This window comes from Geomicrobium sediminis, from assembly GCF_016908595.1.
Taxonomy (GTDB): domain Bacteria; phylum Bacillota; class Bacilli; order Bacillales; family Marinococcaceae; genus Geomicrobium_A; species Geomicrobium_A sediminis.
Genome location: NZ_JAFBEC010000008.1, coordinates 226,733 through 268,802, shown reverse-complemented (window position 1 = coordinate 268,802; position 42,070 = coordinate 226,733). Strand labels below are relative to the sequence as shown.

Genomic DNA, 42,070 nt, shown 5'->3' with positions numbered 1-42,070 from the left:
ATACTTTTCACCAAAAAAATCGTCATTGGAACCAATTCAAAGACCATAAGAGAAAGCCTTGGTTCACAGAACCAAGGCTTTCTCGACAATCTGACGACCTACAACGTAGGTCGCCAAGATCAAAATACACGCATCAAGAAGGTAATGCAAAGTAAGCAGGGTTGAATCGATTCATTGATTCGATCAATGAAGACCCTGTCGGCGTAAATATAGCATATTACATCCATTTATTCCATAACACTTAATAAAATTGTAATAATTTAATTCGAAGTTACTGTTTGCTTACAATCATCTGAAGCGTCACCGTACGTGTTTTCGAACTGGTGAATTCGTGCTACAAATTTCGTTGGAGCCGTTGAAATTCCTTTGTTGTAAAGCTGTAGTTCGTGTTCATACGCTTGTACTTCATAGGAAATATACGTAACTAATTGTTCAAGCTCAATTCGTTCTTCTTGAATGTTAAAAAATGTTTGTGCCTCGTGTTCTTGAATTTCTTTTACTTGAGCATTGATGTGATGAAACCAATGGAGCCGCTTATGACGAGTTAACGATGGGTCATTAATCAACGCTAATGAGAGAAGCAAGTCATGTTGTCGTTTGCTGTCTTGAACTTTGTGTACGACTTTATGTACGATGCGCTCATAGCGATGAAGGAGTCTAGAGAGCTGTGACCAACGTTTTTCAATTCGTTTTACAAACTTTAACAATACTGAATAACCAACGAGCCATCCTAGCAATGTTATTCCAATCAAACTACCTAAAATAATGGGGAATACCAATGAGTTCAGTCCTCCCTTAACGTACAATGATTAAGCTCTACTATACCATATGAGAATCAATCATAGGGAATGCGAATGTAGGGAAAGAAAACCATATCACTACTCGTTAAGCTCGTTTGTCATAAGTGAACTAATACTAGACGGTTAATTAACAGTATAGTATGGTTACTGTAAGCGCTTACTGATCTGAACCGATTGAGCGCTTGCTCAGTCGGCAAATTCTAAATAAAGCGAGGGATTGTATTGAATTTTGCATTATCGAAAGAACAACGGATGATCCGAGACACAGTTCGAGATTTTGTAAAAGCAGAAGTGGCACCAAAAGCGATTGAAGTGGATCAAACTTCACGATTTCCAAAGGAAAACTTTGATCGCATGGCTGAGCTTGGCATTTCTGGTTTGCCAATTCCTGAAAAGTACGGTGGAGCAGGTGCAGATACATTGTCGTACGCACTTGCGGTAGAAGAAATCGGTAAAGGTTGTGGTGGAACAGGGCTTAGCTATGCAGCATCTGTTTCGCTTGGTGCAAGCCCATTACTGAATTTCGGCAATGAAAAACAAAAAGAAGAATTTCTAGTTCCGATTTGCAAAGGCGAATCCTTAGGTTCATTTGGGTTGACAGAACCTAATGCAGGTTCAGACGCTGGAGGGACAAAAACGACAGCAAAAAAACAAGGTGATCAGTATGTGATCAACGGTGAAAAATGCTGGATTACGAATGCGGAGTATGCAAAAGCTGTCATTATAACCGCTGTGTCAGGGAAGAAAACAAACGGTAAAAATATCATCTCTGCATTTATTGTTCCGACTAATCAGAAAGGATTTACAATTTCGAGCCCTTATGAAAAGATGGGAGTACGAGGTTCGAATACGACTGAATTAGTGTTAGAAGACGTGATGATTCCTGAAGAGAATCTTTTAGGTGACTCTGAAAAAGGCTTCCATCAGTTTTTGGAAACGTTAGATGGCGGAAGAATTTCAATCGGTGCACTTGCCGTTGGAATTGCACAAGCTGCTTATGAACGTGCACTGAACTATTCAAAAGAGCGTAAGCAATTTGGTGAACAGATCGGTAAGTTCCAATCCATTCAATTTAAGTTAGCTGACATGGCTATGCAAATTGAATTAGCGAGAACGATGGTACACAAAGCTGCTTGGCTAAAAGATGAGAAGAAGCCATTTAAAAAAGAAGCTGCATTTGCGAAATTGTACGCATCAGAAATGGCAACAAAAGTATGTAATGACGCGATCCAAATTCACGGAGGTTCTGGGTATATGCGTGAATTCGAGGTAGAGCGTATGTTGAGAGATACGAAGCTTATGGAAATTGGTGAAGGTACTTCTGAGATCCAACGAATGGTAATTAGTCGTGAAATTGGATGTCCAATGTAGAGGAGTGATAACCATGTTTAAGAAAGTTCTAATCGCAAACCGAGGCGAGATTGCGTGTAGAATTATTCGTACGTGTAAAGAAATGGGTATTATAACCGTTGCGGTTTATTCGGATGCAGACGCAACGAGCTTACATGTCAAAATTGCGGATGAAGCTTATCACATTGGTGGTTCAGCAGCGAAGGATAGCTATTTGAACGATCAAAAAATCATTGAAGTAGCCAAAGAATCAGGGGCAGAGGCAATCCATCCTGGCTATGGTTTCTTGTCGGAAAATGCCGAATTTTCTAGATTGTGCAAAGAAAATGATCTTGTCTTTGTCGGTCCTCGACCTGAAACGATCGAAGCGATGGGTGACAAAATCTCTGCACGAGAGAAGATGGAAGCAGCCGGTGTTCCTGTTCTTCCTGGTAATCATAGCGTTGCTTCTGCAGATGAAGCGGTTGAAATTGCTGCAACGATTGGATATCCCCTCATGGTTAAGGCGGCAGCAGGTGGTGGGGGAATAGGCATGGAACTCGTCACAAACGATGATCAATTGCGAAAAGCGTATAGTAGCAATCAGCGTCGTGCGAAGAACTATTTTGGTTCCGGAAACCTTTACTTGGAGAAAGCTTTACTAAATCCAAGACACATTGAAATTCAAGTAATTGCTGATTCATTCGGTGATGCCATTCACCTTGGAGAACGAGATTGCTCCATCCAAAGACGCCATCAAAAAGTAATTGAAGAAGCACCCGCTCCAGCATTAGGCGATGATGTTCGTGAAGCGATGAGGCAAGCAGCTTTAAAAGCAGTAACGTCTTTACAGTATGTTAATGCGGGTACGTTAGAGTTTCTCTACGAAGAAGGACAATTTTACTTTTTAGAAATGAACACGAGGCTACAAGTAGAACATCCGGTTACGGAGGCCATTACAGGTGTAGATCTCGTAAAAGAACAATTAACCGTTGCGAGCGGAAAAAGGTTATCAGTTCGTCAAGAGGAGGTCACGTTCACAGGACATAGCATTGAATGCCGAGTGTATGCAGAAGATCCTGTGACGTTTTTTCCATCACCTGGGACGCTATCGAACGTTTTGTTTCCTAGAGACGTGCGTGTCGATCACTCGATTGAAACTGGAACAGAAGTGACCCCTTTTTATGACCCGATGATCGCTAAAGTCATCGTTCATGATCTGGATCGACAAAAAGCGATTGAGAAAATGAAGCAAACGCTCTTAAACACAAGCATAGAAGGGATTAAAACGAACATTCCATTTTTACGTCGTGTGCTCGACCAACCTGACTTTATAAATGAAAACATGAATACAAACTTTGTTCAAAAGCATAAAGAGACGATACTACAATAAGGAGATGGTCACATGGCAACAATCACATCAACGATGGCAGGTAATCTGTGGAAAGTGTTAAAAAACGTAGGGGACACGGTAGAAGCAGGTGAAGAAGTTGCAATACTGGAATCCATGAAGATGGAAATTCCAATTGAAGCCGAATCAGCAGGGGTCGTTAAACAAGTTCAAAAAAACGAAGGCGAATTTGTAAATGAAGGCGACGTATTATTTGAAATCGAGTAAAGGGGCTGTTGCAAGTGACAAACATTACAGTAGAAATTGATGAATATGGCATTTGTTACGTCCAACTTAACCGCAAAGAACAAGCAAACAGCTTGTCAAAAGCACTTTTAGATGAATTAAAGAGCGAAATTGAATCAATTAAATTTAATGAAGAAGTAAAAGTCGTTGTATTTACTGCAGCAGGCAATAAGATTTTTTCTGCAGGAGCGGATCTAAAAGAACGTTCATCAATGACTGAGAAAGAAGTTGTGGCAGCAGTCCACTACATTCAATCGGTCGTTCACCTCGTGTCAACGATTCCACAACCTACCATTGCAGCTGTGAATGGTAGTGCGCTTGGTGGTGGATTAGAACTGGCTCTTGCTACCGACATTCGCGTCGGAGCGATAGAGGGGACGTACGGACTGCCTGAAACATCCCTTGCCATTATTCCTGGTGCAGGAGGAACACAACGACTTGCGAAATTAATCGGACCCGGAAAAGCGAAGCAATTAATCTTCTCTGCTGCACGTATTAGCGGTCAAGAAGCATTTGATATAGGTATCTTCGAAGAATGTGTGCCTCTTCAAGACGTCGTTCAAACGGCAAAGGAGCTTGCATTGACAATTGCTAACAACGGTCCTCTTGCCACAAAGATGGCAAAGCAAGCGATTGATTTAGGCCTATTAAACGATTTAGAAACAGGACTTGCAATTGAACGAGCAAGTTATGAGAAGACGATTCCAACTGCTGATCGCAAAGAAGGATTACTTGCCTTTAAGGAAAAACGAACGCCATCCTATATAGGAAAGTAGTGAACGAGACATGGTTAACACTAAAAAAGATCACCTCGCTATTCAACAGACGATTGAAGAAGGTGGAGCTGCGAAATATCATGAAAGCAACAGTGCTAAAGGAAAGAAATTTGTAAGAGATCGACTTGCTGATTTGCTTGATGATGGTTCCATTACGTTTGAAGATGGGAAGTTTGCAAACAACATGGCTGAAGGATTACCTGCTGATGGGGTTGTGACTGGAATGGGCACAATTCACGGTGAAAGCGTCTGTTTTATGGCCAATGATTCAACGGTCAAAGCGGGATCTTGGGGAGCTCGAACTGTTGAGAAGATCATTCGTATTCAAGAAACAGCAGAGCGGTTAAATACACCAATGTTGTATCTTGTAGACTCTGCAGGAGCTAGAATTACAGACCAAATCGACATGTTTCCTGGAAGACGTGGTGCAGGTCGAATTTTTCATAATCAGATTCGACTTTCAGGACAAATTCCACAAATTTGTTTGTTGTTCGGACCGTCGGCTGCTGGAGGTGCGTACATACCGGCGTTTTGCGATTTCGTTATCATGGTCGACCAAAACGCTTCGATGTATTTGGGGTCTCCACGGATGGCGGAAATGGTTATTGGTGAAAAGGTTAGTCTAGAAGAAATGGGCGGAGCGAAAATGCATTGCTCAGTGTCAGGTTGTGGTGATTACTTGGCTCAAGACGAAGATGAAGCCATTATCGCAGCTCGTCAGTATATGCGCTATATGCCAAAAAACTGTCATGAAAAGCCAGCAACGATTGACTACACGTTGCCTTCAGAACAAGATGTACAATCTTTACTCCCGAATAACCAAAACGCGCCGTTTGATATGCGAGTCATGATCAAGCGTATTGCAGATGAAGATAGCTTGTTTGAAGTGAAGGAACGTTTTGCACCGGAATTACTTACAGCTTTCATTACGATCGAAGGTCGAGTCATCGGAGTCGTAGCAAACCAACCGAAAATTAAAGGTGGTGTGTTGTTTCACGATTCAGCTGACAAAGCAGCGAGGTTTATGACGATCTGCGATGCGTACAACATTCCGCTCTTATTCCTTGCGGACGTACCTGGATTTATGATCGGTACGCACGTGGAACGAGCAGGAATCATTCGTCACGGTGCGAAGATGCTAAGTGCGATGAGTAGTGCAACCGTCCCGAGAATTTCAGTGATCGTTCGAAAAGCATACGGCGCAGGTCTTTATGCAATGTCAGGTCCTGCATTTGAGCCAGATTGTACGTTAGCATTCCCTGAGGCACAAATTGCAGTTATGGGTCCAGAAGCTGCTGTGAACGCAGTATATGCGAACAAAATCGCAGAGCTTCCAGAGGAAGAGCGCCAAGCTTTTGTTCAAGAGAAACGAAAAGAATACCAAGAAGACATCGATGTTTATCGCCTAGCCTCAGAGATGATCATTGATGAAATTATCAAACCAAATGAGCTTCGAAATGAGCTTATTCGTCGCTTTAAGCAATATGAAAATAAAACGGTTAGTCAGCCTAATAAAAAGCGGAGTGTTACTCCAGTCTAAAACCCTTGTGATTCAAGGGTTTTTTTACGTTTAAGTAATTGGATGAACTTAACAATTAAAAAACACGGATAGAGATTTCAAATCGAGCCACAATATAGGTACACAGAGAGGGAGGTGAAACACATGGCAGATAACAGAAGCTCAAACCAACTTGTAGTACCTGGTGTACAACAAGCTCTAGACCAAATGAAATACGAAATCGCTTCTGAGTTCGGTGTCCAACTAGGACCAGACTCAACAGCACGCTCTAACGGTTCAGTTGGAGGGGAAATCACAAAACGCTTAGTTCAAATGGCTGAGCAACAAATGGGTGGTTACCAAAAGTAACGCACTAATGAACATCTAATTAAATAAAGATGGCTAGAAAAGGCAGCGTACGCTGCCTTTTCATTTTGTTATTGTGGCGGTTGATGTTCTTCGAATTCGTGGTAAAGCATTAAGTCGTGAATGTGCGCTTCAATCTTTTCAAGATCTACATCGGGCGTACGTTTCCATTTAATCTGCCCATCTCCATGATACATACCCTCATAAAAAACTCCTTTATAAAAAAAGGAAAATTTCCATTCTTTAGAGATCCAATTGTTTTTTACAGTCTCGTATTGAAAATGTTGGAACATCGTATCCTCCTCATGTCACGTTTCTACATGTTTTATGGTATCATGACTAGCGAATAGAAATGAAGATGTTTTAGATAGGAGACAGTGCTAATGAATGGCGTCATAATTATTTTGTTCTCCATGACTCTCGCTGGGATCATCGGGCTCGTTACGAATATTATTGCGATTTCTATGTTGTTTCGTCCATACAAAACATTGTACATAGGAAAGAAAAAGGTCCCGTTAACGCCAGGTCTCATTCCAAAACGCCAAAAAGAAATTGCTGAACATTTAGGCAAAGTTGTAATGAATCATCTTTTAACCGCAGATGGGTTAGAGCAGAAATTTACAAACCCTGCCTTCCAACAAGAAGTGTCAAACTGGGCAAAAGATAGCATACACAAATGGTTGCAAACCGAAGAGCGTTCAATTGCAGCACTCGTGCAAGAGTATGATTCTTCTGTAGAGCTAGAAGAGTGGGTCTATACAAAGTTAGAAACGATTGTTCATGAACGGGTGAACGACTGGTTAGAACAGAATCGTCATCTAACGCTCGCTGAATTGTTGCCAGAGGAAGTAACGAAAGGAGCGCATGAGAAAGTTCCAGTCGTTACAGAATGGGCGTTCGAACGACTAGAAAGTTACTTGAATTCTGATGAAGGAAGAGCGCAGTTTTTGCGAGTTGTACGCCAGTTTCTTGAGCGACAAGGCTCGTTTGTACAAATGCTCGGTTCTTTTGTAAAACCAGACCGTATTATTGAAAGGCTTTACCCAGAAGTCGTTCGTGCGATGACGTCTAGTGATATACGCCAGTGGGTGACTACGAAGATGCAGTCAGAGTTAACGGAACAGGCAAACAAGCCCCTTCATGATTGGTTAGATCATGAAGATACTAAAGGCATTCAGAATACGTTGATTACGTATACGTTAGAACGTTTGCCAATTGATAAGCTAATCCATCGCCCTGTTAATGAATGGAATACCTTTATTAATCTACAATGGATTGAACGAATTGTTACGGCAAGTGTGTCGAAATCGAGCTCCGTACTTCAACGAAAACTGCCTTCAATGCTTGAGTTCCTAAATTTAGAAGAGGTCGTCGCAGAACAAGTGAACGCTTTTTCAGTGGAACGATTAGAAGCAATTGTTCTTGATATTTCACGTAGAGAGTTTCGGATGATTAAGTATTTAGGTGGTGTTCTTGGAGCGGTTATTGGGCTCGTCCAAGGAATTGTGCTCGTTATGCTCATTTAATGTGAGTTTTTCTTTGTCAATTGAGTTGAACAATGTTATCCTCGTGTGAGTGTGCCAGTTACGTGGCAAATGATAGGAGGATGCAAAATGTCTAATTTACAAGATACAGCGCAACAACTTGCGAATGCAATTGCTGAAAGTGATGAATTTAAGGAACTTGAGCGTCTACACAAAGAAGTTGAAAGTGATGAGGTTGCAAGCCGCATGCTTACGAACTTCCGTGAAATTCAATTAACACTTCAAGAAAAGCAAATGCAAGGTGAACAACCTTCAGAAGAAGAAATTATGCAAGCTCAAAAACAATTTGAATTGGTTCAACAACATGAAACGATTTCAAAATTAATGGAGCAAGAGCAAAAAATGAGCCAAGTGATCGGTGAAGTAAACCAACTGATTACGCAACCACTTGAGCGTCTTTACGGAGCTCCAGAGCAGTAATATGCAAACCGGGAAACGAAGCGATCACGCTCGTTTCCCGGTTTTTTTGTTGGCGAGCTATAGTGGAAGTAAAGGTTAGATGTATAAAGGTCGTTTTAAGTTCCTACTAAGACATGTTCTATTCTGTTTGTTTCGTACATATTTTTTAGCAATAGGACGGTGTATAAGAAGGAGTGGACAAAAGTTATGAACTATCGGATGTTAGCACTTTCTGTTGATGGAAGCATATTAAAAGAAAATGGGCGCATGTCTAGAACGACGAAGGAAGCCATTGAATTCGTCCAAGACAAAGGTGTATATGTGACATTATGTTCCAATCGTTCACACCAGCAGCTAGAGAAAATTGCTAAGCATTTGAAGATTAATCATGAGTTGATCTCCTATGGTGGCGGGTTAATTGCTGGAAAAGCAGATAAACCTCTTCATGCAGCAAGGTTCCCTGTAGAAATGGCGAGAGATGTTGCGATGGAATTGGAACATTTTTCGTGCCAAATCGTTGTTGAACATGAAAAGTTCGAACTTACAAACCGTCAGCAGCAACCACAAAATTTCTTAGGTAAAATGACAGTAAGCCTTAGCGAATCACTATTCTCACAATCGGTCGTTGATCATTTAAGTGAACACATTGATTTACATCGAATCGAGCCGATTCGCTTTCGCGTTCACTTTGAGACGGAAGAATTAAAGGCGATTGCAGTGAAACATTTACATGAACGGATTCCTGATGTGAGAATTTTAGATTTGCGACTTGATCAGACGATTTACATTAGTACGAAACAAGCAACAAAAGCAGAATCTCTCCTATTCTTAGGTCACGAATTAGGAATAAGACCAGAAGAGATTGTCGCAACAGGGTGTAAAGTCGGGGACGAACAATTATTAAATTCTGTTGGCATTGGAGTTGCAATGGGTGGCTCACCACCATCGGTTGTATCCGCTAGCAATTGGTTAACTCGCTCTGTAGATCAAAACGGACTCGCTTATATGATTAAAGAAGTATTTAGAAAACAGATGAAAGTCAGTCTCCTTTAAACTGCAAAAAAGGCTTAACGAATATAATTATTCGTTAAGCCTTTCGTTCGTTTGTTAGCGATAGAAAAGTAACAACTTTCCCGCTCGTACGAGACGATGGGTTGTCGTAGAATAAGACTTTTCTTCAAGGAGTTTCTTCCCGTGGTCAATCGCTTCTTGGTCATTTGGGAATGTGAATGACTCATTTAGAAGTAGCTCGCCTTTTTTGTCAAAAACGGTTAATGCGTAGCTCATGTTGCATCTACCTCCAGTTAATTTGTTAGAATTATACCATAAATCAAAACGTTTTGTAGAGCTTGTTCTTAAGTAATGAAGTTGCTATAGTACAAGGCGACGAAGAAAGAGGGTGACATGGATATGTCATTGATGATAAAAGGTGTTACAAAAAAGTACGGTTCAAAGGTCGCCGTAGAAAATCTTTCATTTGAAGTGAACCGCGGTGAAATGTTTGGTTTGCTCGGTAGGAACGGTGCTGGGAAGACAACGACGTTCCGTTTAATGCTCGGACTGTTAAAAGCAAATCAAGGGACGATTACGTGGGGCAATGTAACGCCAGTCAAACTAACGAGTCGAACGATTGGTTATTTACCTGAAGAGCGAGGGCTCTATCCAAAGTTAAATGTGATGCAACAACTGATTTATCTTGGTCGTCTTAAAGGCATGACAAAGCGAGAAGTCAAAGATGAAGTCACGAAGTGGTTACGTCAATTTGAAGCATTGCAATATGAGAATAAACGAATGGAACAATTATCAAAAGGAAATCAGCAGAAGATCCAATTTATTGCGAGTGTTATGCATAAACCAGAACTACTTATTTTGGATGAACCTTTTAGCGGTTTAGATCCGATTAACATTAATGTGTTAAAAAAGGCAGTCTTTGATTTGCGAGACCAAGGGACGACGATTGTTTTTTCAAGTCATCGAATGGATCACGTGGAATCTCTTTGTGAGAATTTGAGCATTTTGAATAATGGACAACAAGTGGCATATGGTTCTCTTCAACAAATAAAAGCGGCTTATCGGAGTCGGACGATTCGCATTAAGGCCGATTTTTCTTTAGATTATTTACTGACGCTTAACGGTGTGATCGATGTACAAGAAGAAGCTCATGAAACTCGAGTTGTCGTTCAAACCGAAGCGATTGTGAATGCCGTCTTTGAAGCGTTACATAACAAAGGAAACGTTCAACTATTTGCGGTTGAAGAACCTACGCTTCATGACATTTTTATTGATAAGGCAGGTTCCGCACATGCGTAATATAGGGCTCGTACTTTGGCACACGTTCTATACGAAAGTCGTTTCTAAAACGTTTTTCTTCACGTCATTTTTTATGATTTTGTTTATGTCAATCATTTTGAATATCGAAGCCATCCTCGACTTTTTTGATGATGATCCTGAAACGAGCGTCTATTCGGTTGCTGTTGTTGATGAGACAGAAGAGGTCTTCGGTGAATTAGAGCATGTCTTTGATCAACGTGACGAGACCATTCATTTTGAGCAATACGATTCGTCTAGAGTAAGTGATGAAGAAGTGTATGATCGTTATGATGCTATGCTTTTTATTGAAGGGACAGTGGATCATCCAGTCGCTCATTACGAAGCCCCGTCAATCAACCAATCGTATTTGCCGAGAGTTCTTGAATCGGAAATCCAGTCAATTGCAGAAGAGAAACGGATTGAGCAGTCGGGGATTTCTGAAGAGGTGATCGAGAACATTGCTCAACCGATCACTTTCTCATTAGAAGCAAGTGATGATAACGCCCGTTCCGAAGCGGAACTCGACCAGGCACGCTTTTTCGTTTATATTTTATTGTTCGTCATTTATTTTACGGTGTTATTCCTTGGCAATATGATTGCTTCAGAAGTGGCGACAGAGAAGAGCTCACGAGTCATGGAGCTGTTAATTACGAGCACGTCACCTGCACAGCAAATGTTTGGCAAGATTCTTGGGGTTGGGCTTGTCGGTCTTACCCAGTACAGCATAATCTTTCTCGTGGCGCTTGTTACTTTTGGCATGGGGATGGATGGTTCGCTTCCACAAGTTAGTGGTAATGTCGGACAAGCTGAACAAGACATGATTCAAGAAGCGAGCTTCTCTATAGAGCTATTTTTACTAGCCTTCGTTTACTTTGTGCTTGGTTACTTTTTATATGCGACACTTGCTGCAATGCTCGGCTCGTTAGTGACGCGAATTGAAGATGTAGGTCTTGCAGTAGGACCAATGAATATGCTCGTTATTCTAGCGTTACTCATTTCAATGTTTAGTTTAGGCAACCCATCGGCAACAATTACTACGGTAACGTCGTATATTCCATTTTTTACGCCAATGATTATGTTTTTGCGGGTTGGAATGGGAGAAGCGTCCTCATTTGAAATGATTCTTTCGTTTGTTCTTCTTTTCATATCGATTGCAATCTTAATGGTCATTGCAACGAGGGTTTATCGTGGAGGCGTGCTTTTGTATTCCCAAGGACGTTTAATCGAGATGATTAAACGTGCATTAATTGTAACAAATCGAGAAAAGGACAATTAGGTTTTCATAGAAGACTTTGGTATAATTGCATAGCAACTGACAAGAGAGGGGTGAGACTATGATTGAAATGATATCAGATACTGAGTGGTTTACGTTTATGTTGTTGCTTTCACAAATTGCGCTACTCGGTTTGCAGATTCGATTATTTATCGAGTTTGCATACGTATGGGATGAACGGCATGTTCACCAACGGTGTTATCAAAGTAAAGATTTAGAAGCTCATAGTCTCAACCCTAGACGGACATTTAGCATCATTAAGCGCAAAGTACCGTCCCTTGCGGATCATGCATCTGATGATGATGAAATTTCTTTCCTTCATACTCGTTAACGTGTTGTAAAAACGAAGGAGGAAATGAAATGAAACGACGATTACAAATGATAACGTTACTCGTTATAGCTCTAATAGTATTAACCGCTTGTGGAATGGACCAAGCACCAATTACTTCTGAAAGTGAAGGCATATGGGATCACTTTTTCGTATTTCCGCTTTCGTGGTTAATCATCCAAGCTGCAGAGCTGTTTAACGGCAGTTATGGACTTGCAATTATGCTTATGACGGTCGTCATAAGGTTGGCGATTTTGCCGTTGTTCTTGAAACAACAAAAAAGCAGTAAGGCTATGCAAAAACTAAGACCTGAGTTGGATAAGCTTCGTGAAAAGTACGATCCAAAAAAGCAAGAAGATCAAGCGAAAATGCAGCAAGAAATGATTCAGCTCTATCAAAAAAGTGGCATTAACCCGTTAATGGGGTGTCTTCCGATCCTCATTCAAATGCCGATTTTAATGGCGTTTTACTTCGCTATCATTCGAACGGAAGAAATTGCAACACACAGTTTTCTATGGATGGATTTAGGAGCACCAGATCCGTATTACATTATGCCTGCACTAGCCGGGGTACTCATGTATTTGCAAATGCAACTGAGCACGAGACAACTGCCGCAAGAGATGGCTGCTCAAATGAAGATTATGCAATATATTATGCCGGTCATGATCGTGTTTATCGGGATCGCTTTACCGTCTGCACTATCTCTTTACTGGGCAACAGGAAGTTTGTTTATGATCATCCAAACGTATGTCATTCAAATGCGTGATAAGCGTAATGAGGCAAGTAGTGATGTCGCTACTGAACAATAGATGAGAAGTCCTTGTCTTCAACACCAGAGCAGAGTGTGGTGTTTGAAGGCGAGGATTTTTGTTTTTTACTCACCAATCTTTCATTTGTGAATAGCGTAGTGGGTAGAAGGAGGTAGGCGATTATAATGGATTCTATGAAACAAAAATACGATCATTGTGTGCAACACGTTGGACAGAACGTGCACGTTCAGATGTTTGATGAAAAGACCTTCCAAGGGTTTTTAGAGAGTGTCGATGATGAACACGTCTATTTATTAGTCCCTGAAAATGTAGCGGATGGAGAGGAAGTAGCCGCTGCGTATATTCAACATGGAGGTCAAGGTCATCACCACGGAGGCCACCACCATCATGGGGGTCAAGGCCATCATCACGGAGGCCACCACCACGGAGGTCACCACCATCATGGAGGTCAAGGCCATCATCATCAAGGACACAATCATGGGTACATGGAACATGATGAGCACAACCATCACATGAATCAAGGTCACCAATCTCAAAGCAATGAGTCGATGCAAAATTGGATGAATGAGCATTATCCGGCACATGCTTATGAAAATATGCGTTTCACTCCAGAAGGATCCCATCAACAAGATGCGAGAATTTTTGGTGGCTTCGGACCAGGTTTTGGATATGGATACGGTCCAGGGCCTTTTTATGGGGGAGGACGCTTTCGTAGAATCGCGCTTCCTTTAGCAGGTCTTGCAGCTTTGTCTTTAATCTTTTAGTATGTTAACTGAGAACTGTCATTTGACAGTTCTTTCTTGTTTTTAAAGCTGTAAAAGGCGATAATTGAAATGGATAGGAAGCAATATGAACGTTAATTGCTCGTCTAATTTAAAAATTGAGTACAGAAGTGGGTGGCAATCCATGAGTTATACCGTATTTCTCGTTGAAGATGAACAGAATTTATCAGAGGCACTGAAAGCCTATATGGAAAGAGAAGGTTGGACTGTCCAACTATTCCACGATGGGGATAAAGCGAACGAAGCTGTCGAAGAAACCCCTCATCTCTGGGTACTTGATATTATGTTACCAGGTACAGACGGTTATCAAATCTTAAAGAACATTCGTGAGAAGCAAGGCGATATTCCAGTCATTTTTATCTCTGCAAGAGACCAAGACCTCGACCGGGTGTTAGGTCTTGAAATGGGAAGTGACGACTATATCTCAAAGCCGTTTTTGCCTCAAGAGTTAATCATACGAGCGAAAAAATTGTTAACTCGTACTTACGGACAAGAATCCGAAGAGAGCAAGAAGATTGAGCTTAACGATTATACGATCGACGCTGAGGCACGTACAGTTACGGATAATCATCAACCAGAGCAACCGGTTGATTTAACTACAAAGGAGATGGATCTTATTCTCCTTCTAACTGAACAAGTTGGAAAAGCGTTATCGCGTGAAGATATTATTGAAGAAGTATGGGGAGAAAATTACTTCGGCTCTGAGCGTGCTGTGGATGATGTTGTCAGACGTGTACGCAAAAAGATGCCGCGTATTCATTTAGAAACATTGTACGGTTTTGGGTATAGGATTCTTTCCTCATGATTCGCATGAATTTAACGAGAAGGATCTGGCTGTCATTTGCAGCTTTGCTCATTCTTGTTGCCGTTTCAATGGCTGTTATTTATCCGATGTACATTCAAGGAACGTTAACGGAAGAAACGTATCGCATTATTGAACAAGCACAGAATCGCCAAATTAATCCGTTTAGTGGTCAGTTCGTTGAAATTGATGAAGAAAGTGCATTTATTGATCCAGAGCTTCGTGAAACGGGGCATTTACTTATTGAGGATTCTGTCGTTCGGCCGTTAACATTACATGCCATTCCGCCTGATGCGATTGATACGATTATTAACAATGCGGTCTCTCAAGAAGGTGATACTGAGCGGTATGAGCTAACGTTTGAAGGCAACACATTGTTTTATGTGATTAAACAATTCAATAGTGAAGATAACGAGAATTATCTTATTTCGTTCATGTGGGATTCTTATCGTGATAGCTTAATTAACAGTTTATGGGGGAACTTTGTTTACTTGTTGATATTAACAACAGCGTTCACCTTGCTACCAGCCATTTGGCTAACACGATATTTGCGCAAACCTTTGCGACTTCTAGGTAATCATTTTGAGCAAATTGCAAAACGAAATTGGAAAGAACCTTTTCATTGGAAAGGCGATGAAGATTTCCAGAAGCTATCGGACCAATTTGAATTAATGAGACAGAATTTGATCCGTCATGATAAAGCTCAGAAGACGTTTATTCAACACGCTTCACATGAGCTTAAAACGCCAATTATGGTCGTGAAAACGTATGCCCAATCTGTGAAAGATGGGATTTTACCGAAGAATACAGTAGAAGAATCAATGGATGTAATTTTGCAAGAAGCAAATCGGATGGACAAGCGTGTAAAGGATATGCTCTACTTTACGAAACTTGGGGCGATGAAAACGGAGACGATTAACCGTGAACGAATTTCGTTTGGTGAATTGGCTTATCGTCTAGAGGAACGATATCGAATCCAACGTCCAGACCTTTCCTTTGTCATCCAAGGAGCAGAAATACAATTCTATGGTGATTTAGAGCAAATACAAATTCTACTCGAAAACCTCATCGAAAATGCGATGAGGTATGCAGAAACTGGCATTTGGATTAGTGCCAAGCAGTCGTTGCACCATGTTACACTGTATGTTGAGAATGATGGAGAGCCAATTCCTGAAGATGAACGACATTCGATCTTTGATCCATTTAGAAAAGGGAATAAAGGTCAATACGGTTTGGGGCTTGCAATTGTGAAGCAAATCGTTGAACTGCATCACGGGGAACATCATGTTGACAATAGTAAAGGTAGGGTATCATTTCAAATGACAATCCCTGATCATGAGTAGGAGAGGAGGAGCACAGAGTTTTTGGCTCTGTCACTGACGATGAAAGGAATCTTTTATGCAAAAGTTGGAGATAAAATTGAGCGCTATATGCTCATTAGGCAATCTGTTCGCGGAATTGCAAGTAACGGAAAAGCGTTTTTAACGCTTAGACTTTCAGACGATACAGGTGAGATTGAAGCAAAGCTTTGGGGTGTCTCTCAAGAAGATGAATCAAAGTATGTAGGCAAAACCGTTGTGCTTGTTCAAGGAGAAGTGTTTGATTATCGAGGACGCTTACAACTTAAGATTGCTAGCATTCGTCCAGCGAATGAAAGTGATCAAGTGAATTTAGAAGATCTGGTGCAAAGTGCACCGTTACAAAAAAGAGATATGCAAGAGACGATTAATCAGTATATCTTTGATATTCAAAACGCCAATGTGCAAAGGCTAACACGCCACCTCGTCAAAAAATATCAAGAAGAATTCATGGAAGCACCAGCAGCAACGCGTAACCATCATGAATTTATGTCAGGACTCGCTTATCACGTCGTAAGCATGTTGCACTTGGCGAAATCAATTGCCAATTTGTACCCGTCGTTAAATACGGATCTATTATATGCTGGCATTATTTTGCATGACCTTGGGAAAGTACGTGAGTTATCGGGACCGATTGATACGGAGTATACGATTGAAGGAAAGCTCATTGGGCATATCTCAATTATCGCTTCAGAAATCCATCAAGCAGCAAACGAGCTTGGGATTGAAGGCGAAGAAGTGATGCTCTTAGAACATATCGTTCTTAGTCATCATGGAAAAGGAGAGTGGGGAAGTCCGAAACCACCACTACTTCGTGAGGCGGAAATCATTCATTACATTGATAATTTAGATGCGAAGATGAACATGATGGACCGAGCACTACAAAAGGTTGAACCTGGAACGTTTAGTGAACGCATTATGCCACTTGAGAATCGTACCTTTTATCGACCAAAATCAATGTAAGAAAAGCGATCTGAGCAGTTCGTTGCTCGGATCGCTTTTTTAGTTATGTGATTTGGTTGTCATAAGCGACTGTCCTCCTACATAGTTTTATTAGTAAAGACTTGGACAAGTGTTAAGGGGTGGACTTATGCAAATTCGTTCAAAACGAATGTTATTGACGTTAGCGGGCTTGTTTGTCGTACTTGCAATCGTACAACGATTTACTGCTGATACAGCAGTAACATCATTACCTTGGTGGGTGTTTGTCGTCGTATTGGCAGCGGTCGCATCTGGATACATGTGGATTAAATCAACATTAGAAGAGAAGAAAGTATCCGATGAATGGATTGAACAAGAAGGGCGCGTTTATATTCGTAGAATGGAAGATGAAAAGAAACGTAGAATGGAACATAATCATTAAAAAGAAGACCACGACAACTCGTCGTGGTCTTTGTACTTACATCATCGGTTCAGGTAGCTGAAACCATTCTTCATAGTCATCTTCTAAGATGTTAATGTCAGCTTCATTCATAAGCTCTTCAACAACTTCATTTGGACTTCTTGCTTCTTGTTCGGTGAGGATCGCTTCAATATCTTCACGAACGTCTTCAAATGAGTCATGACGATCTAGCACTTCAATAATGTGATATCCGTAATCGAGGCTCGATTCAACCGGCTCACTAATTTCACCTACTTCAAGTTCAAAAGCTATTTCAGAGAAGTTCTCTTCCATAACTCCTTCACGCGGGAAGAAACCAACGTTTCCGCCTGCTGGAATGCTGTTAGTATCCTCTGAGTATTCTTCTACAGCTGCTTCAAAGTCTGTGCCGCCTTCAAGCTCAGCAATGACTTCTTCAGCTGTTTCTTCATCTTCAACGAGTATGTGACGAGCTTCCACTTGGTGGAGGCTGTCCTGATTTTCTTCATAATATGTTTCTAGATCTTCATCGCTAATCTCAACGTCTTGGAAACGAAGTTCATCAATGACAACTTGTGGAATAATAAAGTCTTCTTTAAGTTGGTCAAGATCACTTACAGGTACTTGTTGCATTTGCAACATTTCCAAGAGATCTTCGTCACTTTCTACACCGAACTGTTCTTTCACATCATCTAATTCTGCTTGAATTTCTTCTTCAGAAATACCGAGTTCATCAGCAGCTTGGTTAAAGACGTAACTTTGTATCATTTGATTAAAGGCCATCTCACCGAATTCATTTTTCATATAGGAAACGAATTCGCCTTCTGTAATCGTCTCATCATTAATTGATGCGATATCGGCACTTTCATCAACGTCTGTAGCGTTGTTTTGCTCATCATCGTTATTGCATGCGGCAAGCACTAATGTCATCCCTAGTGCAACCATAAGGTGTTTCTTCTTCAAAACAAACACTCCCTCATGTGTAATCATCCATAATAAGATCTATGTTCTTAGGCTACAAGACGCCCCCCAGCGATTCTAAGTAGCGTAAGCATGAATATACAGGTAAGATTTCTCAAGACAACCATAACTATACCATAAAGAAGAATAAGAAAAAATGCTTTTCTAGGTATATCGCCCAATCCAACTCGCCACTTCTACATAAGATAGCTTAAGAATGGGAGAGAGAAACAGACACAAATACAACGTCGTTTCACTCGAGATATTGTCCTGTTCAGACCAATATACTTCTAGAAGGGGAGATTTGATCATGAGTTACGGTGGATATGGTTACGGCGGAGGATTTGCATTAGTAGTGGTTCTTTTCATCCTTCTTGTTATCATCGGTGCATCTTGGGGAGGATACGGCGGCTGCTAATTGCCGTTATACTAAAAAAAGGAGGGGATTCAAAATCCCTTCCTTTTTTTCGTGCATATTAAATAATAAGTAACCGTACATACGTAGAGGTTAGTAAAATAATAATTAATACGTTTATGGTCGTAAATATGCTCGGAATCTTTTCTTCTGCAATTTCTTTTTGAACGACCATGGCATTCGTCATTGAATTAATGACGAGCAAATAACCCGCAGCAAAAAAGATAAATAAAATGACTTCCATCCATAGACCTCCAAACCCTTATCTTCAACAACTGTACCAAAATTTAAGGAAAAAAGATAGCAATACAATTTTTTCGACTCGTTGCTATGAATCGTGTAAAGTAAGGGGTAATTCAATGAAATGAGGTGCACATACATGAAATGGAAGATTGCCTTTTTCGCGTTACTTGCAATCATCATCGGAGGCTTCCTTGTTGTCGTTTTACTACTTACATCATCATCCGACCAGCAAGCGATCCCAGAAGAACGACAGGTTGAAGATAGACTTGTACCTCTATTCACCGTAGAAACAGATTTAGAGCGGGTGAATCGCTACATTGAATCAGAGTTTGATGAACCATTTACCTTGGATAGCGAGGAAGGTCAATTACGTTTACGAAGTACGTATGAAGTACTCGGTATGAATGTGGACATTCAAGTTCAATTTATCCCAAAAATAACGGAGAACGGCAATATCCGTTTAATAGAAGATGGCTTTTCAGTTGGTGCATTATCGTTACCAGCAAGTACAGTTCTTCGACTCGTCGATGAGGCGGCTGACTTCCCAGACTGGATTTATGTAAATGCAAACGAAGGTGTTATTGATGTTCGTCTTACAGAAATTGAATTAGACAACGATCTAGTTATACAAGCTGAATCGTTTCAAGACGGTCAAATTACGATTCGAGGCAATTATTAAAAAAACGCCTCAATGTCATTGAGGCGCTATACGTGGAGAAGAGCTTGCAGATATGAGAGGCGTAGGCTCTTCTTCAAGTGTAAGTGTGTTAAATTGATCTGTGAAATCTTCACCGTAAATATGGCGGACAACAGTAGCCACTTCAGAGAACTCTGGGTATTTACCATATAAACTCTTCAGTGGAAGTGTGCTTTGGAGCGTATCATGCGATTCAGATGAAAAGGATTCCATCGTCTTTAAGAACAGAGACTTGCCTTGTTCAGTTAATTGAACATAAGTATGTCTACGGTCTTCTTCTTGCTTCCCCATAACAATTAAGTTTCTTTCTTCTAACTTTTTCGAAAAATTGTACGCTGTTGAAACGTGCATTACACCATATTTAGCAATTTCAGATAATACAGGTGAGCCGAATTGATAAGTAATCCAAAGAATTTGATGTTCATTAATGTTTAACCCGTGGGGTTGTAGCCATCGTTGCCAGTCTTTCTCAACTGACTTCCAAAGTGCTTTGCTCAAATACGCAAGACGATGCTTAAAAGCGAGCGATTGTTCCCAATCTTTTCTAGCCTGGTCCATAACAGTCCTCCACAATTTGTGTCATTTCACTACACGATTCAGAAGTTTTTATAAATATTGTAAAAAGATGTCTTAGCTTTAGTATAGGTAAAAAGTATTTAAAATGGAAGAGAAAACCACAATGTCTTTGAAATTCATTGTGGTTTTCTTTAGATATTTCTGTTTTATCGGTGCTTTTTCGCAAATTCGTCCATGAAATTTTGTAAAACTTCACAAGATTCCATAGGGACAGCATTGTAAATCGAAGCTCGTACTCCTCCTACAGAGCGGTGCCCATTTAATCCGCTAAAGAGCTTTTCAGAAGCTTCTGTCAAAAACTGCTTTGTTAACTCTTCAGTCGGTAACATCCATGTGACGTTCATTAATGAACGAGACGCGTTGTCACTATGTCCTTTATAAAACCCGTTACTCTCGTCAATCGCATGATAAAGAAGCGCAGCTTTCTGCTCGTTGCGACGTTTCATTTCTTCAAGGCCACCTTGTTCTTTGATCCAAGTTAATACAGTTTTCATCATGTAGATCGCAAACGTCGGAGGGGTGTTATACAACGAGTTTCCTTCTATATGTGTTTGATAACGCATAATCGCTGGAAGTTGTTCCGCATGTTCTGTAAAGCGCTCGACTAAGTCGCGTTTAACGATTACAACCGTAACACCAGACGGTCCAAGGTTTTTTTGAGCTCCTGCGTAAATCAAGTCAAAATGATCAACCGGAATTGGACGACTGAAGATGTCACTACTCATATCTGCAAAAACTGGGGCATTCCACTCTTTAAGAGGCTCATAATCTTTCCAGGCTGTTCCGTAAATCGTATTATTAGACGTCAAATGAACATAAGCGTCATCTTTACTCGTCTTAATCGTATCAAAAGCTGGAATGTAAGTGTAATGATCGGCTTTAGACGAAGCACCACTATACGTTTGCCCGATATAATTTGCTTCTTTTTTAGCTTTCTCTGACCATGAACCGGTTAAAACGTAGTTCGCTCTCGTGCCACGCTTTAAAAAGTTGTATGGAATCATCGCAAACTGATGACTAGCACCACCTTGTAAAAAAAGAACTTCATAACGATCGTCAATATTCATAAGCTCTTTAATAAGCGTCTTTGCTTCTTCATGCACTTGCTCGTAACTGTTCCCGCGATGGCTATGTTCCATAATGGACATGCCTGTTTGTTTATAATTCAGTAGCTCATCTTGAGCCACTCGTAAAACCGATTCAGGTAGAGCGGCAGGTCCAGCATTGAAATTATGTATTCTTTCTCTAGGCATATTCATTCTCCTTCCATTGAGTTAAGAAGGGTGGTCACCCTTCTTAATCAATTACGCCAGTCGTGTTTGTAATTGCGCTGCGATTTTTTGCATGTCGTCTGTGCTTAATTTGTCACCTTGGTTTTGATCCCAGTTCGAATAAATTTCATCATCACCGTAACGTGGGATGAAATGAAGGTGATAGTGAAATACCGTTTGAGAGGCAGCTTCACCATTATTGTTGACGAGGTTCATACCGACACTGCCAAATTGTTCTTTTAACGCTCTGGCAATTTTAGGTGCGTTTTTCATGAGTGCTGCAGCCGTTTCTTCTTGTAACTCGAAGATGTTTTCTTCGTGCGTTTTTGGAATGAGGAGCGTGTGACCTTTCGTTACTTGGCTAATATCAAAAAATGCCACACAATTTTCATCTTCGTATACTTTTGTTGATGGGATGTCTCCTGCAATGATTTTACAAAATACACAGTTTTCTTCGTGTGCAGACAATGTGAGTCCTCCTTTACTACTTGTAAGTCTACTATAGCAAATCTGTCGTTAATTCACACTTCAAAACTTACATCCGTTTTCAATTTTAAAGGTTAAGGGTACAATAAACATATTGGCAAGATATGGAGGGACACAATGACACAACTACTACACGTTCAAAGCGTTTCCGGCGGCTATAATCCGAATAAGCCTGTCATTAAGAAGGTCGAGTTTGGCGTTGAGCGCGGTGAGATTGTCGGTCTCATTGGCTTGAATGGCGCGGGGAAAAGTACGACGATCAAGCACATTTTAGGATTGTTAGAGCCGACAGATGGAGCCATTACGCTAAATGGGAAGACGATTGCAGATGATTTAGATACGTATCGACAAACGATGAGCTTTATCCCTGAAACTCCAATTTTATACGATGAACTAACGTTATGGGAGCACCTTCGTTTAACAGCGATGGCATATGATCTTACCGATTGGGAAGAGCGAGCCGAATCGCTATTGAAAACATACCGAATGGCAAAAATGAAACACTGGTTTCCGAGTAATTTCTCGAAAGGGATGCGCCAAAAAGTCATGATTATGTGTGCGTTTTTAGTGAAACCAGAGCTGTATGTTGTTGATGAGCCATTTCTCGGACTCGATCCTGTCGGAATCCAGTCACTACTCGACCAAATGGTCGAAATGAAAAATAGTGGTGCAGGCATTTTAATGTCTACCCACATTTTGACTACGGCAGAAAAGTATTGTGATCGTTTCGTATTGTTACACCACGGCACGGTTTACTTAAAGGGGACGCTTGCTGAACTTCGCACACAAGCCAACATGCCAAACGCAGGTCTTGATGAGATTTATGTTGAAATGACAAAGGAAGATGATCGATGAGTATTGATCAATTGTGGCAAGAGAGGGCTAGAGAGTTTTGGTCAGTGAGTAGACGCTACATAACGCTCATGGCAAATAGCGGTTTAATGGTTGCCATCGGTGGGATCGTACTCATCATCGGCATTTACTATAATTCGTTTTTGGACTGGCTTCCAAGCACATTTCCAGTCGTACAAGTTCTAGCTGTCTTGTTTGCTTTTATGTTGACGAAGACGTCTGTACGGACGTTTTTCCAAACGGGCGATCTCGTTTACTTGCTACCTATGGAAGCAAAGATGAATCATTATTTACAAAGCGCACTCCGTTATAGTTGGTTCATGCAAAGTATCGTACTTGCGCTCGTGTTGTTTTTACTCGGACCCCTTTATACCGACCGAATTGGTGAATTTAATCAATTACTCATTACATTTCTTATTCTAATTGCAGCGAAAGGATGGAATGTGTTTGCCTATTGGTCGGAGCTAAGGTACCAGTACGTTTCTCAACAGTGGAAGTTGCGATGGCTACGATTCGTGGTAAACCTCGTATTTGTGTTTTTCGTATTTATGCTCGAGTGGTGGTTCGTGCTTGCTGTAGGGGTTGTCATGATTCTACTCTTTTTCGGATATTATCGACCGTTACACGAGAAATACCGTTTGAAATGGGATCAGTTAATTTCATTAGAGGAAGAACGGCTAAATTCGTTTTACACATTTGCGAATGCTTTCGTTGATGTTCCACACATTAAGGCAAGAATAAGAAGACGAAGCATCCTTTCGAATCAATGGAATCGCTTAGTGACAAAGCAAAGCAATACGTACGTATTTTTGTACGGTAAAACGTTTGCACGTTCTGGTGATTATTTCGGTATTATGATTCGGTTAGCCATTGTAGGAGCGCTGTTAATTTACGCAACACCAGAAGACCTTCAAGGACTAGCCGTCGTTATTGCGATTTTGTTCACGTACATTACAGGATCACAACTGGTGACGATTTACCATCATCATAAGACGATGGTTTGGCCTGAACTATATCCAGTTCCTGAACAAGTGAGGCAACAATCGGTTCAATCGCTCGTTCGCAATGTCATGGTCATTCAATCGATTTGGTTTACGATCATTACGTTTATCACATCTTGGTCGATCTTCTATAGTATGATTGCATTGTTTATGATGCTTTTAATGGTCATTGCTTATGTTAAAGTTCAACTTCCTAAATGGTTTAAACAATCACTACACGCGTTATCTTAATGACGGGGAGGACGTTGCAATGGAAGCATATGAAAAGGAAGCTCTTATGGAGCTAAATGCTTGGAAACGCAAACTGGCAAAAAACCCATCGATGGTCAAAGATTGGACAAAGTCATTTCAATCAAAAATGAACGGGTACGTTCCTGACAAAGTACACGTGACCATCGGGAATGCAATACGACAGATGATTGATACGACGATGAATACGAGTGAATACGTCCAAAAGAAAGAACCGCTACAACACATGTCATTAGAACAAAGAGACGAAGCGTTACAAAAAGCAATCGTTTCGTACCGCAGAACTGCAAGCTTAGAAGGAGCGGGCACAGGTGCTGGAGGCATACTCCTTGGTATGAGTGACTTCCCGATGTTACTTGCCATAAAAATGCGCTTTCTATTCACAACCGCTCAGATATATGGCTATGATCCGAAGCGTGTCGATGAACGTTTGTTTTTGCTAAACGTTTTTCAAATGGCCTTCTCAAGCCGCACGACACAACGAGAAACGTTAGCGAGAATGGAGCAGTGGCAGACGTTTATTGACGAGTTTGGAGAAGAACTAACGATTGACCAAGCGATTGACTGGGTAACGTTCCAACTGGAATATCGAGACTTCATCGATGTACCTAAGACATTGCAGCTCATCCCAGGGTTCGGATTGTTTGTCGGTGCAACAATTAATTATCAACTACTCATTCAACTCGGAGAAGCTGCACAATACTGTTACCGGATTCGCTGGTTTCAAGACCAATTGAAACAATAAAGAAGAAAGCTCTGGTTCTGAGAATCAGGGTTTTTTCTTTTTGGCATTTGCTTGCTTCGTTTGGCTAATCCCAACATAGAGGAGAGCTTGCCGGGGTCAAGAATGAAAGGCAGTCCATTTGGACTGCCTTTTCATTATGATTCTTTATAATAATCAATTGCTGCTTTTGCGAGTGTCTTTGCTGCGACGAGCATCGCTCGCTCATCGAAGTCAAAGAGGGGATGGTGGTGAGGCGCATTGTTTCTTCCGTCCATAAATGCTGCACCGGTGAAGAAAAATGAACCTTTCGTTTTTTGTAAGTAGTAAGAGAAATCTTCACTTGCAAGTACAGGTTCTCGTTCATGCACGCCATTGACATCTGTAATGCTAGAAGCGATCTTCGCGATGTAGTTCGTCTCTGCTGCATGGTTAACGACAGGAGGATACCCTCTGCCATAGTCATATTCAACAGTTGCACCGTAGGCTTTTGCTGTGTTTTCTGCAATTTCAAAGATATCTTGTTCTATTTGATTGCGAACATCTTCTTGGAATGTACGAACGGTTCCGACCATTTCGACTGAATCTGCAATGACGTTGTACGGGTTGTCAGCAATGAACTTGCCAATCGAAACTACTGCAGAGTAGAGAGGGTTTACACGTCTGGCGACGATCGTTTGGATGTTATTTACGATTTGTGAACCGATGACAACGGCATCTTTTGTCGTATGTGGAAGAGCACCGTGACCGCCTTTACCGTTTACTTTGATCGTAAAATGGTCAGCAGATGCCATAAAAGGGCCGCTACAATGTTGAACTGTACCAAGGGGATCTTGTGACCATAGATGCGTTCCAAATACAACGTCCACACCATCTAAGGCTCCGTCTTTAATCATCGGTGCAGCACCGCCAGGTGATAACTCTTCTGCATGCTGGTGAAGGAATACGACCGTTCCGTGAAGCTCGTCTTCAACTTGTTTTAGCGCCTTTGCTAAGATGAGCAACGTCGCTGTGTGACCGTCGTGACCGCAAGCGTGCATCACTCCGTCTACTTTTGACTTATACGGCACATCTTTTTGGTCTTGAATTGGTAGGGCGTCAAAATCGGCACGAAGGGCAACGACAGGTCCTGGATTTTTGCCACTTATTTTAGCAACGACCCCGTTGCCACCGACATGTTCCTGAACTTCATTTCCTAATTTTTTATGATAATCTGCAATGTACTTAGCAGTGTTCGTTTCATGGAATGAAACTTCTGGATTTTCATGAAGATGTCTACGAATTTCGACCATTTCGTCAAAGTGGTTGTCTAATAATTGGAACAGTTTATCTTGCATCGTGGATTCCTCCTTAAGTATCTGTCTATTGTAACATAGGAAAAAAATTAGCAATGTCCGAAGCGCAATATTATAATAAATCTGAAACTTAAATGAGCGTTGTTACGTAACTATCGTAGCAACTCATATGGAGGTAAGACATGACGACAAAATCGGCGTTACACATCGTGTTCGTAATCATATTGTTTAGTAGTATTTTTTTGAATGTAACCTTATTAGGTATAACAGCGTTTGGATTTATAGTACCTCTTATTAGCGCCATGATTTTTACGTGGTTGTTAATGAGTAAGGAACCGATGAGTGCTTATCTTTTCGGTGTGTTGGCTGCAGGGCTCGCGGCTAGCCCGTGGGTGCCGATTCCATCATTTCTGTTCTTGTTCACACCGCTTCTGTACATTATTGGTGTGCGCTTTTTCAAAGCAAATACAGAAGAAATTGATGTGGACCGGTTAGCAGCAGGTGAGAAGGATGATCTAAATGAATCAGCTAAATTCAGTCAGGAAAGCCGTGAGTCATTTGATAACAACATTGAACAAATTCCAAATCAACAATGGATTATTTTTGATGAAGAAAAGTATAAAAAACAAGCCTTTACGCTAGGTGATGAGACAAACTTCAATGTGATTTTCGGAACGCTACATTTAGATCTTACACGTGCGGACCTTCAGCATGATCATCTGGAATTATCCATCTTAAATACGTTCGGTGACGTGCGGATTATCGTTCCGCGCGATTGGTCAGTTGAAGTTGAATCGAATATTGTGATGGGGTCGACCCGTGCATTTAATCGATCACTTGAGGGGATGTTTAAACAAAAGACGTTACGCTTTGGTACGGACCAAGCGTCTTTAGGGCATATTCATATTAAGCTCATTAACGTTCTCGGAAGCTCTCGATTAAAGCTTGAAAAAGAGAAAAAAAGCGCAGGACTTTTCTAGCTTTATTCTACAAAATTTGAGGTCTTCCCCACCAGTTTACATGATTTTGCCAAGTTTATTGTACTATAATAGGGTAAGCATGTAACATTTAACTAGTAAAAGGCTCCTTGTTTTACGTGTACTGGAGGAAGCTAACGATGAAACCAAAAAAAATGAATAAATATGTTTTTATAAGTATTGTTGCAGTTTTATCGACATTCGTATTAGCGTTCGGAAGTTATGCGAGTGCGTTAATTGCTGGCAACTTATTAACGGATGAAGACAAGTTGAATTTTGCGCAAACAACGACCGTTGTTGATGAGCAAGGGGATCAAATTGCTCGATTGTACATTGAAGACCGTGAGAATGTATCGATCGATGAAATTCCAGAGCATGTTCAACACGCCTTTATCTCTGTGGAAGATCATCGCTTTTACGATCATCAAGGTGTGGATTTTATAGCGATTGGGCGAGCACTTTACCGAGATATTCTAGCGGGTGCAGCAGTAGAAGGTGGGAGTACGATTACCCAACAACTTGCGAAGAATGTCTACTTAGAAAATGAAAAAACGCTCATGAGAAAAACGAAAGAAGTCTTAATCAGTATGAATCTTGAGCGACAGTTTTCAAAAGATACGCTACTTGAGATGTACTTGAATCAAATTTATTTCGGACACGGAGTGTATGGAATTGAGCGAGCGTCTGAGCAATACTTCGGCAAAAGCGCAAAAGACTTAACAATTGCTGAAGGGGCGCTTCTTGCAGCAATTCCTAAAGCGCCGTATAACTATTCTCCAGCATCGGATGTTGAACGAGCAGAAAAGCGTCGTGGGACGGTGCTTGCGCTCATGGAACGACATGGTTATATTAACAACGAAACGAGAGAAGCCGCGGCTCAAACCGCGATTCAAACCGATTTACACACAGAACCTGACATGCACCCGGCTTGGTTTACGTATGTGGATATGCTCATTACAGAAAGCATTGAAAAGCACGGCATATCTGAACAACAAATACTAACAGGTGGATACCGAATTGAAGTTCCGATTCATAAAGATGTACAAATGGCAGCATACGAAGCTTTTCAAGAGAACGGCAACTTTCCTGGTGAGAGTGAGCAAGTACAAGCGTCCTATGTATTGCTAGATAATGACACTGGTGCTGTAAAAGCCGTACAAGGGGGACGAGATTACGTTCGGAAAGGGTTGAACCGTACGACGATTAAGCGACAGCCTGGATCATCATTTAAGCCGTTATCAGTTTTTGCACCTGCACTTGAGAGTGGCGAATACAAACCCTATTCAATGCTGAAAGATGAAAAGCTCGAGTACGGGGATTATAGCCCGAGTAACGTAACAAACGAGTATCAAGGGAACATTACGATGCGAGATGCGATTGTGCAATCAACAAACACGTCTGCTGTGTGGCTTTTAAATGAAATGGGAATCGATCAAGGTCTAGAATGGGCAAACGAAGCTGTAACGCCGTTTAAAGACGAGGGCCTATCTGTTGCTCTTGGCGGGATGTCTGAAGGCGTGACACCATTAGATATGGCTTCTGCGTATACGTCATTTGCTAACGGCGGTGTAAAGTCAGATCCGTATTTTATTTCTTCAATTAGAACGAAGTCAGGAAACAACTTAATTGAACCTGCAATTGAGCAGCAACGGCTGCTTAGTGAGCAGAATGCATGGTACATGACTCGGATGTTAGAAGGCGCTGTAGAAGAAGGGACAGGCCGACCGGGTGAGACGAACCATGCACTTGCAGGGAAAACGGGGACAACGAACTTTGAAGGTGTAGAAGGAGCCAACCGTGATGCTTGGTTTGTCGGTTACACCCCGCAATACACTGGCGCTTTATGGATGGGCTATGACAGCACAACAGAAGAGCAGCATTTGCAAGAAGGCAGTGCATACCCTACGAGACTGTTTAAGCAGTTAGTGAATACTGAGCCAGTCACTGAACAAGGCGTTGCGTTTATGAAACCAGATGGTGTGCAAGATCTTGAATCACCGGTACAATTAGCGCAAGTCGATGATTTAGATGCGGAGCTAACGTTAGAAGGAGAAGGGTTTTTAAATGTTGAACTAAGGTGGACGGCAGCTGAAGATGATCGTCTCGTCTACAACATTTATGAAGTTAAAGGTGGAGAAGCAAGTAAGGTCGGAGAAGTCACAGGTAAGGGAACGTACACGGTGAACCGTGCCAATGTGTTTTCTTTAAATGACTATATGGTCGTTCCTTACAATCCACAAACCGGTCAAGAAGGTGAGCCGTCTAATGTGGCCGGTGTCCAATTTATGTCACTGTTCTAAAAAGAGACCCGTATCCTTTTCGTGGATACGGGTTTTGTGTTGTGGAGGTACGTTCACTTAATGATTGTGTGCTCAGACTTGTCACAGAGGCTACCTAAGCGTGTAGCGGGTGTAATCACTACAACTCCTGTGCTTTTACATGATCATTATGAGCGGTACTGCTGCAATTGATCATCAATATCGATCGAGACTTTTTGTAACTCGTCAGCGGTGATCGTAATGGATTCAACCGTAGACGCTTGTTCTTGAATCGCGCGTGAAATGGATTGGCCGTTCATCATTGTTGACTTTGATTTTGACTGAATCGTTTTTAGCTCAGTGAGAACATTCGTGCTACTCGATTGCAACTCTCTAATTAACGTTTCAATATTGGCAGCCATTTCTTTCGTTGATTGAATCGTATGTTCAATGCGATTAAACGTATCAGATAAGTCAAGCAACGTTTCTTGGCCTTCATCAATTTGTTTTTTACTAATCGTCGTTTGAGTGATCGTATTGTCGATTTTGTCGTTCATTTCTTTCAACGTCTTGCTAATTGATTTCGAAGATTGCTCACTTTCATCAGCGAGATCACGGATTTGCTTCGCTACGACTAAAAATCCTTCACCACTCTGTTTCGTTCTAGCCGATTCAATGTTTGCATTTAATGAAAGCAGTCTCGTTTGGCTATTTACATCGTAAATGTGATTAATAATTGTAATTACCTGGTCTGAAGATTGTTTTGCAAGTTGGATCGTCTTTTCAGTTTGTTCGTGTTGATTTTTAATGGCTTGCATTTTCTGAAGTGATCGTTCTAAGTTTTCTTTGCCGACCGCAACTTTATTGTTCGATTCATCATTCGTTTGTAAAACGTATTGCACCTCGGTATACGTGTTTTGTAAGTTGTCGTGTACCGTAGTAAACCGAGTATTGGATTGCTGAATATGTTCGTTAAGCGACGTTTGCACGTCGGAGATTTCTTGCACCGAACTCGCAATGTCTGTTGAACCGGCGTTTACTTGCTGAACAGCAGCGGCTAATTCTTGGCTTGAAGATGATAATGAACGACTTGCAGTCGTCATGTTGCTCATCGTCCCGGCTAAGTGTCGGTTCATTTCATTAAGGTCTTCTGAAAGCTTCGATAATTCATCGTTACCGTCTTCAGGCAATGGTGATCCGTCAAGATTACCAGAAGCAATGGTCGATGCCCGAGTGGACAATCGTTTAATTTTTGACGTCATTCGAGTCGTAAAGCGATAGAAAATGCTTCCTGCGATCACTGTCGCAACAATACTAACAATGATTGCGACAACGCCGATGGAGCGAATGCTTTCAAAGCTTTCGGTTGATGCATGCTCTGCTTGTACGAGAAAATGATCTTCCAAAATGTTCGCATGATCCATAATCTCTGAACTCAAAAACTCAAATCCTTGCCACGTTTGTTCGCTTGGGATCGTGCTACTTTCAATATAAGAAGACATTCGAGTGTCAAACATTTGATTAAGCATTTCTAATCGATTTACAGAAGTAACTTCTTCTCGGCCATCGACATGCTCTGAGAGGGTGGAAGTGAGTTCGTTCATCTGTTCAGATAACGCTATGTATTCATTGAAGTTTGGATCTTCTCCTTCGGTGAGTTCTGTAACGATAATGTATTTTTGTTGAAACGTCGTTGTTGTTTCTTGGGCATCACGTGCCAGCTCATTCCAAAAGCCAATTTCATCGGTTTGCGAAGACGCATTTTGTAATAAAACAAAAATAATTAAAAACCCAATTAGAAAGCAAAATGTGAGTAGTAACAGTATGGATAGCAGTTTCGAGCGAATCGTCCGTAAGCGAATGATCTCCACCCCCTTGTTATGATGAAAGCTTAAATTGTGTAAAGAGCTTCTCAAGGTCCTCTACAATTGTTGCCAATTCTTTAGAAGCAAAAGTGATGGCATCCATCGTAGCCGTTTGCTCTTCAATTGTTGCTGCAATCATCGTACTATTTGCGGTTGCATCTTCAGACGATTGTTGGATGGAATATAGTTCGTTTGAGACGGCAGCACTTTGTTCTTTAACAGCCGAAACAAAACGGTGAATCGTAAGCGACCTTGCTTGTACGGTTTGAAATGCTTCTAAAAATTGAGCATAAGTCGTTGCCAACTCGTCAAGGACGTATGTCCCTTCTGTAATTAAATCTGTACTTTTTTTCGATTGAACAGTGGAAGACTGAATGTTTTCTGCCATCGAAGAAATCGTTTCCGTAATTTGATTCGCTGCATGTTCACTTTCTAATGCGAGTTTACCGACTTCTTCGGCAACGACAGCAAACCCTCTACCAGAACGTCCAGCACGGGAAGCTTCAATATTCGCATTTAATGCAAGCAAACTCGTTTGATTTGAAATATTTTTAATGTTAGTGACAACATGGTGGATGTCTTCTACAGCCTGATTTAATTCCACGATTGTTTTTTCATGGTGATCGTTTTGGGTTTTAATGTGTAGCATATGGTCAACGGACTGTTGTAATTTCTTTTGTCCTAAGACGACTTGGTCATACGATTGCTCATTGTCTGTCACGATTGTTTGTAGTGACGATGCAGCATGTACGATTTCTTGATCCATTATCGTAAATGTTTGTTTTGAACGATTGATCGATTCGTGCAATTCTGATTGTTGTTCAGCGATATGTTGCACCGAGTTTGTCACTGTTTCAGCACCTGAATTGACATCTGTAGTCGTCGCAACGAGCTCTTGTGACGAAGAAGTGATCGTTTGGCTGGCTCCTGATAACTTAACAATCATCGATCTAAGTTGATTCGTCATAAGGTTGATGTTTTGTGCGAGCTGAGACAATTCATCACGCCCTTTGACAGGGAGGTCAGCCCTGGATAAGTCACCACTTGCTACACGTCTTGCGCGATTTGAAATTTTACGAATAATCGTCGATATTCGTTGTGCAACGACCCAAAAGATCACAGAACCGATACTCGTAGCTATAACAAAAACAAGTAAACTTCCAATCACTGCTTGTTGCATCGCTGCTTGCATTTCTTGTTCGGATCGCTCTGCATTAAGGTTAAAGTAACTTTCTAACTCACTTGCATACGTACGCATCTCAGCATTTAAATAGCCGAAACCATCAAGGGTGCTGGAACTTGGTACAATTTCTAGCGTCACATACTGCTGTACTCTCGTATTAAACATCTCATTAAAAAACTGCAAACGTTCTAGCGCTGATTGTGCTTCTTCATTTTCAATTGCTGCTTCTAAATTGAGCAAAATTGTATCCATGCGCTCATCAAGTGTATGAAAACGTGAATAGTCAGGCTCATCATACAAGTAAATGTTGTTAATGAAGATGTACTTTTCTTGGAATGTGGAAGAAACTTCTTGTGCTTGTAACGCGTAATCGTTCCATTCACTAAGTTGTTCAACTTGTGCATCCATTTGCCGAATTAAGAGAAAGATAAGAAGAAATCCGAGCAAAAAACAAAAAATTATAAACGTGAGTGCAAGAAACATTTTTGATTTCAAGCTAGTTCCATTCCCTTTCATATCCAAATCCCCCCTTTTTAGTTCATTTTAAATGTGACATTCTTCTACGATTTTATGAACGTTTTACCAAGGTTCTACACAAGACAATCATTCTTCTATATGGTAAAAAGGTATAGGACTTTGATTTTCTATCGTAAAACTTTCATTTTGGCGTACGTTTACGTGTAAGAATGGGTATGCTATGGGAATAGGCATACATAGCACTAATACTATTATCGGTAAATCATTTAATGTTTAAAGGGATTGTTTAGAGGAGTGTTTATTTGTGGGAGCTTTTAATGATCGTTTTCTTCGTGCAGCAAATGGTGTAGGAGAGAAGACAAAACCAGTTTGGTACATGAGACAAGCTGGACGTTCACAACCGGAATATCGGGAATTGAAAAAGAAGTACTCATTATTTGGAATTACAAAAGACCCTGAGCTTTGCGCTTATGTAACAAAGCTTCCAGTTGACCAGTACAACAATGACGCGGCAATTCTTTATAAAGATATTATGACACCACTCCCAGCGATTGGCGTTGATGTGGAAATCAAAAGCGGTATCGGTCCAGTCATTCATAATCCAATTAAAAATAAAGCAGATATTGAACGATTAGGTTCACTTGACCCAGGTGTAGATGTGCCACACGTCATTGAAACGATTAAACTGCTCAGAACGCAATTGGATGTACCGTTGATTACGTTTGCTGGTGCACCATTTACGATGGCAAGTTACATGATTGAAGGCGGTCCATCGAAATCGTATGAAAACACGAAAGCGATGATGTATGGAAGCAAAGAAGAATGGGATCTTCTTATGGATAAGCTTAGTGACCTTACGATTACGTATGCGAAAGCACAAATTGCGGCAGGTGCTCAAGCGTTCCAAATCTTTGATTCTTGGGTAGGTACGTTAAGTGCAAGTGATTACCGTACATTTGTAAAGCCAACGATGGCGAAAATCTTCTCAGAGCTTAAAAAAGAAGACATTCCATTGATTACGTTCGGTGTAGGAACGAGACACTTGCTTAAGGAATGGAATGACTTAGACGTTGATGTTATTGGTCTAGATTGGCGTACTTCTGTAACAGAAGCGAGAGAGATGGGTATCCAAAAGACGTTGCAAGGAAACTTAGATCCAGCTATTTTATTAGCTCCGTGGGACACAATTGAAGCGCGGGCGAAGAAAATACTTGATGAAACAGAAAATGACCCGAGCTTTATTTTTAATCTCGGTCACGGTGTTACGCCTTCAATTTTACCGGATACGTTAAGACGTTTAACGCAATTTGTTCACGAATACAGCGGGAGGAATCAATAATGAGCAAGAAAACGATCGGTTTACTCGTTATGGCTTACGGTACACCTAGAAGCCAAGACGAAATCGAACCATACTACACACACATTCGACACGGAAGAAAACCATCAGACGAAGCATTGCAAGATTTGACTGATCGCTATGAAGCGATTGGTGGTGTTTCTCCTCTCGCTCGTATTACAAATGAGCAAATGCAAGCGCTCGAAGATCGTTTGAATGAAAGAGAAACAGACATTGAATACAAAGCGTATCTTGGATTGAAGCACATTGATCCATTTATTGAAGATGCCGTTGAGAGTATGAAAAAAGACGGCATTGAAGAGGCTGTTAGCATTGTTTTGGCGCCACACTATTCGACGTTTAGTGTGAAATCATACAATGGACGAGCGGTAAAGAAATCCGAAGAAATTGATGGTCCAACGATTCATGCCGTTGAAAGCTGGTATACGGAGCCTAAATTTATTAAATATTGGTCTGATCAATTAAAGGAAACGCTCGATCGTGTTGGTCGTGACAACTCTGTCGTGATTTTCTCTGCTCATAGCCTCCCGGAGAAAATTCTTGCGGATAACGATCCTTACGTTGATCAATTGCGAGAAACGAGTCGTCTCGTTGCAGAAGCTGCTGACGTAAAGAACTATGAAATTGGCTGGCAAAGTGAAGGGAACACTGCCGACAAATGGTTAGGACCAGATGTTCAAGATTTAACACGTGATTTATATGAAGCCCGTGGTTATGAAACGTTTGTTTATTGCCCACTTGGTTTTGTCGCTGATCATTTGGAAGTTCTTTATGACAACGATTATGAGTGCAAAGTTGTCACTGATGATCTACAAGTGAATTACGAGCGACCACCAATGCCTAATGCTAAATCGTTGTTTATTGACGGACTTGCAGATGCGGTATTAAAACAATTGGAATACAGTCGCTAAAATGAAAGTAGCGATTATCGGCGGAGGGATCACGGGGCTCTCCGCCCTTTATGAGTTGAGCAAACATCCTGAAGTTGATGCTGAACTTTTTGAAGCAAGTCAGATGCTCGGTGGGAAGATCCGGTCTTATCATCGAGAGGATTTTGTCGTTGAGCGAGGTGCGGACTCATTTCTAGCTCGAAAGCCCGAATTAATGGCGCTCGTGTCTGAATTAGGCATTGAAGATCAGCTCGTCACAAATGAAACAGGACAAGCGTTTATTTTGTATAACGAAGAGTTGCATCCAATTCCAAAGCCGTCTTCAATGGGGATCCCTTCAAGTTTAAAGCCGTTGCTTTCGACTTCGTTACTTTCAACTAAAGGCAAGATGCGAGCGTCATTGGATCTTGTTAAGCCAAAAGCAAAGTTGGATGAAGATGTAGCGGCAGGGCAGTTGTTTCGTTACCGTTTCGGTGATGAAATGGTTGACCGCTTGTTAGAACCTTTGCTTTCAGGGATTTATGCAGGTTCTTTAAATGAATTAAGTCTAGAGTCTACATTGCCTCAATTTAAAGCACTTGCTACTAAGCATCGAAGCTTAATAAAAGCGAGTGAAGCAATTCAGAAGAAACAGCCTACAGCGGGGACGAATACTGGGCAGTTTCGTACATTTAAAAACGGGCTTATTACGGTTATAGAAGCGTTAGAAGCCAGGCTAGATCAAGCGTCGATTCATAAAGATCATAAGCTCGTTTCAATTGAGCGTGATGGCAATCAACATCGACTCAGTTTTGAGAACGGGCATGAAGAAATTGCGGATGCTGTCATTATGACGGTCCCGCAACCGGTCGCAGCCACTACATTTGTTGAAGACGGACTTTCTGAGCGGTTAGAGCGTCTACGAGGTGCGTCGGTCGCAACGGTTGCCCTTGCGTTTCGTGAAAGTGATGTAAGTGAACGGGCGGATGGTACTGGATTTCTCGTACCAAAAGGGAACGACACCGTCATTAAAGCCGTAACGTTTGTTGATAAAAAATGGCCAACAGCCGTACCAGACGGTTACGTCTTACTTCGATCGTTCGTTGGACGGCCAGGGCAAGAGGAAATTGTCAACGAGAGCGATGACGTCATTGTTGAACAAGTGATCAAAGGCTTGAGCAAAATGCTCGAGATTAACGGCATTCCTCTATGGTATGATGTTGAACGGTGGCAAGAAGCAATGCCAACGTATACAGTCGGTCATAAACAGCGCGTACAACAATGGAGAGAAGCAGTTAACGATACGTATCCCTACGTGCTTTTAGCGGGCGCTTCGTACGATGGTGTCGGTTTGCCTGATTGCGTACGACAAGGGATAAATGCGACGAATCAAATCGTAAATCAAGTGAAAAATAATGATAAACAGTAGGTGGGCTGTCTCATAGCCCTCCTTTTTTCATTGGCAGAGGGGACAGTCCCCCGACGCTTTAACGTGCTGGGGGACAGTCCCCCAGTGCGGTAACGTTGTACTCTAGCGGGGGACTGTCCCCTATGGTTTGTGTTACAATAATGACATTAATGAACGAGGTGAACGTGGATGTTTATCGATTATGTAAATATATTTATTAAGTCTGGCGATGGTGGAAACGGGATGGTTGCCTTTCGCCGTGAAAAGTACGTACCAGATGGTGGTCCTGCAGGAGGGGACGGAGGTAAAGGTGGCGATATAATCTTTCGTGTTGATGAAGGATTACGTACACTTATGGATTTCCGTTACCAAAAGCACTTTAAGGCAGATCGTGGAGAGCACGGTCGTTCAAAGAACCAACACGGAAAGAATGCGAATCCGTCGATCGTTCTCGTGCCACCAGGTACAGTCGTAAAAGACAAAGAATCAGGCGCTGTTATTGCTGATTTAACAGAACACAACGAGGAAGCTCTCGTTGCAAAAGGTGGACGTGGTGGACTTGGGAACACTCGTTTTGCCACGCCGAAGAACCCTGCACCTGAACATGCAGAAAACGGTGAACCAGGAATTGAACGAGAATTAATTCTCGAATTGAAATTGCTCGCAGATGTAGGATTAATCGGGTTCCCGAGTGTTGGGAAGTCAACATTCTTATCTGTAGCAACGTCTGCAAAGCCTAAAATTGCAGACTACCCATTTACGACAATTAAACCTAATCTTGGTGTTGTTCAATCAGAAGACGGACGCAGTTTCGTACTTGCTGATCTTCCAGGATTAATTGAAGGTGCACATGAAGGCGTTGGACTTGGTCACCAGTTCTTACGACACATTGAACGTACAAAAGTACTCGTTCACCTTATTGACGTTTCAGGTTTGAGCGGTCGAGATCCTTACGAAGATTACGTAACGATCAACGAAGAAATTAAAGCGTACAATGAGGTGCTCACAAAGCGCCCACAAATCGTCGTAGCAAACAAGACGGATATGCCAGATAGTGAAGAGACACTCAATGCATTTCTTGAGAAGTTGGATGATGACAATGTCACGGTTTATCGACTATCTACACTAAACCGTCAAGGGTTACATGCTCTTATTGAAACGATTGTAAATGAGCTTGAAAATGCGCCTGAAATCGACGCTTTTGAGAAGAGTGAAGAAGAGCAAGAAGGTGTGTTATATAAATACACGAAAAAAGAGCCGTTCGTCATTACACGCGATGATGAGGGTACGTATGTGTTATCTGGTGAAGAGCTTGAACGTAAAATTGTCATGCTTGACTTAAACCGTACAGAAAGTGCGAGACGTTTCTCTCGTACGATGAGACAAATGGGTGTTGACCAGGCGCTACGTGAACGTGGAGCCAAAGATGGCGACCTCGTGCGTCTTGCCGGAATTGAATTTGAATTTATCGATGAATAAGTAATGTTTTGGTGGTGAGGGCTATGGCAGAAGAAATTGATCAATTTTATCTTGTTCGAGAAGATATGTTGACCGAGGCAATGCAAAAGACATTACGAGCCAAAGTATTATTAGAAAACGGTTCAGCTGAAACGATCGGTGAGGCCGTTAAACAAGTGGATTTAAGTCGAAGTGCATTTTATAAATACCGTGATGCAGTTTTTCCATTTCATACGATGATTCAAGAGAAGATCATTACCTTTTCAATTCATCTTGCTGACCGCTCTGGTGCATTGTCGAATTTGCTTAGAATTGTAGCGAATACCGATTCAAATGTGCTAACGATTAACCAGACGATCCCACTCGGCGGTCGAGCGAATATTACGCTCACCGTCGATACGAGCATGGTCAATGTGGAAATTCAACAACTGATGGCAGATATAAAAGCGATGGAAGCAGTAGAAAAAGTAGAAATCATCGGCTCTGGCGCTGCTGGAGTATAGATGAATAGAAGAGATGGAGTGGAGTTTGTGACGAATAAAGTAGCTTTTTTAGGACCAGCGGGTACGTTTACTGAAATTGCTGCCCGAGCGTTTTTGCCAGATGCAAAGCGTATGCCTTATAAAGACATTCCGAGTACGTTACATGCACTTGAAAAAAACCAAGTTGATGCAGCCGTCGTTCCTTTAGAAAATACAATTGAAGGATCCGTAAACATATCGCTTGATTATTTAATTCATAAACACGATTTTCCGATCATTGGAGAAGTGGCCATCCCAATTGCACAACATTTACTTGTTCACCCATCCGTAAACGACTTGCATGACATTGATACCGTTTATTCGCACCCACACGCCATTGCTCAATGCCACGAATTTATTACCGGAGAATTAGATGAGGTTGAACAAAAGTTTGCAACTTCAACGGCTCAGGCGGCAAGAGAAGTGAGTGAGAATGAACATACGAACATAGCTGCAATTGCAAATGAATTAGCAGCTGAAAAATATGGATTAAAAGTAATACAAGAAAACATTCATGACTTTACGAACAATCACACGCGATTTGTTCTCGTATCGCCTAATGATGTGGCACCAAGCTTCTTAAAAGCCAATGAACAGCATAGCAAAACGAAAGTGGTCGTGACATTACCTTCAGATTTCTCTGGGGCATTGCATCAAGTGCTTTCGGCATTTGCTTGGCGTAAACTAAACTTAACAAAAATTGAATCGCGTCCAACAAAAACCGGACTCGGTAACTATTTCTTTATTATTGATGTGGAACATGCGTATGATGAAGTTTTGTTGCCAGGTGCTTTAGAAGAACTAAAAGCGCTCGGATGTGAGACTCGCGTACTCGGCACTTACCCATCACTATTTGTTCAAGTAAAAGAACGCTCGCTCTAACGAAACGAATACTCCTCGTAACTCGTGCATATCTTGTATGGGAAGAACCAATTGGTAACGGATCATACGGGTTACGGGAGGGACATTAATTGTGAAAATTCATATTGTGCAAAAAGGCGATACGTTATGGAACTTAGCGAAGAAATATGATGTGAACTTTGAGGAACTTAAAGCAGCAAACACGCAAATTGCAAACCCTGATATGGTAATGCCTGGAATGAAAATTAAAGTTCCGGGAAAAGGCGTTCAAGCTAAAAAAGAAGTACAGGTAAAGTCCAAAAAGGCAGAACCTGCAAAAGACTACACGGTTAAAGAGCAGCCTGCTCCGAAAAAGGAGCAACCAAAAGCGAAAGAAGCCCCTGCAGTGAAGCCGCCGCCGATGAAAATGCCAAAGATGGAAGTACCAAAAAAAGAATACAAAGTTGAGCCGAAAAAAGTTCCTCAAAAAGAAACGAAAAAGCCTGTGCCATCAAAAATGACAAAGCCAGCTCCTGCAAAGGTTGAGAAGAAAGTTGAGAAAAAACCGGTCATGAAAGAACAAGAGAAACCGCAAAAGCCAATGCCGAAACCTCAACCGCAAATGCACGTTCAGCCTCAGCCGATGCCAATGCAACATCCTTGTATGGAGTCTTATCCGTCTTATGGACACATGAATTATGGTCAACCAGTACCGCCGCATTTAATGCAATATTGTTATCCGTGTGCACCTTCAATGTATCCTGGTGCGATGCCTTATCAGCAAATGGCACCACCGATGATGCATCACGGTCACGGGTATGAATCGTATCCATTTGCAGAAGGCTATAGTTATGAGAACCTTCCTTATGAGTTACAATATCAAGGCTCATATGATGTGCCGAACCATCGAGGACATGAAGGTTCAATTGCGCAGATGACGTCTCCATATATGGGTTATGCTCCGGTTGATCCATATGGTTATTATGCTCAACCGATGTATCCGCCAAACTACTATCAGCCAACAAGTCCGGATGACGAACAGAAAGAGTAAGTTGGAGAGCTTTCCTCTTTATAACAGGTGTATCAATTCCCCCTTTATCACATCCTAGGTGTGAGGGGGGATTTTTCTTTTATGAAAAAATTTGCACTGTCAATTACAGCTTGTACAATGCTTGCTGCAGGACTTGCCGGATGTGGTGGAAATAATAACGCTGCAGAACCAATTCCTGATCGAGTAAATTACGACATGAATTACGTCAATGATTACCGCGGAGCAGATCATGATTATGAGATGACCCGTGCAAATCGTGGAGATCGTGGGGAAGGACCAATTACTGACATGTTAACGGTTGACGATCGCACGACAAGAACAGAGCGCCATGATAGCACTCATAACGTTAATGACGGAATGGGAAGTTCGTGGGCTTATGGTAATCCACGTGATGTCGTCGATAAAGACCATTATACGCAAGGTGAACGAGATGCCAATCAGGCACGTTTCCAAAAGTATAATGGCGAAACTGGGGATCACCCTGGTATGGTAAATGAACGTGGTCAGCTAAACAATGACCACCATCAAGGTCACACTACAAAGTACAACAACAGTACTGAACATGACCTTGAAAGAACGATTGACCATGCAGTAGAAAACATGGATCGCATTGGTGATAGTCATGTTGTTGTTGATGGAGACCATGTCGTCATAGCAGTTCGCGGAAGTAACATCGATGATGATCTGAAGGCGAAAATTAAAAATACCGTTGAAGATCATACGAACAAAACCGTGTATGTCACCGATGATGATGAGATGTTCGGGAAAGTCCGTAACGTCACACGTGATATCCGTAATGCTGGTGGGGAAATGGTCGATGAAACAAGAGCGACTTTTGAAGATATGCTTGGTGACCTTGGCAATATGGCCGAGCGCCCATTTGAACGTAGTCGCTAACCAACAAGCGCAAAAGGACTCCAGTCCTTTTGCGCTTTACTAATTCGTGATATATTTACATATTGGGGAGGAATGACAATGGCTGGACATTCTAAATGGAACAACATAAAAAGGCGTAAAGAAGCTCAAGATTCAAAACGAGCGAAAGTATTTACAAAAATTACGAAAGAAATTTTTGCGTCTGTTCGTGCAGGTGGCGATGATCCTGCTACCAACCTAAGACTTCGCCTTGCTATACAAAAAGGTAAAGAGGCAAACTTACCAAGTGATAATATAGAAAGAACTATTAAAAAAGCTGCAGGAAATCAAGATGGCGTTACGTATGAAGAAATTACGTACGAAGGGTATGGACCAGGAGGGGCAGCAATCTTCATTGACGTGTTAACGGACAACAGAAACCGGACGGTGGCAGATTTACGCTACGCGTTTTCACGAAATGGGGGCAACCTTGGTGAAGCGGGATCGGTATCTTTTCTTTTCGAAGATGCTGGCATAATTGTTATCCATTTAGGCGATCTTGATGAAGAAGAGCTTATGCTAGAAGCGATTGAAGCAGGAGCATTAGAGTTTGAAGTTGAAGAACATACAGCGCTGATTACAACCGCTTACGGTGATCTTCAAGATGTAAAAAAAGCACTCGTTGATGCAGGTTATACCATTGAGACCTCTGAACTCACAAAGATCCCAACAGTCACGACTCAACTTAACCCAGAACAAGAGGAAACGATGGTAAAGCTCATTGATAAACTTGAAGACAATGACGATGTTCAAAACGTTTATCACAATGCTGAGCTTTCCTAAGAATACGTGTT

Annotated in this window: 45 protein-coding genes; 34 read left to right on the top strand and 11 right to left on the bottom strand. The window is 41.5% G+C overall.

What is annotated here, in order from left to right; all coding sequences use genetic code 11:
- Positions 1–260: 260 nt before the first annotated feature.
- A complete protein-coding gene (locus JOD17_RS14950; protein WP_204698708.1) occupies positions 261–779 on the bottom strand; it encodes a hypothetical protein in 519 nt (172 codons plus the stop codon).
- 243 nt (positions 780–1,022) lie between these two features.
- Between JOD17_RS14950 and JOD17_RS14945 the strand changes: the two genes are divergently transcribed.
- From JOD17_RS14945 to JOD17_RS14925, 6 genes are all read left to right on the top strand, one after another.
- Positions 1,023–2,171, top strand: a complete 1,149-nt coding sequence (locus JOD17_RS14945) for an acyl-CoA dehydrogenase family protein (RefSeq protein WP_204698707.1) — start codon at positions 1,023–1,025, stop codon at positions 2,169–2,171.
- A 13-nt stretch (positions 2,172–2,184) separates the two neighbouring features.
- Positions 2,185–3,522: an acetyl-CoA carboxylase biotin carboxylase subunit gene (locus tag JOD17_RS14940; RefSeq protein ID WP_239575564.1), complete on the top strand. Its 1,338-nt coding sequence runs from the start codon at positions 2,185–2,187 to the stop codon at positions 3,520–3,522.
- Positions 3,523–3,534: 12 nt separating this feature from the next.
- Complete coding sequence (locus JOD17_RS21340) at positions 3,535–3,747, top strand: acetyl-CoA carboxylase biotin carboxyl carrier protein subunit (protein WP_042421114.1); 213 nt, start codon at positions 3,535–3,537, stop codon at positions 3,745–3,747.
- A 14-nt stretch (positions 3,748–3,761) separates the two neighbouring features.
- The gene (locus tag JOD17_RS14935; protein WP_204698706.1) at positions 3,762–4,541 is read left to right on the top strand and encodes an enoyl-CoA hydratase-related protein; all 780 of its coding nucleotides are present in this window, start codon (positions 3,762–3,764) and stop codon (positions 4,539–4,541) included.
- Positions 4,542–4,551: 10 nt separating this feature from the next.
- Entirely contained in the window at positions 4,552–6,081 is a 1,530-nt protein-coding gene (locus JOD17_RS14930; protein ID WP_204698705.1) for an acyl-CoA carboxylase subunit beta, read from the top strand.
- A gap of 123 nt (positions 6,082–6,204) precedes the next feature.
- Positions 6,205–6,408, top strand: coding sequence for an alpha/beta-type small acid-soluble spore protein (locus JOD17_RS14925; protein WP_042361208.1), 204 nt, complete (start codon positions 6,205–6,207; stop codon positions 6,406–6,408).
- Positions 6,409–6,476: 68 nt separating this feature from the next.
- Here JOD17_RS14925 and JOD17_RS14920 read toward each other — a convergent pair whose 3' ends face one another.
- Entirely contained in the window at positions 6,477–6,698 is a 222-nt protein-coding gene (locus JOD17_RS14920; protein ID WP_042421119.1) for a DUF5342 family protein, read from the bottom strand.
- Between the two features lie 90 nt (positions 6,699–6,788).
- On the opposite strand from JOD17_RS14920, the gene JOD17_RS14915 reads away from it, so the two are divergent.
- From JOD17_RS14915 to JOD17_RS14905, 3 genes are all read left to right on the top strand, one after another.
- Complete coding sequence (locus JOD17_RS14915; protein WP_204698704.1) at positions 6,789–7,931, top strand: DUF445 domain-containing protein; 1,143 nt, start codon at positions 6,789–6,791, stop codon at positions 7,929–7,931.
- Positions 7,932–8,018: 87 nt separating this feature from the next.
- A complete protein-coding gene (locus tag JOD17_RS14910; RefSeq protein WP_042421127.1) occupies positions 8,019–8,369 on the top strand; it encodes a YlbF/YmcA family competence regulator in 351 nt (116 codons plus the stop codon).
- Positions 8,370–8,555: 186 nt separating this feature from the next.
- On the top strand, positions 8,556–9,401 hold the full coding sequence (locus JOD17_RS14905; protein WP_204698703.1) for an HAD hydrolase family protein: 846 nt from the start codon (positions 8,556–8,558) through the stop codon (positions 9,399–9,401).
- A 54-nt stretch (positions 9,402–9,455) separates the two neighbouring features.
- Here the strand turns inward: JOD17_RS14905 and JOD17_RS14900 are convergent, their stop codons facing one another.
- Positions 9,456–9,635 (bottom strand): YhzD family protein, encoded by a 180-nt coding sequence (locus tag JOD17_RS14900; RefSeq protein ID WP_042421129.1) that lies wholly within the window; start codon positions 9,633–9,635, stop codon positions 9,456–9,458.
- A 117-nt stretch (positions 9,636–9,752) separates the two neighbouring features.
- Between JOD17_RS14900 and JOD17_RS14895 the strand changes: the two genes are divergently transcribed.
- The 9 genes from JOD17_RS14895 (at position 9,753) to JOD17_RS14855 (ending at position 17,334) form a co-directional block, all read left to right on the top strand.
- A complete protein-coding gene (locus tag JOD17_RS14895; protein ID WP_338028809.1) occupies positions 9,753–10,658 on the top strand; it encodes an ABC transporter ATP-binding protein in 906 nt (301 codons plus the stop codon).
- Positions 10,651–11,934, top strand: coding sequence for an ABC transporter permease (locus JOD17_RS14890; RefSeq protein WP_204698701.1), 1,284 nt, complete (start codon positions 10,651–10,653; stop codon positions 11,932–11,934). The genes JOD17_RS14895 and JOD17_RS14890 overlap by 8 nt, the downstream gene beginning before the upstream one ends.
- 58 nt (positions 11,935–11,992) lie before the next feature.
- Positions 11,993–12,262: a hypothetical protein gene (locus JOD17_RS14885; RefSeq protein WP_204698699.1), complete on the top strand. Its 270-nt coding sequence runs from the start codon at positions 11,993–11,995 to the stop codon at positions 12,260–12,262.
- Positions 12,263–12,291: 29 nt separating this feature from the next.
- Positions 12,292–13,068, top strand: a complete 777-nt coding sequence (gene yidC, locus JOD17_RS14880) for a membrane protein insertase YidC (RefSeq protein WP_204698697.1) — start codon at positions 12,292–12,294, stop codon at positions 13,066–13,068.
- Between the two features lie 125 nt (positions 13,069–13,193).
- Entirely contained in the window at positions 13,194–13,793 is a 600-nt protein-coding gene (locus tag JOD17_RS14875) for an LSm family protein (RefSeq protein ID WP_204698721.1), read from the top strand.
- A gap of 142 nt (positions 13,794–13,935) precedes the next feature.
- Positions 13,936–14,616: a response regulator transcription factor gene (locus JOD17_RS14870; protein WP_204698695.1), complete on the top strand. Its 681-nt coding sequence runs from the start codon at positions 13,936–13,938 to the stop codon at positions 14,614–14,616.
- Entirely contained in the window at positions 14,613–15,956 is a 1,344-nt protein-coding gene (locus JOD17_RS14865; protein ID WP_204698694.1) for a HAMP domain-containing sensor histidine kinase, read from the top strand. Before JOD17_RS14870 ends, JOD17_RS14865 begins: the two co-directional genes overlap by 4 nt.
- A 39-nt stretch (positions 15,957–15,995) precedes the next feature.
- The gene (yhaM, locus tag JOD17_RS14860) at positions 15,996–16,934 is read left to right on the top strand and encodes a 3'-5' exoribonuclease YhaM (protein ID WP_204698718.1); all 939 of its coding nucleotides are present in this window, start codon (positions 15,996–15,998) and stop codon (positions 16,932–16,934) included.
- A 127-nt stretch (positions 16,935–17,061) separates the two neighbouring features.
- Positions 17,062–17,334, top strand: coding sequence for a sporulation YhaL family protein (locus JOD17_RS14855; RefSeq protein WP_042359411.1), 273 nt, complete (start codon positions 17,062–17,064; stop codon positions 17,332–17,334).
- A gap of 36 nt (positions 17,335–17,370) precedes the next feature.
- Here JOD17_RS14855 and JOD17_RS14850 read toward each other — a convergent pair whose 3' ends face one another.
- Positions 17,371–18,294 (bottom strand): peptidylprolyl isomerase, encoded by a 924-nt coding sequence (locus JOD17_RS14850; protein ID WP_204698693.1) that lies wholly within the window; start codon positions 18,292–18,294, stop codon positions 17,371–17,373.
- 307 nt (positions 18,295–18,601) lie between these two features.
- Here JOD17_RS14850 and JOD17_RS14845 point away from each other — a divergent pair, with 307 nt between their 5' ends.
- Complete coding sequence (locus JOD17_RS14845) at positions 18,602–18,709, top strand: YjcZ family sporulation protein (RefSeq protein WP_204698692.1); 108 nt, start codon at positions 18,602–18,604, stop codon at positions 18,707–18,709.
- A gap of 58 nt (positions 18,710–18,767) precedes the next feature.
- On the opposite strand, the gene JOD17_RS14840 is transcribed toward JOD17_RS14845, so the two are convergent.
- Positions 18,768–18,950 (bottom strand): hypothetical protein, encoded by a 183-nt coding sequence (locus JOD17_RS14840; RefSeq protein ID WP_204698691.1) that lies wholly within the window; start codon positions 18,948–18,950, stop codon positions 18,768–18,770.
- Between the two features lie 135 nt (positions 18,951–19,085).
- Between JOD17_RS14840 and JOD17_RS14835 the strand changes: the two genes are divergently transcribed.
- Positions 19,086–19,628, top strand: a complete 543-nt coding sequence (locus JOD17_RS14835; protein WP_204698690.1) for a YpmS family protein — start codon at positions 19,086–19,088, stop codon at positions 19,626–19,628.
- A gap of 15 nt (positions 19,629–19,643) precedes the next feature.
- Here JOD17_RS14835 and JOD17_RS14830 read toward each other — a convergent pair whose 3' ends face one another.
- From JOD17_RS14830 to JOD17_RS14820, 3 genes are all read right to left on the bottom strand, one after another.
- Positions 19,644–20,204 (bottom strand): HTH-type transcriptional regulator Hpr, encoded by a 561-nt coding sequence (locus tag JOD17_RS14830; protein ID WP_204698689.1) that lies wholly within the window; start codon positions 20,202–20,204, stop codon positions 19,644–19,646.
- A 164-nt stretch (positions 20,205–20,368) separates the two neighbouring features.
- Positions 20,369–21,475: a 3-phosphoserine/phosphohydroxythreonine transaminase gene (gene serC / locus JOD17_RS14825; RefSeq protein ID WP_204698688.1), complete on the bottom strand. Its 1,107-nt coding sequence runs from the start codon at positions 21,473–21,475 to the stop codon at positions 20,369–20,371.
- A gap of 51 nt (positions 21,476–21,526) precedes the next feature.
- Positions 21,527–21,961: an HIT family protein gene (locus JOD17_RS14820; protein WP_042413325.1), complete on the bottom strand. Its 435-nt coding sequence runs from the start codon at positions 21,959–21,961 to the stop codon at positions 21,527–21,529.
- A 135-nt stretch (positions 21,962–22,096) separates the two neighbouring features.
- Between JOD17_RS14820 and JOD17_RS14815 the strand changes: the two genes are divergently transcribed.
- The 3 genes from JOD17_RS14815 to JOD17_RS14805 are packed head-to-tail and all read left to right on the top strand — an operon-like array spanning position 22,097 to position 24,826.
- Positions 22,097–22,834, top strand: a complete 738-nt coding sequence (locus JOD17_RS14815) for an ABC transporter ATP-binding protein (protein ID WP_204698686.1) — start codon at positions 22,097–22,099, stop codon at positions 22,832–22,834.
- Positions 22,831–24,063 carry an ABC transporter permease gene (locus JOD17_RS14810; protein WP_204698684.1) on the top strand — a complete coding sequence of 411 codons (1,233 nt, stop codon included), beginning with the start codon at positions 22,831–22,833 and terminating at the stop codon, positions 24,061–24,063. Before JOD17_RS14815 ends, JOD17_RS14810 begins: the two co-directional genes overlap by 4 nt.
- A gap of 19 nt (positions 24,064–24,082) precedes the next feature.
- Positions 24,083–24,826, top strand: a complete 744-nt coding sequence (locus JOD17_RS14805) for an EcsC family protein (protein ID WP_204698682.1) — start codon at positions 24,083–24,085, stop codon at positions 24,824–24,826.
- Between the two features lie 134 nt (positions 24,827–24,960).
- On the opposite strand, the gene JOD17_RS14800 is transcribed toward JOD17_RS14805, so the two are convergent.
- A complete protein-coding gene (locus JOD17_RS14800) occupies positions 24,961–26,139 on the bottom strand; it encodes a M20 metallopeptidase family protein (RefSeq protein WP_204698680.1) in 1,179 nt (392 codons plus the stop codon).
- Between the two features lie 140 nt (positions 26,140–26,279).
- Between JOD17_RS14800 and JOD17_RS14795 the strand changes: the two genes are divergently transcribed.
- Both JOD17_RS14795 and JOD17_RS14790 read left to right on the top strand, forming a co-directional pair.
- Entirely contained in the window at positions 26,280–27,077 is a 798-nt protein-coding gene (locus JOD17_RS14795) for a LiaF domain-containing protein (RefSeq protein WP_204698678.1), read from the top strand.
- 137 nt (positions 27,078–27,214) lie between these two features.
- On the top strand, positions 27,215–29,374 hold the full coding sequence (locus JOD17_RS14790) for a transglycosylase domain-containing protein (protein WP_239575562.1): 2,160 nt from the start codon (positions 27,215–27,217) through the stop codon (positions 29,372–29,374).
- 146 nt (positions 29,375–29,520) lie between these two features.
- On the opposite strand, the gene JOD17_RS21735 is transcribed toward JOD17_RS14790, so the two are convergent.
- Entirely contained in the window at positions 29,521–31,203 is a 1,683-nt protein-coding gene (locus JOD17_RS21735; protein WP_204698677.1) for a methyl-accepting chemotaxis protein, read from the bottom strand.
- Between the two features lie 7 nt (positions 31,204–31,210).
- Positions 31,211–32,896, bottom strand: coding sequence for a methyl-accepting chemotaxis protein (locus JOD17_RS14780; RefSeq protein WP_204698676.1), 1,686 nt, complete (start codon positions 32,894–32,896; stop codon positions 31,211–31,213).
- Positions 32,897–33,161: 265 nt separating this feature from the next.
- Between JOD17_RS14780 and hemE the strand changes: the two genes are divergently transcribed.
- The 9 genes from hemE (at position 33,162) to JOD17_RS14735 (ending at position 42,059) form a co-directional block, all read left to right on the top strand.
- Complete coding sequence (gene hemE, locus JOD17_RS14775) at positions 33,162–34,196, top strand: uroporphyrinogen decarboxylase (protein ID WP_204698675.1); 1,035 nt, start codon at positions 33,162–33,164, stop codon at positions 34,194–34,196.
- Positions 34,196–35,125, top strand: coding sequence for a ferrochelatase (gene hemH, locus JOD17_RS14770; protein ID WP_204698674.1), 930 nt, complete (start codon positions 34,196–34,198; stop codon positions 35,123–35,125). The genes hemE and hemH overlap by 1 nt, the downstream gene beginning before the upstream one ends.
- Position 35,126: 1 nt before the next feature.
- Complete coding sequence (gene hemG, locus JOD17_RS14765; protein ID WP_204698673.1) at positions 35,127–36,512, top strand: protoporphyrinogen oxidase; 1,386 nt, start codon at positions 35,127–35,129, stop codon at positions 36,510–36,512.
- A 168-nt stretch (positions 36,513–36,680) separates the two neighbouring features.
- The gene (gene obgE / locus JOD17_RS14760; RefSeq protein ID WP_204698672.1) at positions 36,681–37,970 is read left to right on the top strand and encodes a GTPase ObgE; all 1,290 of its coding nucleotides are present in this window, start codon (positions 36,681–36,683) and stop codon (positions 37,968–37,970) included.
- Positions 37,971–37,993: 23 nt separating this feature from the next.
- Positions 37,994–38,452 (top strand): ACT domain-containing protein, encoded by a 459-nt coding sequence (locus tag JOD17_RS14755; RefSeq protein ID WP_042359425.1) that lies wholly within the window; start codon positions 37,994–37,996, stop codon positions 38,450–38,452.
- Positions 38,453–38,479: 27 nt separating this feature from the next.
- On the top strand, positions 38,480–39,352 hold the full coding sequence (gene pheA, locus JOD17_RS14750) for a prephenate dehydratase (protein ID WP_420827943.1): 873 nt from the start codon (positions 38,480–38,482) through the stop codon (positions 39,350–39,352).
- Positions 39,353–39,443: 91 nt separating this feature from the next.
- A complete protein-coding gene (gene safA / locus JOD17_RS21570) occupies positions 39,444–40,361 on the top strand; it encodes a SafA/ExsA family spore coat assembly protein (RefSeq protein ID WP_204698669.1) in 918 nt (305 codons plus the stop codon).
- An 81-nt stretch (positions 40,362–40,442) separates the two neighbouring features.
- Positions 40,443–41,258 carry a YhcN/YlaJ family sporulation lipoprotein gene (locus JOD17_RS14740; protein ID WP_204698667.1) on the top strand — a complete coding sequence of 272 codons (816 nt, stop codon included), beginning with the start codon at positions 40,443–40,445 and terminating at the stop codon, positions 41,256–41,258.
- A 78-nt stretch (positions 41,259–41,336) separates the two neighbouring features.
- Positions 41,337–42,059, top strand: coding sequence for a YebC/PmpR family DNA-binding transcriptional regulator (locus JOD17_RS14735; RefSeq protein WP_204698665.1), 723 nt, complete (start codon positions 41,337–41,339; stop codon positions 42,057–42,059).
- Positions 42,060–42,070 lie beyond the last annotated feature (11 nt).

What these genes read in the sequence shown, in the direction of transcription:
- JOD17_RS14940 (WP_239575564.1), top strand. Translation starts at nt 2,185, where the DNA reads ATGTTTAAGAAAGTTCTAATCGCAAACCGAGGCGAGATTGCGTGTAGA.
- JOD17_RS21340 (WP_042421114.1), top strand. Translation starts at nt 3,535, where the DNA reads ATGGCAACAATCACATCAACGATGGCAGGTAATCTGTGGAAAGTGTTA.
- JOD17_RS14930 (WP_204698705.1), top strand. Translation starts at nt 4,552, where the DNA reads ATGGTTAACACTAAAAAAGATCACCTCGCTATTCAACAGACGATTGAA.
- JOD17_RS14925 (WP_042361208.1), top strand. Translation starts at nt 6,205, where the DNA reads ATGGCAGATAACAGAAGCTCAAACCAACTTGTAGTACCTGGTGTACAA.
- JOD17_RS14920 (WP_042421119.1), bottom strand. Translation starts at nt 6,698, where the DNA reads ATGTTCCAACATTTTCAATACGAGACTGTAAAAAACAATTGGATCTCT.
- JOD17_RS14915 (WP_204698704.1), top strand. Translation starts at nt 6,789, where the DNA reads ATGAATGGCGTCATAATTATTTTGTTCTCCATGACTCTCGCTGGGATC.
- JOD17_RS14910 (WP_042421127.1), top strand. Translation starts at nt 8,019, where the DNA reads ATGTCTAATTTACAAGATACAGCGCAACAACTTGCGAATGCAATTGCT.
- JOD17_RS14905 (WP_204698703.1), top strand. Translation starts at nt 8,556, where the DNA reads ATGAACTATCGGATGTTAGCACTTTCTGTTGATGGAAGCATATTAAAA.
- JOD17_RS14900 (WP_042421129.1), bottom strand. Translation starts at nt 9,635, where the DNA reads ATGAGCTACGCATTAACCGTTTTTGACAAAAAAGGCGAGCTACTTCTA.
- JOD17_RS14895 (WP_338028809.1), top strand. Translation starts at nt 9,753, where the DNA reads ATGGATATGTCATTGATGATAAAAGGTGTTACAAAAAAGTACGGTTCA.
- JOD17_RS14890 (WP_204698701.1), top strand. Translation starts at nt 10,651, where the DNA reads ATGCGTAATATAGGGCTCGTACTTTGGCACACGTTCTATACGAAAGTC.
- JOD17_RS14885 (WP_204698699.1), top strand. Translation starts at nt 11,993, where the DNA reads ATGATTGAAATGATATCAGATACTGAGTGGTTTACGTTTATGTTGTTG.
- yidC (WP_204698697.1), top strand. Translation starts at nt 12,292, where the DNA reads ATGAAACGACGATTACAAATGATAACGTTACTCGTTATAGCTCTAATA.
- JOD17_RS14875 (WP_204698721.1), top strand. Translation starts at nt 13,194, where the DNA reads ATGGATTCTATGAAACAAAAATACGATCATTGTGTGCAACACGTTGGA.
- JOD17_RS14870 (WP_204698695.1), top strand. Translation starts at nt 13,936, where the DNA reads ATGAGTTATACCGTATTTCTCGTTGAAGATGAACAGAATTTATCAGAG.
- JOD17_RS14865 (WP_204698694.1), top strand. Translation starts at nt 14,613, where the DNA reads ATGATTCGCATGAATTTAACGAGAAGGATCTGGCTGTCATTTGCAGCT.
- yhaM (WP_204698718.1), top strand. Translation starts at nt 15,996, where the DNA reads ATGAAAGGAATCTTTTATGCAAAAGTTGGAGATAAAATTGAGCGCTAT.
- JOD17_RS14855 (WP_042359411.1), top strand. Translation starts at nt 17,062, where the DNA reads ATGCAAATTCGTTCAAAACGAATGTTATTGACGTTAGCGGGCTTGTTT.
- JOD17_RS14845 (WP_204698692.1), top strand. Translation starts at nt 18,602, where the DNA reads ATGAGTTACGGTGGATATGGTTACGGCGGAGGATTTGCATTAGTAGTG.
- JOD17_RS14840 (WP_204698691.1), bottom strand. Translation starts at nt 18,950, where the DNA reads ATGGAAGTCATTTTATTTATCTTTTTTGCTGCGGGTTATTTGCTCGTC.
- JOD17_RS14835 (WP_204698690.1), top strand. Translation starts at nt 19,086, where the DNA reads ATGAAATGGAAGATTGCCTTTTTCGCGTTACTTGCAATCATCATCGGA.
- JOD17_RS14830 (WP_204698689.1), bottom strand. Translation starts at nt 20,204, where the DNA reads ATGGACCAGGCTAGAAAAGATTGGGAACAATCGCTCGCTTTTAAGCAT.
- serC (WP_204698688.1), bottom strand. Translation starts at nt 21,475, where the DNA reads ATGCCTAGAGAAAGAATACATAATTTCAATGCTGGACCTGCCGCTCTA.
- JOD17_RS14815 (WP_204698686.1), top strand. Translation starts at nt 22,097, where the DNA reads ATGACACAACTACTACACGTTCAAAGCGTTTCCGGCGGCTATAATCCG.
- JOD17_RS14810 (WP_204698684.1), top strand. Translation starts at nt 22,831, where the DNA reads ATGAGTATTGATCAATTGTGGCAAGAGAGGGCTAGAGAGTTTTGGTCA.
- JOD17_RS14805 (WP_204698682.1), top strand. Translation starts at nt 24,083, where the DNA reads ATGGAAGCATATGAAAAGGAAGCTCTTATGGAGCTAAATGCTTGGAAA.
- JOD17_RS14800 (WP_204698680.1), bottom strand. Translation starts at nt 26,139, where the DNA reads ATGCAAGATAAACTGTTCCAATTATTAGACAACCACTTTGACGAAATG.
- JOD17_RS14795 (WP_204698678.1), top strand. Translation starts at nt 26,280, where the DNA reads ATGACGACAAAATCGGCGTTACACATCGTGTTCGTAATCATATTGTTT.
- JOD17_RS14790 (WP_239575562.1), top strand. Translation starts at nt 27,215, where the DNA reads ATGAAACCAAAAAAAATGAATAAATATGTTTTTATAAGTATTGTTGCA.
- JOD17_RS14780 (WP_204698676.1), bottom strand. Translation starts at nt 32,896, where the DNA reads ATGAAAGGGAATGGAACTAGCTTGAAATCAAAAATGTTTCTTGCACTC.
- hemH (WP_204698674.1), top strand. Translation starts at nt 34,196, where the DNA reads ATGAGCAAGAAAACGATCGGTTTACTCGTTATGGCTTACGGTACACCT.
- hemG (WP_204698673.1), top strand. Translation starts at nt 35,127, where the DNA reads ATGAAAGTAGCGATTATCGGCGGAGGGATCACGGGGCTCTCCGCCCTT.
- obgE (WP_204698672.1), top strand. Translation starts at nt 36,681, where the DNA reads ATGTTTATCGATTATGTAAATATATTTATTAAGTCTGGCGATGGTGGA.
- JOD17_RS14755 (WP_042359425.1), top strand. Translation starts at nt 37,994, where the DNA reads ATGGCAGAAGAAATTGATCAATTTTATCTTGTTCGAGAAGATATGTTG.
- JOD17_RS14740 (WP_204698667.1), top strand. Translation starts at nt 40,443, where the DNA reads ATGAAAAAATTTGCACTGTCAATTACAGCTTGTACAATGCTTGCTGCA.
- JOD17_RS14735 (WP_204698665.1), top strand. Translation starts at nt 41,337, where the DNA reads ATGGCTGGACATTCTAAATGGAACAACATAAAAAGGCGTAAAGAAGCT.